Below are 56,335 nucleotides of genomic sequence, written 5' to 3'. Positions count from 1 at the left end.
GGAACGGACCGGTCATGCCCTGCTCGTCCTGGAGCGGCAGGTACTCCGAGAAGTCGAGGTCACCGCGGAGGGTGTACTCGATGCCGAGGTTCTCGCGCAGCTGGTTGCCGACGGCCTCGACCCACGCGTCGTGGCCGGCGCCGGCGTTGAACCACAGGTCGATCGGCTGGCTGCGGTCGAAGCCGGCCTCGTCGAGCAGCTGGTTGGCCCGGTCGACGTCGAGGGTGCAGTACTCGCAGGCACCCTCGCGGTACCCGTCGACGACCGGCGCGATGGCGTCGTCGGCGGCCGTGCGGCTGCCGCTGAAGATCGCGTCGGAGATCGCCTGGCGGTCGACGGCCATGGACAGCGCCTGACGGACCCGCTTGTCGGAGTAGCGCGGGTCGTAGGTCGGGAACGCCATGTAGGTGAAGCCCGACGACGGCGCCTCGATGAAGCGGTCGCCGAAGGTGTCCTCGGCCCCGGCGAGTGCGTCCGGCGGCATGTCCGGGAGCACGTCGAGGTTGCCCGCCTCGACGTCGTTGAGGCCGGTGTTCAGGTCGGCGTAGACGCGGAACTCGACCTCCTCGGCCTTCGCGGGCTCGTCACCGGCGTAGTCCTCGTACCGGGTGACGGTGAAGCCCTGGCCGGGGACGAAGTCCTCGCTGGCCTGGAACGGGCCGTTGCCGACCGGCCGGGTGCCGAAGGCCTCCGGGTCCTCGAAGAAGGACTCCGGCAGCGGGTAGAAGGCGTTGTAGCCGACGGTCACCGGGAACTGGGCGAACGGGCTGGCCAGCGTCACGGTGAAGGTCTGGTCGTCGACGACCTGCAGGCCGCTCATCTCGGTGGCGGCGGGCTCACCCGTGGGGTTGCCGGCGTCGTCGGTCGGGGCCTGGAGCTCGTCGTAGCCCTGGATGTTCGAGAAGAAGTACGAGGCGCCCTGGGCGTTGGGGCTGTAGGCGCCCCAGTTCCACGCGTCGACGAACGACTGCGCGTTCACCGGGGTGCCGTCGTGGAAGGTCCAGCCGTCCTTGAGCGTCACGGTCCAGGTGGTGTTGTCCTCGGACTCGATCGACTCGGCGACGCCGGTGTACTCGACCGCACCGTCCGCGGCGTACTGCACCAGACCGGTCCACAGGGACGAGAGGACCTGGTGCCCCTCGGACTCGGTCGTGTTGCTCGGGATCAGCGGGTTCTCGGGCTCGCCGATGTAGATGCTGAAGGTGCCGCCCTCACCACCGCCGCTGCCGCTGCCCGACTCGCTGTCGTCGCCGCCGCCACAGGCGGTCAGCAGCAGCGCGGCCGACAGACCGGTCGCGACGAGCGCCGACCGGCGCTTGCTCAACTTCACGTGCGATGCCTCCCTCGTCCCGCACCTGCGGGGGGAACGGACTGGTCGATGCTCACCCGGACGCGCTGGCCGGGCGTCGGCGCCCATCAGGTGAACACCCGGGATCGGTCCCGGAACGCCGCGAGCGACCCTAGGCAGCCCCGGGGAGGACCGTCCACGACCGTCACCGATTTGTGACCCTGGCTCACGACCTTGCGGGGCGCGATGCAAACGGCACGGTACGCGGCCCCCGTCACGACACGTGTTGCGGCCCCCGCCCGCTCATCCCGGAGGACTTCCGCCGCCCGGGTGAGCGGGGTGTCGGAACCCCAGCGGGGGGTAACCCGGGGTCCCCGAGGAGAGGAGCTCACGGTGAGCGGGATCGACAAGGTGAAGAACAAGGCTCAGGAGCTCTCCGGCGAGGGCAAGGAGCGCGTCGGCGAGGCGACCGGCGACCGCGACCTGCAGGCCGAGGGCGCCAACGACAAGGCGGCCGGCAACCTCAAGCAGGCCGGCGAGAAGGTCAAGGACATGTTCAAGTAACGGCAGACCACCTCGCCACGGGCGCCGTCCCCGCGGGGACGGCGCCCGTGGCGTGTCAGGCGCCCCCGAGGAGGTCGCGGACGGCGGGCAGCAGCGGGCGGTCGGCGGCGATCCAGTCGAGTCCCTCGAGGTCGTCCGCGCGCACCCAGCGCAGGTCGCGGTGCTCGCGGGCGACCGGCTCCCCGGCGACCAGCCGCGCCTGCCAGACCCGCAGGGTGGAGGCGCCCGGCGCGCCCCCGGCGACGACGCCCTCGAGCGGCACCTCGCCCAGGAAGGCCTGCGGCGCGACGGTGACCTCGAGCTCCTCGGCGCACTCCCGGACCAGGGCCGCGGCCTGGTCCTCCCCCGGCTCGACCTTGCCGCCCGGGAACTCCCACAGCCCGGCCAGCGGGCCGGCGTCCCGCTGGGCGACGAGCACCTCGCCCCCCCGGACGATCGCCGCGCCCACCACCTGGACGACGTCGAGGGCGCGCAGCGCCGCCGCCGCGGCGTAGCCGTCCAGGTGCCGCCGCATCGCCCGCCGCACCCGGCGCCGCAGCACCGCCCGGTCGACCAGGCGGCCGAGCACGCCGGGCAGGCCGGTGTCCCAGACGACCCGTTCCTCGACGACGGTGCCGTGCCCGGTGGCGGTGAACGTCCGCGCGTGGGTCAGCCGGCGCCACCCCCGGCGGGGGCCGGCGGCGTAGACGTCGGACACCGGGCGGAGGGACTCGACCTCCTCCAGCGGGAACGGCCAGGGGCGGCCGAGGGCGCGGGCGACGTCGAAGGCGACGGTCAACGGCGCCGCCACGATGGTGGTGAAACGGAGCCGGTCCACCTCCCCACCCTCGCAGAGCGGGCAGGATGGGCCCCGTGCGCATCACGGCCCGGGTCGACTACGCCGTCCGCGCGGCCGTCGAGCTGGCCGCGGTGGCGCCGGACGCGCTGACCTGCGACCGCATCGCGCGGGCCCAGGACGTCCCCGCCCGCTTCCTGCAGGGCATCCTCGGCGACCTGCAGCACGCCCGGCTGGTCACCAGCCAGCGCGGCCGCGAGGGCGGCTACCGCCTGGCGCTGCCGCCGTCGGAGATCTCGATCGCGCGGGTCATGCGCGTGGAGCAGGGCTTCCTCGCCGAGGTCCACGGCCAGCGGCCCGAGGACGTCAGCTACCCCGGCGTCGCGGCGGAGCTGGCCGGCGTCTGGGTGGCCGCGCGGGAGGCCTACCGGCGGGTGCTCGAGGAGGTCACCCTCGCCGACGTCGTCGCCGGGAAGCTGCCCGGCCACGTCGCCGAGCTGGTGGCCCTCGACAGCGCCTGGCGCTCCTTCGGCGACGACCCCGCCTGAGCGGCCGCGCGTGGCTGGGCGAGACTCGGCCGGTGAGCAGCGCGCAGCACGGTGGGGTCACCGTCTTCCTCACCGGCCTGTCCGGCGCGGGCAAGTCGACGATCGCCGACGCCCTCGTCGCCGGGCTCGAGGCCGAGGGCCGGCCGGTGACGGTCCTCGACGGCGACGTCGTGCGGACTCACCTGTCCAGCGAGCTGTCCTTCTCCCGCGAGCACCGCGACCTCAACATCCGCCGCATCGGCTTCGTCGCCGGCGAGGTGGTCCGCCACGGCGGCACCGTCGTCGTCGCCGCGATCGCGCCGTACGAGCAGGCGCGCGAGGAGGCGCGGGCGCTGGTCGAGCGGCACGGCCGGTTCGTGCTCGTGCACCTGGCCACGCCGCTGGAGGTCTGCGAGGCCCGCGACGTCAAGGGCCTCTACGCGCGGGCCCGGGCCGGGGAGATCCCGGGGTTCACCGGCATCGACGACCCCTACGAGCCGCCGGCGCGCGCCGAGCTGGTGATCGACACGTCGGTCACCCCGCTGGAGGAGTCCGTGGCGCGCATCCGCGCGGCCCTCGACGGGACGGGCGACGGCGGGACACCCGCCCCCTGACCGGACGGGTCCCCCGCGCGGGTGTGCGACCATGGCAGGCGTGACGGATCGCGGCAGCCTGCTCGTCGCGCGTCTGCACGTCGACCTCGCCCGGGTCAGCAGCGCCGCCTGTCGCGCCGCGCGCTGACCACCAGTCCTCCCCGCGGCGCGAGTCGCGTCCCCGATCTGGCAGCGCGCTCCGCGCGGGTGCGAACCGGCGCGGACGGCGCAGGAAGTAGTACACCGTGTCCGCACCACCCCGTTCCGGCCGGCCGGTCCGCGGCCAGGGCCAGTGGGCGCTCGGCTACCGGGAACCGCTGAACCCGAACGAGCGCATGAAGAAGGACTCCGACGGCCTCGAGGTCCGGCAGCGGATCCTCGACATCTACGCGAGGACCGGCTTCGACGGCATCGACCCCGGTGACCTGCGCGGCCGGATGCGCTGGATGGGCCTCTACACCCAGCGGGCCCCCGGCATCCCCGGCGGCAAGACCGCGGTCCTGGAGCCCGAGGAGCTCGAGGACTCCTACTTCATGATGCGGGTGCGCACCGACGGCGGGGCGCTGACCAGCGAGCAGCTGCGCACCCTCGGCGCCATCAGCACCGAGTTCGGCCGCGACGTCGCCGACGTCACCGACCGGCAGAACATCCAGTACCACTGGATCCGCATCGAGGACGTCCCCGAGATCTGGGAGCGGCTCGAGGCGGTCGGCATGACCACGACCGAGGCCTGCGGCGACACCCCGCGCGGGATGCTCAACTGCCCGCTGGCCGGCGTCCTCCAGGACGAGGTCATCGACGCCACCGACGTCATGGCGCAGACGGTGGCCCGGTACGTGGGCGACCCCGAGTTCAGCAACCTGCCGCGCAAGTGGAAGACGTCGATGTCGGGCTGCGTCGACCACTGCACGGAGCCCGAGATCGACGACGTCTCCTTCGTCGGCGTCGTCGGCCCCGACGGCCGGCCCGGCTTCGACCTGTGGGTGGGCGGCGGCCTGTCGACCAACCCGATGTTCGCCCAGCGGATCGGCGTCTTCGTCCGCCCCGAGGAGGTCACCGAGGTCTGGGCGGCCTGCACGGCGGTCTTCCGCGACTACGGCTACCGCCGGCAGCGCAACCGGGCCCGCATCAAGTTCCTCATGGCCGACTGGGGTCCGGAGCGCTTCCGGCAGGTGCTGCAGGACGAGTACCTGCACCGTGCGCTGCCCGACGGCCCCGCTGCTGCGGCGCCCGCGCACGCCTCGCGCGACCACGTCGGCGTGGCCCGGCAGAAGGACGGCCGCAACGCCGTCGGTTTCGCGCTGCGCACCGGCCGGATCACCGGGACGGTGCTCACCCGGATCGCCGACCTCGCCGACCGGTACGGCGCCGGGCGCATCCGGACGACGACGCAGCAGAAGATGGTCGTCCTCGACGTCCCCGACGAGCACGTCGAGGACCTGGTCGCCGCGCTGGCCGAGCACGACCTGCTGGTGCGCCCGAGCGCGTTCCGCCGCGGCACCATGGCCTGCACCGGCCTGGAGTTCTGCAAGCTCGCGATCGTCGAGACCAAGCAGCACGCGCAGGACCTCTACGCCGAGCTGGAGAAGCGGCTGCCCGGCTTCGACGTGCCGATCGGCATCAACGTCAACGGCTGCCCGAACAGCTGCGCCCGGTTCCAGACCGCCGACATCGGCCTCAAGGGGTCGATGGTGCGCGACGACTCCGGCGAGATGGTGGAGGGCTTCCAGGTCCACCTCGGCGGGCACCTCGGCGTCGAGGCGTCCTTCGGCCGGAAGTTCCGCGGCCACAAGGTGACCAAGGCCGAGACGGCCGACTACTGCGAGCGGGTGCTGCGCGGCTACCTCGAGCGGCGCGAGCCGGGCGAGGGGTTCGCCGCCTACGTCGCGCGGGCCGAGGAGGCCTGGCTGCTGTGAGCGAGGAGGTGGAGGACACGGGGAGCCGCCCGGGAAGGCAGCGGCAGCTCCCCGTGTTCCACTGCCCGTACTGCGGTGACGAGGAGCTGACCCCCACCGGGGACTCCGGCGGCGAGTGGCACTGTGCCGCGTGCCTGCGCACGTTCACCGTCCGCCTGACCGGGACAGGGGTGCAGCGACCGTGACCACCGCCGTGCGGGCCACACCGGAGCTGGCCGCCGAGGCCGACGCCCGCTTCGAGGGGATCGCCGACCGGGTCGAGCAGGCCCTCGCCGTCCTCCGCTGGGCCGGCGAGACCTTCGGCGACGGGTTCGCCATCACCTCGTCGATGGCCGACGGGCTGCTCGCCCACCTCGCCTCCCGGGCCGTGCCGGGCGTGCACGTCGTCTTCCTCGACACCGGCTACCACTTCGCCGAGACGATCGGCACCCGCGACTGGATCAGCGGCGTCCTGCCGATCACGCTGGTCAACGTGACGCCGCCGCTGACGGTGGCGGAGCAGGACGCCGAGCACGGCCCGGCGCTGCACGACCGCGACCCCGACCTGTGCTGCTCACTGCGCAAGGTGCAGCCGCTGGCCGCCGCGCTGGCCGGCTACGCGGCGTGGGGCTCGGGGGTGCGCCGCGACGAGGCGCCCACCCGCGCGGGCACCCGGGTCGTCGACTGGGACGCCAAGCGGGGCATGGTGAAGGTCAACCCGCTGGCGGCCTGGACGCAGGACGACGTCGACGCCTACCTCGTCGAGCACCAGGTACCGGTCAACCCGCTGCAGGAGCTCGGGTACGCCTCCATCGGGTGCGCGCCGTGCACCCGGCCGGTCGCCCCGGGCGAGGACCCGCGCGCCGGTCGCTGGGCCGGCCGCGGCAAGACCGAGTGCGGCCTGCACCTCTGAAGGACCTCGCCCCACCCCACGACGCGCGCCGCGGGACCCGGGGACGAGGCCGTTCCAGCACGGCAGGATGGGCACGTGCCCCGGCCGCCGAAGCTGTCCCCCGACGACGTCGCCGCCGCGCTGCGCGACCTGCCGGCGTGGTCCGGCGGGCCCGACGGCATCCGGCGCAGCCTGGAGCTGCCCGGTTTCCCGGACGCCGTCGCCGCGCTCGTGCGCATCGCGTTCGTGGCCGAGCAGCTGGACCACCACCCCGACGTCGACCTGCGCTGGCGCACCCTGCACCTGACGCTGGTGAGCCACTCCGCCGGCGGGGTCAGCGAGCTGGACCTGGAGCTCGCCCGCCGCATCGACGGCCTCTTCCCCGGCTGAGACGACCGGAGCCCAAGGACTCTCCCGGCCCGCCCCTCCGCGCTCCTAGCGTGCGGCAACGAGCGGGAGGAGGCCGCCATGGCCGACGTCGTCGTGCTCGGTGGCGGGGTGTGCGGGCTCGCCTCGGCACTGCTGCTGGCCCGTGACGGGCACGAGGTGACCGTCCTGGAGCACGACCCCGACCCGGTGCCGGGCACGCCCGAGGAGGCGTGGGCGCAGTGGCACCGCGGCGGGGTCGCGCAGTTCCGCCAGCCGCACTACCTGCAGCCGCGGGCGCGGCTGGTCCTCGACGCCGAGCTGCCGGACGTCAGCGCCGCCCTCGCCGCCGCCTCCGCCGTCCGCTTCGACACCCTGACCACGGCCCCGCCCACGGTGCCGCCGCTGGACCGGCGACCGGACGACGACCGCCACGTCACGCTGACCGCCCGCCGCTGCGTGCTCGAACAGGTCCTCGGCCGCACCGCCGACGAGCAGCCGGGCCTGCGGGTCCGGCGCGGCGTGACCGTCACCGGCCTGCTCACCCGGCCGCTGGACGGGCGCCCGCACGTCACCGGTGTCGCCACGACCGACGGGGACGTGGCCGCCGACCTCGTCGTCGACGCCACGGGCCGGCGCTCGCCGCTGCCGCGGTGGCTGCTCGAGGCCGGCAGCCCCCCGGTGCAGGAGGAGTCGGTGGACAGCGGGTTCACCTACTACACCCGCTACTTCCGCTCCGGCGACGGCCGCCTGCCCGAACCCCGCGACCGGCTCAACGTCGCCCTCGGCTCCTTCTCGGTGCTCACCCTGCCCGCCGACTCCGGCACCTGGTCGGTGACCCTCTACACCGCCTCCTCCGACCGGCCGCTCAAGGAGCTGCGGCACGAGTCGGCGTGGACGGCGGTCGTGGCGGCCTGCCCCCGGCAGGCGCACTGGCTCGACGGCGAGCCGCTGACCGGCGTCCTGCCGATGTCGGGGATCCTCGACCGGCACCGCCGGCTGTCCGACGGCGAGCGCCCGGTGGCCACCGGCATCGCGCCCCTGGCCGACGCGTGGGCCTGCACGAACCCCTCGATCGGCCGGGGCATCGCGCTGGGCCTGGTGCACGCGGTCGCGCTGCGCGAGGTGGTCCGGCAGCACCTCGGCGACCCGGAGGGGTTCGCGGCGGCGTGGGACGCCGACACCGAGGCCCGGCTGACCCCCTGGTACCGGGCCACGGTCGCCGTCGACCGGGCCCGGCTCGCGGACATGGACGCCGCGCGGGAGGGCCGCCCGCCGCCCTCGCCGCCCCCGCCCCCCGCGCCGGCCGCGCTCGGCCCGGCGCTGGCCCGGGCCATGGCGTTCGACGCGGAGGTCTACCGCGCGTTCATGGAGGTGGTGGACTGCCTGACCCTGCCCGCGGAGCTGTTCACCCGCCCCGGGTTCGCTGACCGGGTCCTGCAGGTGGCCGGCGCGCACGAGCACCCACCGCCGGCCGGCCCGACGCGCGAGCGGCTCCTGGAGCTGGTCGGGGCGACCTGACCGCGGGGCGCGCTCCGGTGGTCACTCCGTGACGGGGAGCACCAGCAGCCGCAGCAGCCGGTCGGCCTCGGCGTCGGGGTCCTCGGTCAGCCCGGTGTGCACCGGCCCGGGCTGCACGACGGTGCTGCGCGGCGCGGTCAGCCAGCGGAACCGCGAGCCCAGCGCCTCCCGTCCGGCCGCCCCGGCGGCGGGGTCGGCGGCGCACACGTCGGCCGCGGCCTGCAGCGCCTGCGCGATCGCCCCCGGGTCGGCCGTGGGGTCCAGCACGCGCAGCCGGTCGGCGTCGAGGTGCACCCGGCTGCCGAGGTAGTCGCGCTGCCGGCAGTAGACGAGGACGCCGGCGTTGATCGCCTCGCCGCGCTCGACCCGCGGCACCACCCGCAGGACGGCGTACTCGAAGGTCTCCCGGCTCACCGCTGGGTGATCCCCTCGGGCGGGGGCGGGCCGAGCCAGGCCGGCCGGTTCTCCCCGCGGGGCGCCCGCCGCCGCGACCCGCCCGCGGCCGCCGCGGCCACCAGCCCGGGCAACCAGGCGTCCCGGGCGGCCAGCCGGGCGAGCAGCTGGGCGACGTAGCGCTCCCGGACGTCGTCGGGGTCCTCGTCGGGTGTGGGTCCCTCGAGCCAGTCGTCGGGCACCTGGCGCAGGACCTCCTCCAGCAGCGGCCGGGTCACCCGGCCGGCCAGCGCGGCGTCGGCCGCGCGGACGTCGGGGGAGCACTCCACGAGCGCGTGCTGCGAGGCGTCGTAGGGCCGGGCGACGGCGGCCCCCGCGCCGGACCAGGAGTGGTGGAAGGTCAGCGCGGCGCCGTGGTCGATCAGCTGCAGCCGGCCGTGCCAGAACAGCATGTTGGGGTTGCGCCAGGACCGGTCGACGTTGCCGACGAGCGCGTCGAACCACAGCACCCGCCCGGCCGGCTCCGGCCCGACCGAGTGCGCGCCGGCCTCGAAGTCCAGCGCCCCGGGCAGGTAGTCCAGCCCCAGGTTGCGCCCGGCCGAGCGCTGCAGCAGCTCCTGCACCTCGGGGTCGGGCTCCCCCACGGCCAGCTCCGGTGCGATGTCGACGGTGACCAGCGCCGGCACCGGCAGCGCCAGCGCGCGGGCCAGCTCCCCGCACACCACCTCGGCCACCAGCACCCGCACGCCCTGGCCGGCGGCGCGCCACTTCACCACGTAGGTGCCCAGGTCGTCGGCCTCCATGAGACCGGGCAGCGAGCCACCCTCGCGCAGCGGGGTGACGTAGCGGGTGGCGGTGACGGCGGGCAGCACAGTGCCGGTCAACCTACGCCGGGCCACACTGGGCGCATGGGCCTGTTCCGGGCCGTGTCGCCCGAGGGCCTGCGCGACGCGCCGCTCACCTACGCCGAGGTCGGCGCCACCCGGGAGCCCGAGCTGCCGGCCGGCTACCTGCACGGCGCGTGGACCGAGGTGGTCGGCTCGGGGCGGGTGACGTTCGAGCGGGTGGCCGCGGCGGTGTTCGACTGGACGCCGCAGCGCAGCGTGGGCCTGCGGGTGCGCGCGAGCGGGTCGCCGGGCGAGGTCGGCACCGTCGTCGTCCTGACCGCGGGGCTGCCGCGGCTCGGCTACGACATCCCCTGCCGGGTGGTGTGGGCGTCGACCACCGGCGACGAGCGCGGCTACGCCTACGGCACCCTGCCCGGGCACCCGGAGAGCGGGGAGGAGTGCTTCACCGTGCGGCTTGCCGAGGGCGGTGACGTCGTCGTCTCGATCCGGGTGTTCTCCCGGCTGGCCACGCCCGCCGCCCGCGCCGTCCCCCCGGTCAGCCGGTTCGTGCAGGCCCTGGCGACCCGCCGCTACCTGTCCGCACTGCGCCGGGCCGCCGCCGCGCCTTGACCAGCAGAGGGGTCGTCGTGAGGCTGTAGCACCCACACCGCAGGTGCCGCTGCCGGAGCGAGCACTGCGGGTGCGGAGGAGCCGTGGCCACGGGGGACGTCGTCGGGCAGGGCGCGCTGCCCGATGCCGCGTTGAGCGGAGCACGGCCACGCCGCTGGTGGAGCGGCACGCCGCGGGGGCGGCCCCTCTGGGCCTGGGCCGTCGCCGCCACCACGCTCGTGCTGCTGGGGTGGCCACCCGGGCGACGGCCCTCCTGGGACGTGGTGACCGTCAGCCACGTCCTGTCGGTGCTCGTGTGCCTGGTGGCCGGGTGGCGGCTGCTCACGCATCCCGTCCAGCGGCCGAACGGTGCCCTGATGCTGGCCCTGGCACTGACCAGCTGTGCCGAGGGCTCGCTGCAGGACGTCGCCACGGGCCCGTGGGAGGTGCTGTCGTACCTCCTCGAGCCACTCGTCGCGCTGCCCTTCGCGGTGCTGATGCTGCGGTGGCCACGGCAACGGCTGCAGACCCGGGCGGAGCGCTGGGCCCTCCTGTACGCGGCCGCGACCCTCCCCCTCCTCCGGGTGCTGAACATCGTCACGTGGGACCCCCGGTGGATCGGGTACACCGGGCCGGGCTGGTGGCCGACGCTCGTGCACGACCAGGCGCTCGCGGACTCCGTGTTCCGCATCGAGATGGTCAACTGGCTCGTCCTGACCACGTTGTTCCTGGTCCTCCTGGCCCTGCGCGTCCGCCGGGCGGCGACGGTGGAGCGCCGGGCCCTGGTCCCCGTCGTCGTCGCCGGCCTCGCCTTCAGCGGGCACGTTGCCACGACCGCACTCGTCTGGATCGTCGACCTCGACCACGCGACCCCGGCCGTCCTCGTCTCGGCCAACCTGGCGTTCATGGCCATCCCGCTCGGCGTCCTCCTCTCCCTGGGAGTGCAGCGGGTCCAGCGGGCCCTGGCGGTCGAGGCGCTCCTCCAGCCTCGCCGGCTGCCCGACCCCGAGTCCGTCAGGACGGCACTGGCGCGCGCCCTCGGCGACCGGGACCTCGTCCTGACCCTCTGGTCCCCCGAGCGGCAGGCCTTCCTCACTCCGGACGGTCGGGAAGTCGCTGGTGCGGCCCCCTCCCGGCACCGGGTGGACCTGGCCACCGCCGACGGCGCCCCGCTGGCGAGCCTGGGTATCGATCCCCGGCTCACCGACGAGACCGACCTGGTGGAGACGGTGACCCGTGCGGCCGGGCTGGCGCTCGACAACGCGCGCCTGCAGGCCGAGCTGCGGGCGCGGCAGCGGGAGGTCGACGAGTCCACGACCCGCCTGCTGCAGGCGGGGGACGTGGAACGCTCGCTGTCCCGCCTCGTGCCCGGTGGCCTGGCCGAGCGGCTGCGCACCGACCCCTCGGCGCTCACCCGTACCGACCGACTGACCGTGACCGTGCTGATGTCGGACGTGCGGGGTTACAGCACGCTGGCGGAGCGCGCCGAGCCCGCCGAGCTGGCCGAGCAGCTCAACGACCACCGCCGGGAGATGAACCGGGTCGTCCTGGCCGAGGGCGGCACGGTCGTGCAGTACGTGGGGGACGCCGTCCTCGCCGTCTTCGGCGCACCGGACCCGCAGCCCGACCACGCCGTTCGAGGGCTCCGCGCCGCCCTGGGGATGCACGCGGCGCAGGAGCGGCTCGACCGGAGCTGGGCGGCCCGGGACCGCCGGCCGTTCGGACTGGGGATCGGGATCTGCACCGGCGAGGTCGCGGCCGCCTTCCTCGGCAGCGAGGAGCGGCTGGAGTACACGGTGGTCGGTGACACGGTCAACCTGGCCGCCCGCCTCTGCGACCTGGCCCGGCCGGCGGGCAGCACCGTCGCCTCGGCCACCACGGTGGCCGGTGCGGTGGGCCCGTGGTCGGCGACGGCCCTCCCACCGCTGCGCGTGAAGGGACGGGTGGCGACCGTGTCGGCCTACCGCGTCGACGACGCCGCGCGCACTCCGACGCGGTCCCCGCAGTCCGCCTGACCGCCGGGCGGCTCAGCCGGCGTCGTCGACCACGGCGTCGTCGGCCACGGCGTTGTCGGCCACGGCGTTGTCGGCCACGGTGTTGTCGGCCACGGCGTTGTCGGCCAGTGCCTGCAGCACCGTCTTGACCTGGAACGGGGTGAGCCCCGGGTGCTCGCCGAGGATCCGGGCGGCGTGCCCGGCGACGACCGGGGCGGCGAAGCTGTTGCCGGTCGCGGTGATCGAGCCGCCGTCGAGCCAGGCGACGTCGACGTCCACCCCGGCCGCGCCGAACTCCACGGGCGGCTCCGGGTTGAACGAGAAGCCGGGGCCGGGCTGGGGTCGGGCGGCCACCGAGCACACCGACGAGTACAGCGACGGGTAGCTCTCCGCCGGGCTGTTGTTGACCGCCGACACGAGCAGGACGCGCCGGAAGTAGGCGAGGTCGGCGAGGTCGTGGAACAGGCCGTGGTGCTCCCGGCGCGAGCTGCTCAGCGACAGGTTCACCACGTGCATCCCGTGCTCGATCGCCCAGCGGAGCCCGGCGGCGAAGACCAGGCCCTTGCCGGTGAGCCGCCGGCCGAGCACCCGGACGCTGTAGATCTCGCACTCGGGCGCCAGCGCCCGGATCACCCCGGCGCAGGCGGTGCCGTGTCCGAAGAGGTCCTCGTGCGGCCCCTCCTCGACCCGGACGCCGTCGGCCGTGTCGGGGTCGTACTCGAGCGCCACACCGCCCGCGACGCCGCCCACGCTCGGGTGGGAGCCGTCGACCCCGCTGTCGACGACGGCGACCCGCACGCCCCGGCCGGTCCCGGCGCCCTCCGCCCACCCGGGCGTGATCGGCACCCCGAGCGGCCGCACCCCGCCCAGCCGGCCGGGGGTGAAGGCCTCAGACCAGGCCGGCAGGTCCACCGCGCCGTCCCAGGTGGTCGAGCAGGGCGGTGAGCAGGTCACCGGCCGCCCGCTGTCCGGCGGGGTCGAGCCGCGTGACCTCGCGCAGCAGGGTCGGCAGGTCCGGCCGGTCCGGCTCCGGCGCGCCTCCTGCCCGGACCGCGTGCCCGGCGTGCGCGGCCAGCGCGGCCAGCAGGTCGAGCCGGTCGGCGGCCTCGGCGCGCGGGTCCAGCACCTCGACCACGCCGAGCGGTTCCCCGCCCGCGGTCACCGGCGCGGCGAGCAGCACGCGCGGGACGTAGCCGGTGGACTCGGCGACGTCGACGGCGAAGCGCGGGTCGGCCCGGACGTCGGAGACGGCGATCGGCTGCCCCGAGGAGACCACCCAGCCGGCGATCCCCCGGCTGACCGGCAGGCGCAGTCCCACCACCTCGGCGGCACCCTCGCCGCTCGCCGCCCGGAACAGCAGGTGCTCCTCGTCGGGCTCCAGGACAGCCAGCGAGCAGGCGGCCGCTCCGAAGGAGCGTCGTCCCAGGTCGGTGAGCGACGCGAGCAGCGCCGGGGGGTCTTGTGCGTCCACGGCACCTCCCTGAAGTGTCCGGCACCCGACCGGCCGGGTGTCGGGCGGACGACAGTCCGTCCGCCGCGTCGTCGGGACTGTGGCTTCCTACCGCACCGACGACCGACGGAGGACCCGATGAGCCATGCAGAGGACGACGTCACCGGCCATGGCCGGGGGAACCCCGACGACGACAGCGACGACGGCGACCGTTCCGGCGCGGGCCGCCCCGACCGGTGAGCGGGCCGGTCCCGCCGGTCGACCTCGACGACGTCGCGGCGGCCCTCACCGCCGCGATGCGCCGGGGCGGGGCCTGGAGCGAGGTCTTCGCCGAGCAGCGGACCAGCGCGACCTCGCGCCTGCAGGATGGCCGGCTCGAGCTCCTCGGCGACCGCGACATGGGCGCCGCGGTGCGGGTCGGCGGCGCCGGTGCACGGGGATCGGCGTCGACCACGGTCCTCGACCGCGGCGCACTGCTGGCCGCGGCCGGAGCCGCGGCCGCCGTCCGGGACGGTAGGCCGGGCGCGGCGGTGCGGCCGCTGCACGGGGAGCCGGCGGCCCCGGCCGACCCCGATCTCGACGTGGCCGGGCACGCCGACCTCCTGGGCCGGTGCGCGCAGGCAGCCCGGGAGGGGGGACCGGGCATCCGCTCGGTGACCGTGACGCTCGTGCAGGTCGTGCAGTCGGTGCTGGTCGCCACCAGCGAGGGGCGGTTGGCGCGCGACACCCGCACCCGGACCCGGCTCACCTGCCGCGTGGTGGCGCGCCGCTCGGGCCGGACGGCCACCGGCTTCGAGGGCCCCGGCTGGGGCGGGCTCGCCCTGACCGGAGGGACGACCCCGGAGGAGGTCGGGGCGACTGCGGGGCAGCGGGCGCTGCGGCTGCTCGGCGCCGTCGCGCCACCGGCCGGCGCCCTGCCGGTGGTGCTCGGCCCGGGCGGCGGGGGGCTGCTGGTGCACGAGGCCTGCGGCCACGGGCTGGAGGCGGACGGGGTGGCACGGGGCACCTCCGTCTACTCCCGCACCGTGGGCCGCCGGCTCGCGGGACCGCACGTGACCGTCGTCGACGACCCGACCGTGCCCGGCGGCTTCGGCTCCTACCGGGTCGACGACGAGGGCACTCCCGCCGCCCGCACCGTGCTGGTCGACGCCGGCGTGCAGGTGGCCGCGATGACCGACCGCAGCACCGCCGAGGAGCTGCGGTGCGCCGGCACCGCCAACGGCCGGCGGGAGTCGGCGGCCGCTCCCCCGCTGTGCCGGATGAGCAACACCTCGCTGCGGCCGGGCCGCGACGACCCGGCCGCCGTCCTCGCCGACCTGGCCCGCGGGGTGTACGTGACCCGGCTGTCCGGCGGTGAGGTCGACGTCGCCAGCGGGGACTTCGCCTTCACGGCGAGCGAGGCGTTCCTGGTCGAGCGCGGTGAGCCGACCGTGCCGCTGACCGGCGTGACCCTGCTCGGCAACGGCCCCGCGGCGCTGGCCGGGATCACCGCCGTCGGCGACGACCTCGCGTACGTCCAGGCACTGTGCGGCAACGACGGCCAGTGGGTGCCGGTGTCCTACGGCAGCCCGACGCTGCGCATCGACGGCCTCACGGTCACCGGGAGCGGGTCGTGAGGGCCCCGGCGGAGGCCGCGGACGCGCTGCTCGGCCGGTGTCGCGGCGACGAGGAGGCCGAGGTGTACGCCCTGCACCGCGTCGTCACCCGCGTGGAGGCCGGCACGGGCGGCGAGCTGCGCCAGGTCAGCCGCGCCGAGACGGTGGGCCTGGGGCTGCGCGTGGTCGCCCTGGGCGCCGCCGGCCCGCGGACCGGATACGCCTCGACCACCGACCTGGGCGACGACGGGCTCACCGCGGCGCTCACCTGGGCACGGGCCGCGGTAGCCCGCGCCGTGCCCGACGAGGCCGACCGGCTCCCGGTCGCGCAGCCGCACCCCGCGCCCGCGGCACCTGGCCTCCCCGACGGCGAGCCCGTCGACTCCGGGGTGGCGACGGCGGTCGAGCTGGCGCGGCTCGGCGGCTCCCTCGACCCGCGGGTGCACACCGTCGACGTCGCGTCGTGGCGGGAGGATCGGGCCGAGGTCACCGTCGTCTCCACCCGGGGGGTGCGGGTCCGGCACGGGCGGCGGTCGGTCGAGGTGGAGCTCGGCGTGGTCGGCGGCGACGCGCACGGCGGCGCGACCGGCTGGGCCGGCCGGCGGGCCGACGACGGCTGCGACGTGTCCGCCCTGGCCGCCGAGGCGGTGGCCGAGGCCACCGCGCTGCTCGGCCCGCGCGCCGCAGTGCCCGAAGGGCTGCCGCTGGTGCTGGCCCCCGAGGTGACCGCGACGCTGCTGACCGCCCTCGGCCGCGCACTGACCGGACCCGCGCTGGACGGCGCCAGCCCGTTCCGCGGCCCTCTCGGGACGTCGCTGGCGTCCCCGGCGGTGACGCTCGACGACGACGGCCTGTCCCCGCTCGCCCCGGCGGCCGGGCCCGTCGACGACGAGGGGGTGCCCCGCCGGGTGACCCGGTTGCTCGACGGCGGCCGGCTGGCCGGGGTGCTGCACACGTCGGCGACCGCGCCCGCGGGCGCCGCGTCGACCGGCAGCGCCCGCCGGGGCAGTCACCGCTCGCTGCCGGTGGTCGCCCCGACGCTGCTCCGGCTGGCGCCCACGGACGCGCCGGTCGCCCGTGACGGGATCGTGGTCCGGCAGCTCGCCGGCGAGGGCTCCGGCATCCGCCCGGTGACCGGCCGGGTCGACGTCGGGCTGGTCGCCCACCTGGTCAGCGACGGCGAACCCGCCGGCCGGCTACCGGTCCTGCCCCTGGCCAGCACGCTGGGTGAGCTGTGGTCGGCCGTCGTCGCCGTCTCGCCGGACGGGCGCGTCGTTCCGGGTTCCCCTGCCCTCGCCCCGACCGTCATGATCCGGGCCGGACTGCTGTGACCTGCGTCACCGCTGCCCAGGATGTCGACACGGGGGCTCAGATGGACGACACCGCACGTGCGCGCGCGCTCCGGCGCTGCGCCCTGTTCTCGGGACTGCCCGACGCGGACCTGCAGCGGCTGGCCGCGTCGTCGACGGCCCGCCGCTACCGGCGGGGCCAGTTCGTCGTGCTCGAGGGCGACCCGGGCGACTCGCTGCTGATCGTGGCCGAGGGCAGCCTCAAGGCGGTGGCCACCTCGCCGCACGGCGAGGAGCTGCTGCTGGCCGTCCTGGAGCCCGGCGAGTCCGTGGGCGAGCTGACGGTCGCCGACGGCGGGCAGCGCTCGGCCACCGTGGCCGCCCTGACCGACGCCACGGTGGTGCGCATCCCCCGCGAGACGGTGCTCGCGGTCGCCGAGCGCTCACCAGCGCTGACCCGGGCGCTGCTGGCCTCCCTCGCGGGCACGGTCCGGCGGCTCACCGGTGACGCGGCCGACCTCGTCTTCCTCGATACGCCGCGGCGGGTGGCGAAGCTCCTGCTCGGCCTCGCGCCGCCGGACGGTGCCCGGCGGGTGCACCTGGGGCTGACCCAGTCCGAGCTCGCCGAGCGGGTGGGATCGTCGCGGCAGACGGTCAACGCGGCGCTGCAGGGCTTCCAGCGACGCGGGTGGATCACCGTCGACGGCCGCGACGTGGCGCTGCACGACGTCCCCGCGCTCCGCCGGTTCGTGGGCTGAGCGCCGTGGCGGGCCGGCGGGGCGCCCACCGCGCGGTGAGCCCGACCCGGTCGGTGCTGCGTCGGCGCGACTTCCGCCTGTACCTGCTCTCGTTCACCACCTCGCGCCTCGGCGACTTCCTCTACCTGGTCGCCCTGGTGGCCTACGTCTTCGAGGAGACGGGCTCGGCGGCGTGGGTGTCGGCGGCGACGCTGAGCCGGTTCATCCCCTACACGCTGCTGTCCCCGATCGCCGGCGTGGTCGCCGACCGCTTCGAGCGGCACCGGGTGATGGCCGTGGGCGACCTCGTCCAGCTCGCCGCCATGACCGGCCTGACCGTCACCGCGGCGATGTCCGGTCCGGCGCCGGCCGTCGTCGCCCTGTCCGCGGTCTCGGCGTCGGCGGCGACGCTCTACCAGGCGTCGGCGAGCGCCCTGGTGACCGCGGTCGCGCCGGAGGACGAGCTGGCGGCGGCCAACTCGCTCACGAGCACGGTCAGCGAGGTCGCCTTCGTGGCGGGCCCCGCGGCGGGCGGGCTGCTGCTGCTCCTCGGGGACCCGGTGGTCGCGTTCGGGATCAACGCGGCCACCTTCGCCGTGTCCGCCGTCCTGCTGCTGGCCATCCGCAGCCGGTCGGTGCGCGCCGCCCGGGAGGAGGGCGCCCCGCGCTCCGGGGCGCTGGCCCAGCTCCGGGAGGGCGCGGGGGCCCTGTTCGGCGACCGGCTGGTGCTGGTCCTGGTGGTGTGCCTGGTCGCCGGGTCGTTCGTGTACGGCATCGAGCTGGTGGTGCTGGTACTGGTCAGCGACGAGCTGCTGGGCACCGGCACGGGCGGGCTGGGCTGGCTGCTCGCCGCGTCCGGTGTGGGCGGCGTGCTCGGGGCGGTGCTCAGTGCCCGGCTCGCCCGTGCCCGGCGGCCCCGTGCCGTGATCGGTGTGCTGGTCGTGCTCACCGGCGCCCCGCTGGCGACCCTGGCGGTGCTGCGCGCCCCGGCGCCTGCCTACCTGGTGCTGGTCGTCGAGGGCATCGCGATCGTCGCCCTCGACGTGCTCGTGGAGACGGCGCTGCAGCGCAGCGTGGCCGGGGACGTCCTGGGCCGGGTGTCGGGCCTGGTGCTGTCGCTGACCGCCGTCGGCACCGCGGCCGGGACCTTCCTGGCACCGGCGCTCGTGGCCGGGCTCGGACTACCGGGGGCGCTCGCCGTCGGGGGGCTGGTGCCGGTGCTGCTCGCGGCGGCCTCGCTGCTGTTCGTCGGTGACCTCGACGCCGCGGCGGAGCGCGGCCGCCGGGCGCTCGCGCCGAGGGTCGCGGTGCTGGAGCGGCTGCGGCTGCTCGACGGCGCCGGCCGGCCCACGCTCGAGCGGCTCGCCGCCGCCGCCGCGGAGGAACGGGTGCCGGCCGGGGCGGTCGTGCTGCGGCAGGGCGACCCGGCCGACGACCTCTTCGTGCTCGTGGAGGGCTCGCTGGTGGTCGACCACGACGACGGCCGCGGGCCGCGCCGGGTCAACGAGATGGACGCGCCGGACTACCTCGGCGAGATCGGCCTGGTGGAGCGCGTGCCGCGCACCGCGACCGTGACGACGGAGACCGACGCGCTGCTGTGGCGGATACCCGGAGCGCTGTTCCTCGACGCGGTCAGTGGCGGCCCGGCGCTGAGTCCGGCTCTCACCGCCGGGATCGGCAGCCGGCTGGCCCGCACCCCGCTGGCGGCCGGTGTCGCGCAGGCGACAGCTCCCGCGTCACCGGACCGACAGACCGCCACCCCTCCCGACCGAACGCTGGCAGCACCAGGCACCACCGACACGAGGAGGACACCATGACCGAGCAGCCGCCCACGCCTGTCCCCGACGACGTCGAGGGCCACATGCCCTTCCGGTACAAGGCCGAGGCGGAGCGCGATGAAACCGACGACACCGAAGGCCACGGCTTCCGGTACAACGGCGCCGACGCCGAGCGCGACGAGACGGACGACACCGAAGGCCACATGCCCTTCCGGATGAAGGCCGACGCCGAGCATGACGAGACCGACGACACCGAAGGCCATGCGTCCAAGGTCAAGTTCGTCGACGCCGAGCGCGACGAGACCGACGACGTCGAAGGCCATGCACCTCGATGGGGCGGCGCCGACGCCGAGCGGGACGAGACCGACGACACCGAGGGCCATGGGAGCAAGTACAAGTTCGCCGAGGTCGAACGCCAGGAGACCGACGACACCGAGGGCCACATGCCCCTCCGGTTCAAGGCCGACGCCGAACGCCAGGAGACAAGCGATGTGGAAGGCCACATGCCGTTCAAGCGCGACGAGGCCAACGACGTCGAGGGGCACATGCCCTTCAGGTACCGAGCCGAGGCCGAGCGCGACGAGACACAGGAAGTCGAGGGCCACGGCCTCCGAAACCCCGGTGACATGGGAACCGACGACACCGAGGGCCACATGCCTTGGAAGCGCGGCGAGACCGACGACGTCGCCGGTCACCTGAGCGGGGCGTTGGGGTCCAAGAAGAAGACCGAGCACGACGCCTGATGTCTCGGCGGGCGGTGGGGCCACAGACCCCACCGCCCCCTGGTCGTACCGCCGGTCAGCCAGTGCCGGCAGGACCGCTGCCGAGCGCGGGCACCGACGGAGCTGCACCTGGCCGCAGGGAGGTCAGGACGCGAGGGTCTCCGGCGGCGCAGGGCTCCACCCGGGCGCGGCCGGCGCCAGCGTGTCCACCGGCGTCAGCGAGTCGCCGCTACCGCTCAGGACGACGAGCAGGAGCACGAGGACCGCCACGGCGACGACCGCAGCCGCGAGGACGGCCGTCCGGTGGACGTCCCGCTCGTGCAGGCGAGAGGCGAGGGAGACGGTCATGGTGGCTCCTGCTGGTCCCCGGTCCGGCCGGGCTGTGCCCACCGTCGCGCCGACCCCTCGTTCCGGCTGTCGCACGGCCGACAGTCGGCCGGTCAGGACGGCGACACGACGTGAACCGGCTCCCGACGCAGCTGTCGTGTCGCGCAGCCGACACCGCCCACGTCAGGCGTCGGACAGTCCCCGGCGTCAGGCCACCGAACAGTGAGCGCACGAAGCAGAACCCATCCGAGGAGGAACCGATGGAACCCCAGCAGCCGATCACCCACCGCACCGACCCGGACGACGTCGAGGGCCACGCCGACCGCAGGCCCCGCTGGAACGCCGACGCAGAACGCGACGAGACCGACGACGTCGGGGGCCACGGCTCCAAGGGCAGGACGGGTTACGTGCAGGAGTCCGACGACGTCGAGGGGCACAGCGTGATCGGTGGTCTGCGGCCGACTCACCCCAAGGCCCGGGACGAGGACGACGACGTCGCCGGCCACCTGAGCGGCGCACTCGGCTCGAAGAAGAAGACCGAGGACGCCGGCTGACGGCGCCTGTGGGCGGGCGGCTGGGGTGCGTGCCCCCGCCGCCCGTCACCGCGCGCCCGGGGTCTCCCGGGCACGCAGCAGCACCCGGTAGAGCGAGAGCCGCCCCGACTCGGCCATGCCGATGAGCGCGTCGAGCTGCCGGCGGACCAGCACGATCACCTCGTCGCTCACGACCTCCCGCAGCGCGGGTATCTGCCGGTTCACGTTGTCCCGCCAGAACCGGTACGTGGGCAGCAGGTCGCCCGAGTGGTCGAGCACCTGCTCGGCGGCGAACCAGCGGTCGGAGCAGCGGACCACCTGCGGCAGCGTGCTGAAGCCGGTCCAGGGCAGGGCGTCGGTGAGCCGCTCGAACTCGTCGGCGCAGGACGGGTCGTGCAGCAGCGCCTCGGGGACGCTGAGCGTCTGGAGGAACAGGCCGCCGCCCGGGCGCAGATGACGGTGCGCCCAGCCGAAGAACCGGTCCAGCCGGAGGTCGAGCAGCCCCACCCGGTTCTCGTGCAGCGTGCCGAGGTGCAGGTCCATCTCGACGGCGGCGAGCGCGTCGAACCGCCGGTCCCCGAGGTGCCGGTCGGCGTCCTCCCAGCTGCTCAGGACGACCTCCAGCCCGCGGGCGGTGCAGGCCTCGTGCTCGGGCCGGCTCACCGTGATGCCGAGCGTCTGGGCGTCGCGGTCACGTGCCGCGGCCAGCAGCTGCCCACGCCCGCAACCGACGTCGAGGAGGCTCGTGCCCGGCCCGACGCCGAGGGTGTCGAGCACCAGCCGGTCGCGTTCGGCCCACGCCTGCCTGGGGTCGGCCGACCCGTCGAAGCGGGCGGTGGAGTAGGTCGCGAACCCCTGGAACACGAGGGCGTCGGCCTCCGGCGGGATGCCGACGTACTCCGCCTGCTCGACCCGCTTGCGGCGCGCGTTCTCCAGCGCGTCGAACTCCGGGTCCAGCGAGTACTCGTAGCCCTCGACCGTGGCCAGGGTCAGGAACAGCCGGCTGTAGCGGTGCCGCAGCTGCAACCCGTGACGGCCGAGCGCGTCGAGCAGGTCCACGAACGTCCGGGAGAAGTGCGGACGCCCGCCGGCCCCGGTCCAGTGGGTGCGCACCAGGACGCCGACGTCCTCGAGGGCGGCCGCCGGCAACGGTGCGCCGTCGGCAGCCCCGGCCACGGTGGTGAGGTGGCGCAGGACGTACGCCGCCGCGAACTCGTCGAAGCCGTCGAGGACCGCGGAGTAGAAGGTCAGCGCGTGCTGCCGCTCCTCCTTGGACAGCTGGTGCACCAGGCCCAGGTCGACCAGGACGATCCGCCCGTCGGGCGTCCAGAAGAAGTTGCCCGGGTGCAGGTCGGCGTGGCAGAGGCCGGAGAGGAAGATCATCCGGTCGAGCAGGTCGTCGAGGCGCTTGGCCATCGCGGCCGGCTCCAACGCGACCCGGTCGACGTCGTAGGGCCCGACCTCCTGCACCAGCTCGGTGACCAGCACCTCGGGACGGCAGAGCGAGCTGTGCACGGCCGGGATGCGGACGGTGTCGTCGTCGGCGAACTCCCGGGCGAACCGGCGGTAGTTGCGGGCCTCGTGGGTGAGGTCGGTCTGGGACAGCAGCAGCTCGCGCAGCTCGGTCACCAGTCCGCGCAGGTTGAGCACGCGCGCCGTGCGGCTGACCCGCTCGGCCGCCGCGGCCAGCGCCAGCAGGAACGCGAAGTCCGCCTGCAGGGCCTCGGTCGCACCCGGGCGCAGCACCTTGACCGCGACCGGCTCGCCTGCCGGCAGCCGCGCCCGGTGCACCTGGGCCACGGTGCCGGCGGCGATCGGTTCCAGGCACAGGCCCGGCAGCACGGCCTCGACGCCGTCCGGGTACGCGCGCCCCAGCACCGCCGCGACCGTGTCCGGCGCCTCGGCCGGCAGCCGGTCGCGCAGGGTGGCCAGCTCGGCGGCCCAGCGCGGCGGCAGCACGTCGCCGCGGGTGCTGAGCACCTGGCCGACCTTGGTCCAGGCGGGACCGAGGTCGACCAGCAGGTCCCGCACCCGGGCGGGGAGCCGGTCCCGGTCCCGGGCGACGGCGTGCAGCAGCGCCGGCAGGTGGGCGACCGCCCGGCGTGGGGCCCGCAGCGCCGGGACGCCCCGCGTGACCGGTCGACGGGCGTCCGGGAGGCGGGGTCGCACGGCGTCAGGCCGCGAACTGGTCGTCGGTGAGCTCCTCGACGAGGGCACGGGCGTGGCCGGCGACGGCCCGGCTGCCCTTGCGCTCCTGCAGGGCGAGGGCGGCCCGCGCGGCCGCGAGCGCCTCCTCCGTGCGCCCGTCCTCCCGCAACAGGAGCGCCAGCTCGTACTGCGCGTCCCCGTGGAACCCGATCAGGTCGGTGCCCGCGACCTCGGCCACGGCCTCCTCGGCCAGCCGTACCGCCTCCGCCGTCCGGCCGGTCCCGGCGAGCACGCGCGCCCGCGCCACGCGCCACTCGACCTGCGGGATGACGTCGACGGGGTCGGCCGTGCGCTCGCTGACCTCGGCGAACCGGGCGGCCTCGTGGTGGAGACCCTGCAGGCTCAGCGCGTGGGCCAGGACCGCGGCGCTGGTGGAGAGGTAGGACCGCTCGCCCATCGCCTCCAGGACGTCGTAGCCGGCGCGGGCGACCGCTTCGGCGGCCAGCACGTCCCCCGCGATCAGCTCGCGCATGGCGAACTCGACCGACGCCTGCGCGGCGGCCAGCCGGAGCCCGAGGTCGTCCAGGACACCCAGGCTCTCGGCGGCGAGCTCGCGGGACCGGGCGAAGTCGCCGCGCAGGCCGTGCAGACCCGACACCGTCCGGAGCAGCGCGGCGCGGGTCCGCCGGTCGTCACCCACCTCGGCGAGCAGCGCGGTGCACCGTTCGATGCCCTCGTCGACCGGCGTCGGGCCGACGAGCGTGAAGAAGCCGAGCTGGCTCAGCGCGAGGCTGACCTGCCGCGTGTCACCGATCTCGCGCGCCACGTCCAGGCCGCGCCGGGTGTGCTGCTCGGCGGAGAGGACGCGTCCCTGCAGCCACTCCACCTCCGAGAGCAGGTGCAGGGCCCGGACCAGCCCGGCACGGTCTCCGGCCACCTCCAGGTCGTGCAGGACCGCCTCGAGCTGCCCTTCCACCTGGGTCAGCCGGGTCTGCTCGAAGAGGATGCGCAGCTCCAGGCGCGCCAGCGTCAGGGCCGGACCGTCGCCGCCGGCCCGGTCGAGCACCTCGCGCGCCTCCTGCAGCCGGCCGGCGTGGGCCAGCACCGGGGCGAGCTCGGCGGCGATCGGCGGGCGATCCTCGGCCGGTGCGACCTCCAGGGCCCGCTCCAGCAGCCCCAGCGCGGCCGGCACGTCGGACAGCCCGAACGCCCGGCGACCGGCAGCGGCGAGGTGGGCGGCGGCCCGGCGGGCGAGGTGGGTGAGCCGCTGGTCGGCCGTCCCCAGCCCCACCCGCTGGCGGTAGGCCTGCTCGAGGTGGTGCCCGAGGATCTCCTCGAACTGGGCGATCTTCCCGGCCGCCGCCTCCTCCAGCCAGTCGGCGAGCCGCTCGTGCAGCTCGGCCCGCTCGCGGCGGGGCATCGCGTCGTAGGCGGCGTCCCGGATGAGCAGGTGGCGGAAGCGGAAGGCGTCGTCGCCGAGGAAGCCGGACCGGTCGGGCCGGATCAGCTCCTTGCGCACCAGGCCCATGAGGCTCGTGGTGACCTCGGGGCGCAGCTCCGAGGGCGACAGCTCCGACACCGCGGTCCGGTAGAAGGTCTTCCCCACCACGCTGGCCCGCTCGATGACCGACCGCTCCTGCTCCGCCAGCCGGTCGAGCCGGGCGGCGAGCAGCGCGGAGATGGTCGGCGGGATCGGCGTGGCGGCGAGGTCCGCGGTCGCCCGCCAGTTGTCGCCGTCCCGGACCAGCACGCCGTCGTCGACGAGCATCCCCACCAGCTCCTCGACGAACAGCGGGTTGCCCTCGGCGGCCGTGGCGATGCGCGCGCGGACGGCCTCGCCGTCGGCGATCCGGCCGAGCAGGTTGCCGACCAGCGTGGCCGACTCCACCTCGCTCAGCGGCTCGAGCAGGATCGAGGTGGCGTTGAGCTTGCCCCCACCCCAGCCGGGCCGGACGTCGAGCAGCTCGGGCCGGGCCAGGCACAGCAGCAGGACCGGCGCCTCGCGGCTCCAGTCGGCGACGTGCTCGACCAGGTCCAGCAGGGTCGGCTCGGCCCAGTGCAGGTCGTCGACGACGACCACCAGCGGGCGGCGCCGGGCGAGCCCCTCGAGCAGCTTCCGCACCGCCCAGGGGACCTCGTCCGTGCGGCTGGCGAACTCGCTCGTGCCGGCCAGCGCGGCCACCCGGTCGGCGACCAGGGCGGCGTGCTCCTCGCCGTCGATCGCCTCGCGCAGCAGGGCGCGCAGCTCGTCGGGGGTCGCGTCGGCAGCGGCTCCCACGGCGTCGCGGACGATCTCCAGCAGCGGCCAGAAGGTGATGCCCTCGCCGTAGTCCAGGCAGCGGCCGCGGACGACGGTGGCCCTGCCGCGCACGTCCGACAGGAACTCGTGGACCAGGCGGGACTTCCCCACCCCGGCCGGCCCGAGCACCGTGAACAGGTGGCACCGCTGCTCGGCGACGGACCGCTCGAAGGCCTCGTCCAGGAGGTGCCGCTCCCGCGCCCTCCCCACCATCGGCGTGTCCACCCGCCGGGCGCGGCCGAGGGCGAGCGGAGTGACCGAGACCAGCCGGTAGGCGTCGACGGGCTCATCCTTGCCCTTGAGCGCCAGCGCGCCGACCCGCTCGGCGACCACCGCGTCGCGGACGAGGGTCCAGGTCACCGCGCCGATGACGATCTCCCCCGGGTCCGCCACCTGCTCCAACCGCGCGGCCACGTTGACGGCGTCCCCGGTGACGAGGGTCTGCCCGTGCGCCGGGTCGCCCGCGATGACCTGCCCGGTGTTGACGCCCATCCGGAGCGCGAGCTCGACCCCCCACTCCCGCCGCAGCTCGGCGTTGAGCCGGCCCACCGCCTCGCGCAGTTCGGTGGCGGCCCGGACGGCGCGCAGGGCGTCGTCCTCGTGCAGGGTGGGGATCCCGAAGACGCTCATGACGGCGTCACCGATGAATTTCTCCACCGTGCCGCCGTGCCGCTGCAGGGCCGCCCGCGCCACCTCGAAGTAACGGCCCATCACCTGGCGGAGCGACTCGGGGTCCAACCGGGCGCCGAGCCGCGTGGAGTCGACGACGTCGCAGAACAGCACCGTGACGGTCTTGCGGACCTCCCGCTGCGGCGCGGCCGGCTCGGCCACCGGCGTCCCGCAGACACCGCAGAAGCGGAATCGCGGAGGAACGTCCTCCCCACACTCCCCGCAGGTGGGCATGGGTGCACCATAGGACCGCTCCTGTGACCTGGGGCACAGTTCAGTCGTGGGGCGCTGGAGTCGCACGGGTCGGCCCGCGGCCGATGAGTCCGCCGTCCCGGGCCGGTCGACAGGGCATGGGACTGGCGCAGGACGTGGAGCGGGTGGTGTCGGAGGCCGTGGCCGCCGGAGCGGTACCGGGAGCGGCCTGGTGGGTGACCCGCGACGGCGAGGTCGCCCGCGGCGCCGCCGGCACGCACACCCCCGGCGGGGACGACCCCGTCGCCCCCGACACCGTCTTCCGCATCGCCTCGGTGACCAAGCCGGTGGTCGCCGTCGCCGCCCTCGCGCTGGTCGACGACGGCACGCTGCGCCTGGACGACCCGGTCGACCCGCACCTGCCCGAGCTGGCCGGCCCGCGCGTGCTCGCCGACCCCGCCGACCCGTCCGCCGGCACGGTCCCGGCCCGGCGGCCGGTCACGGTGCGCGACGTCCTCACGCTGCGCCTCGGGACCGGCCTGGACTTCACCGCCCCCTGGCCGACGCCGACCGTGGCCGCGCTCGGCGAGGCCGGGCTTCCGGCCGGTCCTCCGCAGCCGCAGGCCGCACCGCCGCCGGACGAGTGGCTGCGCCGGCTGGCCTCGGTCCCGCTGGCCCACCAGCCCGGGGAGCGCTGGCTCTACCACACCGGCTCCAGCGTGCTGGGCGTCCTGGTCGCCCGGGCCGGGGGCCGGCCGCTGCCCGAGGTGCTCGCCGAGCGGGTGCTCGTGCCGCTGGGGATGACCGGGACCGGCTTCGGCGTGCCCGACGCCGCCCGCCCCCGCCTGGGCCCGCACTGGGCACCGCCGGACGACGCCGGCCGGCGCGGGCTCTACGACCCGCCCGACGGGCAGTGGGCGCGTCCCCCGGCCTTCCCCGACGGCGGCGACGGGCTGGTGTCCACCGTCGACGACCTGGGCGTCCTCGCGCGCGTGCTGCTCGCCGGCGGCGAGCCGGTGCTCCGGGAGGGCACGGTGCGGGCGATGCTCACCGAGCAGGCCGGCCCGGTCGACGACGAGGGCGGCGGCTGGGGCCTGGGCCTGGGGGTGCGGCGCGAGGACGAACCCGGCGGCCGGCACGCCGGCTCCTTCGGCTGGGACGGCGGGCTGGGCGCCTCCTGGTGGACCGACCCGGTCACCGGCACGACGGCGGTGCTGCTGACCAACCAGGTGTGGGCCTCGCCCGCTCCCCCGCCGGTGTTCGAGGGGTTCCGGGCGGTGGCGTTCGGCCCGCGGTAGGCGGCCGCGCCGCGCCGTTCCCGGTTCCGCGCCGCTCCTCCGGCCGCCATGCTGCCGTCCGGGCCGCCGGGACGCCGTTCCGGCCGCCCGGAGGGCAGTGGACACGGGGGCGGGTGTGGACGAGGGCTGCGCTGGTCGTGTCGCCGGAGGGACGGGCGACGTGTCGCGAGGACGACAGCCCTCCCCGCGGATCTCCCGGACGGTGCGCTGAGAGCGGGACCAGCCCGTTCCCGGGACGAGGGAGAGGCCGTGTTCGAGGCACTGGGTCGCGCCGTGTACCGCCGGCGCCGGTGGGTCCTGGCGCTCTCCCTCGCGTTCGTCGCCGTCGCCGGCGCCTGGGGCACCGGCGTCTTCGGCCAGATGACCGGCGGCGGCTTCTCCGACCCCGACAGCGAGAGCTCCCGGGCCGCCGAGGTCGCCGAGCGCGAGCTGGGCCGCAGCACCGCCGACGTCGTCGTCCTGTACTCCAGCGACACCACGACGGTCGACGACCCCGCCTACGCCGAGGCGGTCACCTCCACGCTCGACTCCCTGCCCGGGGACGACGTGCTCCGGACGGTCTCGTACTTCGACACGGGCGCGGCGTTCCTGGTGAGCGACGACCGGCGCAGCACCTACGCCGTCCTCAGCCTGCGGGGTGACGAGGACGAGCGGGAGGACGTCCTCGACGCCGTCGAGGACGACCTGGCCGCCCCGGGGCTGACCACCCGGCTCGGCGGCGAGGTGACCCTCAACCGGGACATGAACACCCAGGTCAGCGAGGACATCGCGACGGCGGAGACGATCTCGCTGCCGGTCCTGGCGGTCCTCCTCGTCGTGATCTTCGGCGGCCTCGCCGCGGCCGGGCTGCCCCTGGCCATCGGGGTGACGGCGATCCTCGGCTCGTTCGCGGCCCTGCGCGCCTTCGGGCTGGTCACCGACGTGTCGATCTTCGCGGTCAACGTGGTGACCGTGCTGGGCCTCGGGCTGGCGATCGACTACGGGCTGTTCGTGGTCAGCCGGTTCCGGGAGGAGGTCCGCCGGCAGGCGTCCGTGGAGGACGCCCTCGCCCGGACCATGGCGACCGCCGGCCGCACGGTCGCCGTCTCCGGCGTCACCGTCGCGCTGTCGCTGGCCGGGCTGCTGATCTTCCCGCAGGTGTTCCTGCGCTCGATGGGCTTCGGCGGGATGAGCGCGGTCCTGGTCGCCATGCTGGCCGCACTCACCCTGCTGCCGGCGCTGCTGGCCGTGCTCGGTCCCCGCGTCGACGCGCTCTCGCTGCGCTCGCTCGGCCGTCGACGTCGGCGGCCCGCGCACGCCCGGGAGCGTGACGGGGCCTGGTACCGGATCGCGCACAGCGTGATGCGCCGTCCGGTCGTCTACGCCGTCGTGGTGGGTGGGTTGCTGGTCGCGCTGGCCCTGCCGTTCGCCCGGGCGGAGTTCGGCGGCATCGACGTGCGCGCCATGCCCGAGGGCGCGGAGAGCCGGGTGGTCGCCGAGACGATCGAGCGGGACTTCCCCCCGAGCCCGTCCGGCCCGGTCGAGGCGGTCGTCACCCTGCCGGGCGCCGCGGACTCACCCGAGGGCACCGCCGCGCTGCAGTCCTACGTCGCCGCGGTCGCGGCCGTCCCGGGCGTGGACGGCGCCGCGGTCGCCGAGGTCGCCGGGAGCATGGCACGGGTGGTGGTCGCCGCCGACGTGAACGCGATGGGCGCCGAGGGCCGGGACCTGGTGGCCGCGATCCGGCAGGTGCCCGCTCCCGGGGGCGCCGTCGTCCTCGTCGGCGGCACGGCAGCGGTGTACGCCGACCTGCTCGACAGCCTCGGCGCGCTGCTCCCGTGGATGGCCCTGCTGGTGGCCCTGACGTCGTTCGTGCTGCTGTTCCTGGCCTTCGGCTCGGTCGTGCTGCCGATCAAGGCCGTCCTGATGAACGTCCTGTCGCTGGGCGCCTCCTTCGGCGCGCTGGTGTGGATCTTCCAGGACGGTCACCTCTCCGGGGTCCTGGGCTTCACCCCGACCGGGTTCATCGAGGCCACCTCGCCGATCCTGGTGCTCGCCATCGTCTTCGGGCTGTCGATGGACTACGAGGTCTTCCTGATGTCCCGGATCCGGGAGCAGTACGACCTGACCGGCGACAACACCGCCGCGGTGGCCACCGGCCTGCAGCGCACGGGCGGGATCATCACCAGCGCCGCGCTGCTGCTCGTGGTGGTGATCGGCGCCTTCTCCGTCTCCGGCGTCGTGCTGATCAAGATGATCGGGGTGGCGATGCTCATCGCGATCGTGGTCGACGCGACCGTCGTGCGGGCCCTGCTGGTGCCGGCCACCATGCGGCTCCTCGGCCGGGCGAACTGGTGGGCGCCGGAGCCGCTGGGCCGGTTCTACGCCCGCTACGGGATCCGCGAGTCCGCCACCGGGCCGGCGCACGCGGCGGGCCGGGGACTCGCCGCCGCGCGCTGAGCCGCGCTCGGCCCCTGGCTACACGTCGCGCCGCTCGAGCAGCACCGCGCCGGCGACCCACGCCGCGGTGGCCCACGCGCCGGCGACCGCGAGACCCACCGGCCAGCCGGTGGGGACGGCGAGGAACGCGTCCTCCCCCACCCGCAGCGCGGGCATCGCCTGCGACAGCAGCTCGGCGCCCGCCCCGCCGGCCAGCGCCAGCGCCGGCGGGGCGACGAAGACCAGGGCCACCCCCAGGCCCACCGCCCCCGCGGTCGACCGCAGCACCGCTCCCAGGCCCGCGGCCAGCACGGTGACCAGCACCGCCCCGGCCACCTGCAGGGCGGCGGGGCGGAGCACGTCCGGGTCGGTGAGCGACACGCCTCCGGGGACGGCGACGAGCACCCGCGCCGCCAGCGCGCAGGCCGCCACCAGCGGCGCGGTGGTCAGCGCCGCCCACCCCGCGACGACGGCGATCTTCGCCGCCAGCAGCCGCGTGCGGCGCGGCACCGCCGCCAGCGAGGCCAGCGCCATCCCGGTGGCGGACTCCGCGGTCACCGCGAGCACCCCGAGGACGACCAGCACCACCTGGCCGAACGCGAAGCCGGTGAGCACCACCCCGACGGCGGCGTCGGCGGTCGGCGCGCTGTGCGTGGTGGCGGCGGCCAGCCAGGCGAAGGAGCCGGTCACGAGCAGGTACACCCCGGTGCACCACCACGTGGAGCGCAGCGTGCGCAGCTTGGTCCACTCGCTGCGCAGCACCGCGGTCAGCGCGACGCTCACGCCGCACCGGCCCGGTACTCGACGTCCTCCCCGGTGAGCGCCAGGTAGGCCGCCTCCAGCGAGGCCGTGACCGTGGCCAGCTCGTGCACCGGCGCTCCGGCGGCGAAGGCGACGTCGCCGACGGCCGCGGCGGACAGCCCGTCGACCCGCAGCGCGCCGTCGGGCTGCGGCGACACCGCGCCCCCGGCCCGGTGCAGCGCCGCCGCCAGCACCGGCGCCCGCGGGCTGCGCACCCGCACCGACGCGCCGCGGCCCAGCAGGTCGGTCATCGCGACGTCGGCGAGCAGCCGGCCGCGCCCGAGCACCACCAGGTGGTCGGCGGTGTCCTCCATCTCGCTCATCAGGTGGCTGGAGACCAGCACGGTGCGGCCCTCGGCGGCGAGGTCGCGCAGCAGCCCGCGCACCCAGTGGATGCCCTCGGGGTCCAGGCCGTTGACCGGCTCGTCGAGCAGCAGCACCTCGGGGTCGCCCAGCAGCGCCGCGGCGATGCCCAGCCGCTGAGCCATGCCGAGGGAGAAGCCGCGGACCCGCTCGTGCGCCACGGCGCCGAGGCCCACCAGGTCGACGACGTCGTCGACGCGGGACGCCGACAGGGCGTTGCTCTGCGCCAGCGCGAGCAGGTGGGCGTACGCGGTGCGGCCCGGGTGGCGGGCCCGCGGGTCGACCAGCGCACCCACCCGGCGCATCGGGACGTCGAGCTCCCGGTAGGGCACGCCGAGGACGGTCGCGGTCCCCGCGGTGGGCCGGGTGAGCCCGAGGACGCAGCGCATCGTCGTCGTCTTGCCCGAGCCGTTGGGGCCGAGGAAGCCGGTGACCCGGCCCGGGGGGACGGTGAAGGACACGTCGTCGACGGCGACGCGGGTGCGGTAGCGCTTGGTCAGCCCGTCGACCTCGATCACGCCGACAGTCTGGCCACCGGCGGCGTCCGGCCGCGGCAGGCCCGGCCGGTCAGCGCTCCGCGTCGGCCTCGGCCCGCTCGCGCTGCAGCAGCTCCTTGCTGCGCACCAGGCGCAGCAGCGTGACCACCAGCAGGCCGCCGGCCACGTTGAGCAGCGTCGTGTACCAGAACCAGGCCAGCCACTCGCCGTAGCCGAACGGTGCGGTCCCGGTGTGGAGGGCGCCGAACACCAGCAGCGAGTCGAGGATCGAGTGGAACAGCTGCAGCCCGGCCAGCACGAACGCGCCGGCCACCGCGGCCACGATCTTCGCGCCGTCGGCGCTGGTGCCGTTCTGCATGCGGGTCATCAGCGTGATGACGGTGCCGCCGAGGAAGGCCAGGCAGACCGCGCGCAGGTCCAGCGGCGACTCGACGAAGTGCCGGGCGGACTCGACCATCGTGGGTCCCAGCTGCGGGAAGCCGTGCGCGACCAGCCACATGAACAGCCAGCCGCCGGCCAGGTTGGCCACCAGGGTCCCCGACCACAGCCGCGCCAGCTGCGCCCCGCTCGCCCGGCGGGCGGCCACCGCGGTGACCGGCAGCAGGAAGCCCTCGGTGAACAGCTCGCTGCGGGCCAGCAGCAGCGCGACGAACCCGACGGAGAAGGCCAGCCCGGCGAGCAGGTGGCTGCCGGTCTCGGCGTACACGGCCAGCAGCGCCAGCACCCCGACGCCGACCTCGAGCCCGCCGGCGAGGCCGGTGGTGAGGACCTCGCGCCAGGTGCGGTGCAGCCGCTGCGCGCCCTGGCTGACCACCCGGTCGAAGGCCTGCACCACCTCGTCCTCGGCCGGGGCGTCGGTGTCGCCGAGCTGGACGCGGCGCTGGTCGGTCACCGCGCGCACCTACCCTCGGCGGCGTGCCCTCACCCGACCCGGTCGTGACGCTCCACCTCTGGGGCGTCCCCGGCCGCGCGGTGCCGCGCGCGGTGCTGCGGATGGCCACGCTGCGGCCGGCGCTGGCCCGCACGCCCGGCCTGCGCTTCGCCAAGCTGCTGGGCACCGGTGACGGGCGCACGTTCACCGCCCGCGACGCCGACCCCCGCCGGTGGGGGCTGCTGGCGGTGTGGGACGACGACACCGCCGCCGACGCCGTCGACGACGGCCCGGTGGGCGCGAGCTGGCGGCGCATCGCCGACGAGGAGTGGTCGGTGCGGCTGCGCCCCCTGGCCGCCCGCGGGCTCTGGTCGGGGCGCGAGCCGTTCGGCAGCCCGCGCCCGCGGCGCTGGGACGGGCCGGTCGCCGCGGTCACCCGCGCCCGGCTGGTGCTGCGCCGGGCGGCGCGGTTCTGGTCGGCGGTGCCGCCGGTGTCGGCCGACCTGCACCGCGCGCCGGGGCTGCGGATGGCGGTCGGGATCGGCGAGGCGCCGCTGGGCCTGCAGGGCACCTTCAGCGTCTGGGACTCCGCCGCGGCGCTGAACACCTTCGCCTTCGACCGCCCCGAGCACGCCGCCGTCGTCGCCCGGACGGCGCGGGAGGGCTGGTACGCCGAGGAGCTGTTCGCCCGACTGGCGGTGCTCTCCGCGCGCGGCACCGTCGACGGCGCCGACCCGCTGGCTCAGCCCTCGGCGGGCTGACCCAGCCGCGCCACCAGGTGGATCTCCTCCCGGTCGTCGCCGGGGGCGAGCCGGATCGCGCCGGGCATCCGGCCGAACTCGCGGTAGCCGAACCGCCCGTAGAACCGCTCGAGGCCGGAGCCGCCGCGCACGGTCAGGTGCAGCATCTCCAGGCCCATCGCGCGGGCGGCCTCGTGCACGCCGGACACCAGCACCCGGCCCAGGCCCCGCCCCTGCAGCCGCGGGTGCACCTGCACCCGCAGCACGGTGGCCCAGTGCCGGCGCAGCGGGCTGACCGACAGCGACAGCACGGCGAAGCCGCCCAGCTCGCCGTCGACCCGCAGCACCACCAGGCGCTCGCGGCCCAGGGCGACCCGCCCGACGACGGCGTCGAGGACCGGCGCGACGTCGTCGGGGGTGACCGGCGGGACGAAGCCGACCGCACCGCCGGCGTTGGTGACGTCGGTCCAGCAGGCCAGCAGCTCCGCGCGCAGCCGTGGGTCGACGACGTCGACGGCGGTCACGACGGCGGAGGACACCCCCCGATCATCGCCCCCGGCGCCGCGGGGACCGGCGCCGCCCCTGGACCGTCCACCCGCACGGGTGCAGGCTCGGCGCCATGAGCGACGCACCCGGTCCCGTCCCGACCCCGCGCCCGGTGGACGACGAGCTGCGCGTCCCGTTCTGGATCGTGCTCGCCGGCGTGGGGGCGGGCGCGTTCTGGGCCCTGGCCGGGGTGGCGCTGGGCTCCTGGCTGCGCGGCCGCGGCCGGCCGCCCCAGCCGCCGGTCAGGCGGGGCCGCTGGGGCCGAACCGCTCGACCCTGACGTCCGCGGCGGGCACGCCCAGGCCGACGAGCAGCTGGCTGGCCGCCTCGGCGAACGGGGTGGACCCGCAGACGTAGGCGGTCTGGCCCGGTTCCCACAGCGGCACCAGGTCGGCGGGGGTCAGCCGGCCGGCCGGGCGGATGCCCGACTGCTCCCGGGTGGTGACCACCAGCGCGCCGGCCGCGCGGAGCTCGTCGGCGTAGGGCAGCTCGGCGGCCGTGCGGGTGGAGACGGCGATCCGCAGCAGGTCCTCGCGGCCGAGCTCGCGGGCGGTGCGCAGCATGGACACGAACGGCACCACCCCGGTGCCGCCACCCACCAGCAGCGCGGGTCCCCCGCCCTCCCAGACGAACCAGCCGCCGATCGGGCCGCGCACCTCGAGCAGGTCGCCCGGCTCGACGACGTCGGCCAGGTAGGTCGACACCTCGCCGTCGTCGAGCCGCTCGACGAGCAGCTCGACGAGCGGGTCCCCGGGCGCGGAGGCCACCGAGTAGGACCGCTGGGCGCGGTAGCCGTCCTCGGCGGTGAGCCGGACGACGTAGTGCTGCCCGGCGAGGTGGTCGACCCGGTCGGGCACCTCCAGCCGCAGCCGGACGGTGCGCGGGGTCGGGCGGTCGACCTCGCGCACCGTCGCCGTCCGCCACCCCCCGGCCGGCGCCCGTCGCCGGAGACCAGGTGGGGGATCCGTCGGCCCCGCTGCAGGCTCCCCGTCGGCCCCGTCCCGAGGCTCGCCCCGAGCCTGCGAGGGGTGAGGAGGACGGGGTCCTTCGTCAGTCACCCTGGTAGCGCTGCTCGCGCCAGGGGTCGCCCCGGTCGTGGTAGCCGTTCTGCTCCCAGAAGCCCGGCTGGTCGCGCTGCAGCAGCGTCAGCCGGGTGACCCACTTGGCGCTCTTCCAGAAGTAGAGGTGCGGCACCAGCAGCCGGACCGGGCCGCCGTGCTCGACCGGCAGCGGCGCACCGTCGAACTGCCACACCAGCCAGGCCTTCCCGCCGGTGACGTCCTCGAGCGGCAGGTTGGTGGTGTAGCCGGTCTTGGCCGTCGCCACGACGAAGTGCGCGTCGGCGGTCGGCCGGGCGGCCTCCAGCAGCGTGTCGACGCTGACGCCGGTGAAGCGGGTGTCGAACTTCGACCACGTCGTCACGCAGTGGATGTCGCCGCGGTACTCCGAGGGCGGCAGCCGGTGCACCTCGTCCCAGGTCCACGTCGTGGGGGTCTCGACCCGGCCGTCGACGGTGACGCTCCAGGTCTCCGGCGTGATGCGCGGCGTGGGCTCCGCGGTGAGCACCGGCCAGTCGCGGCCGACGTCGTACTGGCCGGGCGGCAGGCGGGGATCGCGCTCCCGCCGGCGGCCGAGGAAGCCCCGGGTCGGTCCTGCCACACGTCCTCCTCCGGTCGGGTTCGGGTGCCGGAACGCTGTCACGCCCGGCGGGCGCCCCTCAACGTCCTGACCTGGGCTGAGGGTTCCCTTACATGAGCCGTGTCACTGTGTGTTCACGTGGCCGTCAAGGGGTTAGGGAGCCTAACTTTGGTGCCGTGGTGACGGTGACGCAGTCGGGTCAGCGCAGGACCCCGCGGGCAGCGAAGACCAGCTCGGTCGCGAAGAAGGCCGTGATGGCCGTCAGCGGCATCATCCTGGTCCTCTACCTGATCGCGCACATGGTCGGGAACCTCAAGCTCTTCGCGGGCGCCGAGACCTTCAACGGGTACTCCGAGTGGATCCGCCGCATCGGCGAGCCGGCCGTCCCGGGGCAGACCGTCCTGTGGATCATCCGCGTCGTCCTGCTGGTCGCCGTGGCCGCCCACATCTGGGCCGCCGTCTCGCTGTGGCGCCAGGCCAAGCGCGCCCGCCCGACCCAGTACGTGGCCCGCAAGGCGGTGGCCCAGAGCTACGCCTCGCGCACGATGCGCTGGGGCGGGGTCATCCTCGGGCTGTTCATCGTCTACCACATCCTCGACCTCACGCTGGGGGTCGCGAACCCGGAGGGGCCGGACTCCACGCCCTACGACCGCGCGATCGCCGGGTTCTCCAACCCGCTCGTGACGCTGGTCTACGTCGTCGCGCTGCTGGCCCTGGGCTTCCACCTCCGGCACGGCGTCTGGAGCGCGACCCAGACCCTGGGGCAGAGCAACCGGACGCGCGAGCGGACCGTCAACGCGTTCGCGACCGTCTTCGCCGTGGTGCTCACCGCGGGCTTCCTCATCCCGCCGCTCAGCGTCCTCGTCGGCATCATCGAGTAGGAGCACCTCGACCATGGCTCTGGAACTGTTCACCCTCGGCGACCCCATCGCCGACACCAAGGCCCCGCGCGACGTGCCGATCAGCGAGCGCTGGAGCGAGCGCCGCTTCCGGGCCAAGCTGGTCAACCCGGCCAACCGCCGCAAGCTGACGGTGATCGTCGTCGGCACCGGCCTGGCCGGCGGCTCGGCCGCCGCCACGCTCGGCGAGGCCGGCTACAAGGTCAAGTCGTTCTGGTACCAGGACAGCCCGCGCCGGGCGCACAGCGTCGCCGCGCAGGGCGGCATCAACGCCGCCAAGAACTACCGCAACGACGGCGACTCGGTGCACCGGCTGTTCTACGACACCGTCAAGGGCGGCGACTTCCGCGCCCGCGAGGACAACGTGCACCGGCTGGCCGAGGTCAGCGTCAACATCATCGACCAGTGCGTCGCGCAGGGCGTGCCCTTCGCCCGCGAGTACGGCGGCCTGCTCGACAACCGCTCCTTCGGCGGCACCCAGGTGTCGCGGACGTTCTACGCCCGCGGGCAGACGGGCCAGCAGCTGCTCTACGGCGCCTACCAGGCCCTCGAGCGGCAGATCGCGGCCGGCACCGTCGAGCAGCACGCCCGCACCGAGATGCTCGACCTGGTCGTCGTCGACGGCCGCGCCCGCGGGATCGTCGCCCGCGACCTGGTCACCGGCGAGATCAGCACGCACTTCGCCGACGCCGTCGTGCTGGCCACCGGCGGGTACAGCAACGTCTTCTACCTGTCCACGAACGCCAAGGGCTCCAACGCGACGGCGATCTGGCGGGCGCACAAGCGGGGCGCGCTGTTCGCCAACCCCTGCTACACGCAGATCCACCCGACCTGCATCCCGGTGCACGGCGAGTACCAGTCGAAGCTCACGCTGATGAGCGAGTCGCTGCGCAACGACGGCCGGGTCTGGGTGCCCAAGGAGCGCGGCGACACCCGCGACCCGCGGGACATCCCCGAGGGCGAGCGCGACTACTACCTCGAGCGGATCTACCCCTCGTTCGGCAACCTGGTCCCCCGCGACATCGCCTCGCGGCAGGCCAAGAACGTCTGCGACGAGGGCCGCGGCGTCGGCCCCAACGGCCTGGGCGTCTACCTCGACTTCGCCGAGGCCATGCAGCGGCTGGGCCGGCCGGCCATCGAGGCCAAGTACGGCAACCTCTTCGACATGTACGCCCAGATCACGGGCGAGGACCCCTACGAGGTCCCGATGCGGATCTACCCGGCGGTCCACTACACGATGGGCGGGCTGTGGGTCGACTACGACCTGCAGTCGACGGTCCCCGGCCTGTTCGTGATCGGTGAGGCCAACTTCTCCGACCACGGCGCCAACCGGCTGGGCGCCAGCGCGCTCATGCAGGGCCTGGCCGACGGCTACTTCGTGCTGCCCAACACCATCAGCGACTACCTGGCCTCCGGCCCCTTCGGCGCGGTCGACCCGGACCACCCGGCCGCCGTCGAGGCGCTCGAGGGCGTCCAGGTGCAGACCGAGCGGCTGCTGTCGATCAACGGCAACCGGACCACCGCGTCGTTCCACCGCGAGCTCGGCCGGCTGATGTTCGACCTGTGCGGCATGGAGCGCTCGGAGGAGAGCCTGCGCAAGGCCCTCGACCGGATCCCCGAGATCCGGCAGGAGTTCTGGACGAACGTCAAGGTGCCCGGCGAGGCCGGGCGGTTCAACCAGAGCCTCGAGCACGCCGGCCGCGTCGCCGACTTCATCGAGCTCGCCGAGCTCATGTGCGTCGACGCCCTGCACCGCAACGAGAGCTGCGGTGGGCACTTCCGGGCGGAGAGCCAGACCCCCGACGGGGAGGCCCTGCGCGACGACGACAACTACGCCTACGTCGCGGCCTGGGAGTGGACGCCCGAGGGCGTCCCGCCCGTCCTGCACAAGGAAGCCCTCGAGTTCGAGTACGTCCACCTCGCCCAGCGGAGCTACAAGTAGATGAACCTCAAGCTGCGTGTCTGGCGCCAGCGGAGCGCGGCAGAGAAGGGGAAGATGGTGACCTACGAGGTCACCGACGTCTCCCCGGACATGTCGTTCCTGGAGATGCTCGACGTCCTCAACGAGCAGCTCATCCTCAACGGTGAGGACCCGGTCTCCTTCGACCACGACTGCCGCGAGGGCATCTGCGGCTCGTGCGGCGTCATGATCAACGGCCGCGCCCACGGCAACGGCCTGTTCGACAACCACCCGCAGACGACCACGTGCCAGCTGCACATGCGGTCGTTCAAGGACGGCGACACGATCGACATCGAGCCGTGGCGGGCGACGGCGTTCCCGGTCATCAAGGACCTCGCCGTCGACCGGTCGGCGCTGGACCGGATCATCCAGTCGGGCGGCTACATCAGCGCCCCGACCGGCACCGCGCCCGAGGCGCACTCGATCCTGGTGGCCAAGAAGGACTCCGACGCCGCCTTCGACGCCGCCACCTGCATCGGCTGCGGCGCCTGCGTGGCGGCCTGCCCGAACGCCTCCTCGATGCTGTTCACCGCCTCGAAGGTCACGCACCTGGGACTGATGCCGCAGGGCCAGCCCGAGCGCAACGACCGCGTGGTCAACATGGTCCACCAGCAGGACCTCGAGGGCTTCGGCGGCTGCACCAACATCGGCGAGTGCTCGGCGAGCTGCCCGAAGGGCATCTCGATGGAGAACATCTCCCGGCTCAACCACGACCTGCTCGGCGCCCTGCGCGCCGGCGCCCGTCCGAAGAGCTGACCGGCCCCGGCACCTGCACCGCCGTCGGGCGGGGATCCCTGCGGGGGTCCCCGCCCGTCGCCGTCTCCGGCCGGGGCCAGGCCCGCAGCGGTGGCGCTCCGTCGGTTCGACGGGCAAACTCACTCGGGTGAGCACCGCTCCGTACGACCTCGCCGGCCTGCCCGGCCGCCCCTGCACGATCGCCGCCGCCCTGGAGCTGGTCGGTGAGCGCTGGTCCCTGCTGGTCGTGCGGGAGGTGTCGCTGGGCAACCACCGCTTCAGCGACATCGCCCGCGGCACCGGCGCCCCCCGGGACCGGCTGACCGCGCGCCTCAACGCGCTGGTCGCCGCCGGCGTGCTCGAGCGCCGGCAGTACAGCCAGGCGCCGCCCCGCTCGGGGTACCACCTCACCGAGTCCGGCCGGGACCTGCTGCCGGTGCTGCAGGCGCTGCTGCAGTGGGGCGACCGCTGGGCGGCCGAGGAGCCGCCGGTGCGCCTCCAGCACGCCCCGGAGGGTCACGAGGAGCACCAGGTCGACGCCGAGTGGGTGTGCCGCACGTGCGGGGAGCCGGTGAACCGGTCCCGGGTGGAGCGGGTGCTCACCCCCGCTGGCCGGGCGCTGGCCGGGGTGCCGGAGGACCAGCGGCATGAGCACTGAGACCGACCCGGTGGCCGACCCGCTCGCCGACCCCGTCCCCGCCTCCTGGGGCGAGCCGCGGTCCCGCACCGTCACCTGGTACGACCCCATGCTCACCGCCGCCGGCGGCCGGGAGCGGTCGGGCCTGGAGACGATGGAGGCCGTGCGCGACGGCGTGCTGCCGCCCCCGCCGATCTCCGAGCTGGTGCAGATGGACGTCGTCGCCGTCGAGGAGGGCCAGGTCGAGTTCAGCTGCGCGGTGGACGAGTCGGTCTACAACCCCATCGGCGTCGTGCACGGCGGGCTGGTCTGCACGCTGCTGGACTCCGTCACCGGCTGCGCGGTGCACACCACCCTGCCCCGGGGCGTCGGGTACACCTCGATCGAGATCAAGGTGACCTACCAGCGGGCGGTGACGCGGGACAGCGGCCCGCTGACCGCGGTCGGGACGGTGGTCAAGCCGGGACGGCGGGTGGCCTTCGCCGAGGGGCAGGTCCTCGACGCCGCCGGCCGGGTGGTGGCGACGGCGTCGAGCTCGCTGCTGGTCTTCCCGCTGCCGGACTGATCCCGACGCGGGCTCACCTGCCGCGGATCCAGTCGACGACGAGCTCCGGGACGGCGTAGGGCTCCCCCGGCACCGCCCTCTCCGGGAAGTCGAAGACGGCGAGCATCGCCTGCACCGGGTAGTCGGGGGTCACCGCCACCTCCCGCACCGGCCGGCCGTCCACGGAGAACACCGCGCCGTCGGGCCGCCAGTCGACGGCGTAGACGTGCCAGTCGGCGACGTCGATCCCGGGCCGCGGCGCGGCGAAGTCCTCGGCCAGCCGCGGGTCGCGGAACGGGTGCACCCCCATGCCCACCGCGGCGCCGGCCACCGGGTCGACGGCGTCACCGAACACCTCCATGACGCAGAGCTCCCCGGAGCGCTCCGGGGACTCCTCGAGGCCGACCAGCCACCAGGCCACCATCGACCGGGGCGTCACCGTGGCGCGGGCACGCATCTCCAGCACGCCGTGGTGCGGCGTCCAGCCCCAGTGCGCGGGCTGCTCCTCCCGGACGACGGCGCCCGGCCGCACCGGCTGCTGCCCGACCGTGCTGCCCACCGGCCCGGAGAAGACGCCGGACTGGATGCCCGAGACGCGCAGCGGCGGGTGGTCGCCGGGGCACCACAGCGGTGCGTCGTCGGGCAGGTACAGCCGCAGGCAGGAGTCGCGGACCTCGTAGCGGGCCGCCGTCGCCGCCCGGGAGCTCCACTGCGGCAGGTAGTGCGGCACCCAGACGTCGCGGTCGAGGTCGTCCCCCTCGAAGTCGTCGGCGAAGCCGGCGGAGGCGTCGGTCGAGCCGGTCACCGGCTCTGCAGCGCATCCAGGGCGACGGCCATCGAGGCGGCGACCCGGAAGTCCAGCCGCGGGTCGGGGACGTGCACGTCGTAGCGGTCGCGGATGGACTTGCGCCGCTCGACGACCAGGACCGGGGCGCCGGTGGCGGCGTCGACGAAGTCGAAGTGGAAGACGAAGGGCACCCACACGTCGCCGAGGAAGGGGATGAACTCCCACACCCGCCGCAGGATCGCGAGGAACGGCCGGCGCTCCCGGCCGACGGCCTCCAGGCCGGGGGCCGACAGCGTCCAGGTCGAGCGCAGCAGGCTCGCGCCGAACCGCTTGCTGAAGGTGCCGAGGACGCGGCCGCCCTCGTCGAAGACGTCGTGCTGGGCGTGCACGTCGAGCCGCTGGCGGGCGCGGAAGGAGAAGACCGGACGGGTGCGGGCCTCGTCCGCGGTGAAGACCACCTCCTCCTTCAGCTTCATCCGCTTCTGCTGGGCCAGCGCCAGCAGCCCGCCCTCGCTGCCGTCGGGCTGCACGGCGCGCACCTCGTAGCGGTTGACCATCACGGTGATGCGCTGGTGGACGGTGAAGCGCGGCACCACCATCGGCGCGGGCGGCTGCTGGGCGTACGGCACGGTCACGGGGGCACCTCCGGCTGGGCGGCTGGACCCCCATCCTGGCCGCCCCGTCCAGGGACGGGCGGTGCACGACCGGGTTGTGCAGGAGAATCTCGCTCTCGCCCAGCGGGTGCACAACCGCTGTGCCAGGGTCGGTCCCAGGTGGAGGACGTCCACCCGGAGAACGCGGAGGTCGTGGTGTCACAAGGGTCCCGTCGCGTCGGCGTCGCTGTGGTCGGACTCGGAGGTGCGGTCGCGACGACCGCCGTCGCGGGGCTGGAGCTGCTGCGGATCGGGGCCGCGGCCCCGGACGGGCTGCCGCTCGCGGGCCTGGAGGTGGCCGGCGGCCCGGTCGAGGAGACGACCGGCCTGGTCGGCTACGAGGCGCTGGTGGTCCGCGGCTGGGACCTCGACGGCTCCGACCTGCGCAAGGCCGCCGAGCAGCACGGTGTCCTCGACTCCCGGCAGCTGGAGGAGGCCGGCCCGGCGCTGTCGGCGCTGACGCCCTGGCCGGCGGCCGGCGATGCCGACTTCTGCCGCAACGTGACCGGCGGCAACGTGGTGCTGGCCGAGACCCGCCGCGCCCAGGTGGACGCCGTCCGCGCCGACCTGCGCCGCTTCCGCGAGGAGGAGGCCCTCGACGGCCTGGTGCTGGTCAACCTCGCCTCCACCGAGCGCTGGCCCGACCCGGCCGCCCCGGCGCTGCAGTCGGCCGGGGCGTTCGAGGCCGGTCTCGACGCCGACGACCGCGCCATCACCCCGGCGATGGTCTACGCCTACGCCGCCATCGCCGAGGGCGTCGGCTACGTCAACTTCACGCCGTCGCTGGCCGCCGACGTCCCCGCGCTGGTGGAGCTGGCGCAGGCGCGTGGCGTCCCGGTCGCCGGCAAGGACGGCAAGACCGGCCAGACGATGATGAAGACGGTGCTCGCCCCGGCCTTCCGCGCCCGGTCGCTGACCGTCGAGGGCTGGTACTCCACCAACATCCTCGGCAACCGCGACGGCCTGGCCCTCGACGACCCCGACTCGCTCAACAGCAAGCTGCAGACCAAGGGCAGCGTCCTGGACTCGATCCTGGGCTACCCGGTCGAGGACCACGTCGTCCGCATCGACTACTACCGGCCGCGCGGCGACCAGAAGGAGGCCTGGGACGCCATCGACCTGGTCGGCTTCCTCGGGCAGCGGATGCAGGTCAAGGTCGACTTCCAGTGCCGCGACTCGATCCTCGCCGCCCCGCTGGCCATCGAGCTGGCCCGGCTGACCGACCTCGCGCAGCAGCGCGGCGAGGGCGGCGTGCAGCGGCAGCTCGGCTGGTTCTTCAAGGCGCCGATGACCGCCGACGGCGGCGTCCCGGAGCACGCGTTCCACCGTCAGGAGACCGCGCTGCTCGACTGGCTGGCCGCCGGCGCCGGCGCCCGGTGACCGCCCTCGACACCCCGGGCACGCTGACCGCACTGGCCGGCCTCCGGCCCCTGCTGGCCGAGATCGGCGACGCCAAGCGCGTCCGGGTCGCCGGCACGCCCGGCTCGCTGGCCGAGCAGGCCTTCGCCCGCGCCTGGGCGCGCCTGGTCTCCGGCGAGGACGTCGAGACCGTCGCCTTCTCCGAGACCGCGGCCGCCGTCGCCCGGGCGCGGCTCGCCGGCGTCGACGCCGCCGTCCTGGCCGCCGCCGGGCTGGCCGACGACGAGGCGCTCACCGTGCTGCGGCGCGGCTTCGACGAGGTCTCCGCCCCGCTCGACAGCGTGCTGCGCGAGCGGCTGCGCGCGGCGCTGGGCCCGCTCGGCTCCCCCGGCCCGCCCCCGCCGCTGGCCGGCGCGCTCAACGCCCAACCCCGGGCCGGCGCGACCGCCCCGGGCCGGCCGCGGATCGTCGTCGAGCCCCCGGAGAGCCACGGCGACCACTGCCTCACCGTCGCCGTCTACGGCACGCTCGTCGCCCCGGTGGTCGGCGCCGACCCGGTGACCCCGTTCCTGCTGGGTCTGGCCCACCACCTGCACAACGTCGTCCTGCCCGACGCCGGGTTCGCCGGGGAGGTGCTGCTCGGCGACGCGCTGGAGCGGGTGATCGGCACGCTGGAGGAGCGGGAGCTCGCCGCGCTGCCGCCCGGGGTGGCCGGGCAGGTGCGCGAGGTGCTGGCGCTGCGGGCCGGCGCCGAGGTGCCCGAGGCGCGGGCCTTCCACGCCGCCGACGTCCTCGACCGGGTGCTGCAGGTGCACCACCACGCGCGGGCGGCGGCGTTCACCGCGTCGCAGGCGCTCGACGACCTGGAGCTGGTGCACGCCGGCCCGGTGCAGGCCTACCACCTCGACGTCCTGGCGGCGGCGGGGCTGTGACGCTCTCGGTCGGCGTGCCCGTCGTCGACGGGATCCCCTACCTCCGGGCCGGCCGTGACGACCTGCGCGCGGAGGTCGCCGGGCTGCTGGCCGCCGGGGAGACCGACCGGGCGCGGGTGCTGCTGCTCGCCGACGCCGACGACTGGTGGACCGAGCCGCCGCCCCCGCCGGACCAGCTGGCCCGGGTCCCCGCGGCCCGCACGCTGCGCGAGGCGATGGACCTGCTCGGCATGGGCCGGGTGGCCGACTACTTCGCCCACCGCTGGTCGGACCCCACCCACCTGGCCGGCCTGGCGCTGCTGCAGGCGCACTGGCCGGGGCGGCGGCCGGTGGTCGACGTCGCCTGCGGGGTGGGTGCGCACCTGCGCGAGCTGTCGCGGCGGGGGGTGGGCGACCTGCTCGGCGTCGACGTCGTGTGGGCCAAGCTGTGGCTGGCCCGGCGGTTCGTGTGCCCGTCGGCGCGCTACGTGTGCGCCGACCTCACCGCCACCCCGCCGCTCGACGTCGGCTCCCCGGCGTACGTCGCCTGCCACGACGCCTTCTACTTCCTGCGCGACAAGCCCGCGGCCGCCGCGGCGATGCGCGCGTTGGCCGGGGACGGCGGCACCGTCGTCGTCGGGCACGCGCACGTGGCCGACCCGCACGGGCAGCCGCTGACGCCCGAGGGGTACGCCGAGGTCCTCGGCACCGACCTGCTCTACGACGACGACGAGCTCACCCGCTCGCTGCTCGAGGGCCGCCCGCCGCGGCCGGCGGCGGCCGCGGACCTGCACGCCAGCGAGGCGGTGGCACTGGTGGCCGGCGACCCGCTCGGCCCTGCCCCGGTGGACCTCGGCGCGCCGCTGCCGCCGCTGGTCGCCAACCCGCTCTACCGCGACGGCGTGCTCACCTGGCCGAACGAGCGCTACGCCGCCGAGTACGGGCCGCGCTCGTCCTACCTGCCGCCGCGCTGGCCCGACCCACTGCCGGCCGACGCCGCCCGCCGCCGGCTGCTCGTCGACCTCCCGGAGGCCTGGTGAGAACGGGAAGCACCGTCGGCTGGGGCATCGCCGGGTGCGGCTGGGTGGCCCGCGACCACGCGCTGCCCGGCCTGCTCGCCGTCGACGCCGCCCGCGTGGTGGCGCTGCACGACCTCGACCCCGCCGCGCTGGACCGGATGCCGGTGGAGGGCGCCCGGCGGAGCACCGACCTCGCGGAGTTCCTCGCCACCCCCGGCCTGGACGCGGTCTACGTCGCCGTCCCGAACGCCGGGCACCGGCCGCTGGTGGAGGCGGCCGCCGCGGCCGGGACGGCGGTGCTGTGCGAGAAGCCCCTGGCCGCCGACGTCGACGACGCCCAGGCGCTGGTCGACGCCTGCGCGCGGGCCGGCGTGCTGCTCGGCACCGCCTACGACCAGCGCTGGCACCCCGCCCACGTACGACTGCGCGAACTGGTGCCCGAGCTGGGCACGGTCACCGCCGTCCGGATCGTCTACTGCTGCTGGCTGCCCGGGGACTGGACGCCCGACGGCCGCCCGCACGACAACTGGCGCGTGGACCCGGCGCGCGCCGGCGGCGGTGCGGCGATCGACCTCGCCCCGCACGGGCTGGACCTGGTCGGCACGCTGCTCGGCGAGGACGTCACCAGCCTGTCGGCGCTGTTGCAGACCCGGGTGCACGGCTACGGGGTCGACGACGGCGCGCTGCTCACCGGCGCCACCGACGGCGGCGTGCTGGTGGGCCTGCACGTCGCGTTCAACACCCCCGACGCGCTCCCCCGCCGCCGGCTCGAGGTGGTCGGCACCCGCGGCATGGCCGTCGCCGTCGACACGATGGGCCAGACGGCGGGAGGCTCGCTGACGCTGTACCGCCCCGACCCGGTGGACGTGCCGTTCGCCGACACCCCGCCGTTCGAGGCGCAGTTCGCCGCCTTCACCGCCGCGGTCGCCGGTCGGGAGCGGGCGGGGACGGCGTGGCCGTACGACCCCGCCCGCGACCTCGCCCTGCACCGCCTGCTCCTCACCGCTCTGGAGAGAGGGACCCCGTGAGCTCGCCCGACGTGCCCGGCGCCATCGACCGGGCCACCGACCCCGCCGCCGACGACGGCGCGCGGCACGTGTCCAGTCAGGTCGACACCAACCCCTACCGCGGCCTGCTGCCCGACCTGCCCGCCTACGCCTGCACCAACTGCGGGCACTGGCAGCGCTGGCCGGCACCCGGGCCGGCGGTCTGCCCGGTCTGCGCGGACGTGCGCAACGCGCTGCCCGAGCACGGCTTCGAGTTCGTCACCGCCAAGCAGGCCGACGAGCTGGTCACCGGGTTCTGGCGGCCGGCCCCCGTCGAGGGCGTCACCGAGTTCGGCACCGAGCCGCGCTTCGGCCTCGACAGCCGCGGCTGGGTCGTCGAGACCGACATCGGCCTGGTCGGCTTCGAGTGCGCGCCCTGGTACACCGCCGACATGCTCGCCGAGCTGCGCCGCATGGCCGCCGAGAAGGGCGGCTTCCCGGTGCTGGCGTCGTCGCACGTGCACGGCTACGGCGCGCTGTGGCAGCTGCAGCAGGAGCTCGAGCCGCGGGTCGTGTGCGTCAACGTGCACGACCTCGTCTGGACCAAGGCCTTCCGGGTCACCTGGCCGGCCGACGACGTCCTCACCCTGGCTCCCGACCTCACCCTGCACCGCACCGGCGGCCACTTCCCCGGGCACTCGGTGCTGCACGACGCCCGCCGCGGGATCCTGTTCTGCGGCGACTCGCTCAAGGTCGACCTGTCCCCCGACGGCGACCCGGTGGCCCTGAGCGCGCACAAGGCGTTCCACGCGCAGATCCCGCTGTCGCACGGGGAGCTGCGGGAGATGCTCGCCGTCGTCGCCGAGCTCGACTTCGAGGTCGTCGCGACGCCGTTCGAGATGGTCCCGGGCATCACCACCGACACCGTTGTCCACCTGGTGCAGCGGCTGCTGTCCGGACCGCCGGACGCCGCGCCCGTGCCGCTGGAGGAGCTGTGACGACGACGGAGGTCACGCCGTCGCAGCGGTACCGCGACTCCTTCCCCACCCCGGTCGAGGACTTCGCGATCGAGGGCATCGACGTCCTCGACGTGCCGCTGCACTCGGCCGTGCTGCCGCCGTCGGAGCGGCACCCGGGCGGCAGCGGGCTCGGGTACGGCGCCACCCGCGAGGAGGCCCGCACCGGCGCGATGGGCGAGATGGCCGAGATGGCGCTGTCGCTGCGGGCGCACCAGGGGGTGCAGCGGGAGGAGGGCTCGTACGCGGAGGTGACCCGCCGCCACGGCCGCGACCGCGTCGCCGACCCGCGCACGCTGTGCCTGGAGGCGGGCAGCCCCTACGACGACGACCGGCCGCTGCAGTGGCTGCCGATGACCCGCCTGCGCGACGGCGAGACGGTGCTCGTGCCCGCGGAGCTGGTCGCCTCGGCGCCCGACGACCTGCCCGGCGCCCCGCCGCCCGGCGGCTGGCTGACCACGGTCGTCACCAACGGGCAGGGCGCGGCGTTCGACGCCGACCGGGCGGTCACCCACGCGCTGCTGGAGGTGCTGCAGCGCGACGGCAACGCGACGGCGTTCCGGGCGATGGACCGCGGCGTCGTCGTCGACCTGGCCGGGCTCACCGACCCCGACGCGCTGGCGCTGCTCGGCCGGCTCGACGCCGCGGGCATCGACGTCGTCGTGAAGCTCGCCGCGACGGACTTCGGCGTCGTCGACGTCTACGCCGTCGGCTGCTCGCGGGACGGGTCGGAGCCGGTGCCGGTCATGGCGACGGCGTGCGGCGAGGCGGCCCACCCCGACCGGGACACCGCCGTCCGCAAGGCGCTGCACGAGTTCGCCTCGGCCCGCAGCCGCAAGGCGTTCATGCACGGGCCCTTCGACGTCGTGCTGCCCGCGACGCCGCCGGGCTACCTGGAGCACTGGCGCACCGGGCACCCCCCGGAACGGCTGGTCGAGGAGGACCGCGCGCTGCAGGCGATGCTCGACTGGACCCGGATGGGCACCGCCGCGCTGGTCGACCTGCTGCAGGACACCGTGCTCTCCCGCCGGTCCACCGTGGCGCTGGCCGACCTGCCCACCTGGTCCGGGGAGGACCTGCACGCGCACGTCACCGGCGCGGTGCAGGCCGCCGGGCACGACGTGCTGGTCGAGCTGCAGCCCTCCGAGGGCGACGCGGTCGCGGCGAAGGTGCTGGTGACCGGCCTGGAGGTGGAGACGATGTCCTACGGCCGGATCGGCGAGCGCGGCGTGCGCCGGCTGATCGAGCACGACGAGGGCCTGGCGGTCGTGGGCGGCGACCCGGGCGGTTGGGCGCGGGTGCACCTGACCGCCGAGGCCGAGGAGCGCCTGGGCGGGCCGGCCTGGTTCGACCGGGCCGGCGCCGACCGGCGGGTCGGTGCGCTGTACGCCCTGTACCGCGAGCCGGGCCGGCACGTGGTCGCGGAGGTCCTCGAGAGGTGACGGCCCTCCGGTACGCCTACAACACCAACGGGCTGACCTCGCACCGGCTGTCGGACGCGCTGCCGTTCCTCGCCGACTGCGGCTACGCCGGGGTGGCGCTCACCCTCGACGTCGTCCACCTCGACCCGTTCGCCGACGACGCGTTCTCCCAGGCCGAGCGGGTGCGGGCGCGGTGCGACGAGCTGGGCCTGGGCGTGGTGGTGGAGACCGGCGCCCGGTTCCTGCTCGACCCGCGGGTCAAGCACGAGCCGACGCTGGTCACCGCCTCCGCGGAGGGCCGCGCGCGGCGGCTGGCCTACCTGCGGCTGGCCTGCGACCTCGCCGGCGTGCTCGGGGCGGAGGCGGTGAGCTTCTGGGCCGGCGTGCCGCGGCCGGGCGTGGACCGCGACGCCGCCTGGGGCTGGCTGGTCGACGGCGTGCGGGCGCTGGTCGACAGCCACGGCGGGCGCTCCTACGCCCTCGCCGTCGAGCCGGAGCCCGGGATGCTGGTCGAGGACTGCGACGGCTGGGCCCGGCTGGCCGCCGAGGCGCCGGGGATCGCGCTGGCGCTGGACACCGGGCACTGCGTCGTCGCCGGGGCGTACGCGCCGGAGGAGGCGGTGACCCGGTTCGCGCCGCACCTGGGCACGGTCGCCGTCGAGGGGATGCGCCGCGGCGTGCACGACCACCTGCCGCTCGACGAGGGCGACGTCGACCTGCCGGCGGTGCTGCGGGCGCTGCGCGAGGCGTCGTTCGGCCGGCTGGTGACCCTGGAGCTGTCCCGCGACGGGCACCGGGCGCACGAGATGGTGCCGCGGTCGATCGAGACCCTCCGCCGGGCGGAGGCGGCCGCGTGAGGATCTGCTTCGTCAGCCGCCGCTACTGGCCCGCGGTCAGCGGGATGAGCGTCTACGCGGAGAACCTGCTGCGCGAGCTGGTCGCGCTCGGCCACGAGGTGGTGCTGGTCAGCCAGTACCGCGACGACGAGGCCGGCACCCGCGTCTACGGCGGCGGCCCGCCCCCGCCCGGCCGCGTGCCCGCGGGCGTCGAGGTGCGCGCGCTGCCCAGCCGCGGCGAGACCGTCGTCCCCGCCGACTGGGAGGGCGACGTCGCGGAGATCGTCCGCACGGTGCTCGAGCTGCACGCGCAGCGCCCGTTCGACGTGCTGCACGCCCAGTACGGCTACCCGCCGGGCCTGGCGGTGCTCGCCGCCGCGCGGGAGACCGGGCTGCCGGCGGTGGTGAGCATCCAGGGCGGCGACGGGCACTGGGTGGGCACCTGCTGCACCACCCACGCGCACGCGATGCGCGCCGTCGTCGACGCCTCGAACGCCGTGCTCATCGGCAGCGCCAGCTTCCGCGACGAGGTGGTCGGCAACCTGGGCTCGGACCCGGCCCGGTTCACGATCGTCCCGGGCGCCACCGACACCCGACGGTTCTCCCCGGCCGAGCGGCCGCTCGGCTCGCTGCAGGACCCGCCGGTGCTGCTGTTCCACGGCCGCGTCGACCGCCGCAAGGGCGTGCTGGACCTGCTCGAGGCGCTGCCCGGCGGGGTGCGGCTGGTGGTCTCCGGCATCGGCCCCGACCTCGACGAGGCGAGGGCCCGCGCCGACGGGCGGACGACGTTCCTCGGCTACGTCCCACCCGACGAGGCGCCCGCGGTGTACCGCCGCGCCGACGTCTTCGTCAGCCCCACCTACAGCGAGGGGTTCTCCAACACGCTGCTCGAGGCGATGGCCAGCGGGCTGCCCACGGTGAGCACCGACTCGGTCGGCGTCGTCGACTGCCTGCGCGACGGGGAGAACGGCCTGCTGCACACCCCGGGCGACGTCGCCGGGCTGCGCGCGGCGCTCGACCGGCTGCTGGCCGACGCCGCGCTGCGGGAGCGGCTGGCGACGACGGCGCTCGAGGAGGTGCGCCGGCTCTACTCGTGGCCGGTGCTGGCCGCCTCGATCGACGACGTCTACCGCTCGGTGGCGGGGACGCCCCCGTCGGCGGACTGGACGGTGCCGCCGGAGGTGGACCTCTCGTGCCGGTTCCGCTCCGCGGCGCACCTGCTGTGAACGTCACCGCCGTCAGCCCGCACCTCGACGACGCGGCGTTCTCCGTGGGCGGGACGCTGGCCGCGCTGGCCGACGCCGGGCACGCGGTCACCGTGGTCACCTGCTTCACCCGCAGCGTGCCCGACCCGGAGGGGTTCGCGCTGGCCTGCCAACTGGACAAGGGGCTGCCGGCCGACGTCGACTACATGGCCCTGCGGCGGGAGGAGGACGCCGCCGCGATGGCCGTGCTCGGCGCGACGCCGCTGCACCTGGACCTGCCCGAGGCGCCGCACCGGGGGTACGGGAGCGCCGCGGAGCTGTTCGCCGGCGCGCACGAGGACGACGACGTCTGGGAGGACGTGCGGGCGGCGCTGACCGGCCTGCCGGGCGACCTGTGGCTGGCCCCGCAGGCGCTGGGCGGGCACGTCGACCACCTGCAGGTGCTGCGCGCGGTCGCCGGCACCGGCCGGCCGGTGCTCTGGTGGCGGGACGCGCCCTACGTGCTGCGCGACCCCGCCGCCGTCCCGGGTCCCGACGTGCCCGCCGGGCTGGCCGCGCTCGAGCTGCCGCAGGACCTCGGCCGGCGCGCCGACGCCTGCGGCTGCTACGCGACCCAGCTCGGCTTCCAGTTCGGCGGCGCCGACGCGATGCGGGCGGCGCTGGCCGGGCTGCCCGAGGTGCTGATGGCCGACGCCGGCGCCCGGGAGCTCGCCCTCGGGACGGGATCCCCCGCCCGCTAGTGCTCTGCCCCGCCGGTGTGGGCAGAGCACGAGCGCTCAGGAGAGGCGCTGCTGCAGGTGGACGGTGACCTCCTGGCCCGCGGCGTCCTTGCCGATCGCGGCGCAGACGGCCTTGCGCAGGGGCAGCCAGTGCGGCCCCTGCCCCGAGGGCATGCAGGTGGCGGAGAAGGAGTGCCCGTCCACCGTGCCGGCCACCTTCACCGCCTTGCGGGTGCCGAACAGCTCGGCCGAGCCGGGCACGGTGACGAAGGTCGGGAACGCGCCGTCCTTCTCCAGGGGCGCGGTGAACGTGGCGTCGAGGGAGTCCATGCTGCCTCCGACCGCGGGGACGGCCGGGACTCATCGGTGACGACACGCCTTGTCCGGCGGGGAGCGCGGCTGCCACCGTTCCCCCAGCGGGGGTCGACGTCGCCACAGCGGGAGGGGCCATGACCGACGAGCCCGTCGTCGTCTACCACAAGCCGGGGTGCCCGTACTCGACGAAGCTGCGGGCGAAGATGCGCCTGACCCGGCTGCCGCACCGCTCCGTCCGCTTCGCCGACGACCCGGAGGCGGCCGCGGAGGTCCGGTCCCGGCACCCGCAGGGCTGGGAGGTCTCCCCCACCGTCGTCGTCCGCGGGCGGTACCTGACCAACCCCTCGCTGCGCGAGGTCCGCGAGGCGATGCGCTCCTGAGGACGGCGCGGGACTCGGCGCGCCGGACCGATGACTCCGCCGTACGCGGCCGGTCTCCCCGTCGACGCCGATCCGAGGAGGCAGACGTGGACGAGCTCCGCACCACCCCGCGGCAGGGCCCCGTGCCCGGCGCGCGGCCCGACGGCCGGCGCGCGTGGTGAGCGCCGCCCGCGTCGCCGCCGCGGCCGGCGCGTCGTTCGCCGCGAGCTCCGCCTGGTACACCGCCTTCGGTGAGCGGCTGGCCCGCCTCGACGAGGCCTACGCCGGGCCGGGCCCGTCGCCGGCGGTCGTCGCACCGGTGGAGCTGGTCCGCAGCGGCGTCGTCGCCACCGCCGTCTCGGCGCTCGCCGACCGGCTCCCGGTGCGCGGCCCGCGGCAGGCGCTGGTGCTGGGCGCCGGCCTGTGGGCCGCCTTCCCGGTGGTGCTGCTGACCGGGTCGGTGGTGCACGAGAGGGTGCCCTGGCAGCAGGCGGCGATCCACGCCGGTGACTGGCTGGTCAAGCTGCTGCTGGTCTCGTCGATCGTCGGGCGCCGGTCCCGTTGAGCGTGTGCGCCGGCGCCGCGTCCCCGCCGGGAGGACGCGGCGCCGGCGCACACCGTCAGTCGGTCCAGATCCCGCCGTCCACGAGAGCCACAGCGCTGTCGAGGATGCTGTCGCTGCTGTCCGCCGCGGCGATGCGCACCGTCACCGGCTGCCCGGGTGTCACGGGGACGGAGCAGGTCAGGGGGACCGTCAGGCCGTCCATGCTGGTGGCATAGCCGGCAGCGCCGTTCTGGTTGTCGACGTAGTGGTCCGCGTGGGACCACGGGTTGACGGTGTTCACCGACACGGGGGTGGACGTGCCGGGAACGGTCGCACAGTTGACGCCGTCGACGAAGACACCCATCACGTCGTTGAACGGGCTGCCCACGTACTCGGGGTACTCCTCGCTGGCGAAGACGTACCGCACGTGGAGGGTGTCCCCGGTCGGGACGAGGGTCACCTGGTAGTACGCGGCGTCGTAGGTCGGACGGCCGGACATGGCGCTGAGCATCTCGTCACCCGGCGCGCCGAGGCCCGTGCTGGCGAAGTCCCCGGGTGCTCCGACGGCGTGCGCCATCACGCCGGTGCTCAACACCCAGGTCTTCTGCCCCGGCACGAAGCCCTCGACGTGCCCCCACTGGTCGGCGCTGCCTCCGACCGAGTCACCGACCTTCGTCACTCCCGGGCCGAGCAGTGTCGTCCCCGGGTCGACCGCCGGCGCCTCGTCGCAGCCGCTCGGCAGGTGCCACGGCGAGCCGGGGTACTGGAAGGTCCTCTGCAGTGCCTCGGGGGAGACCGTGCGCGACGCACTCCACGACCCGAGCCACGCCTTCGCCGTGACGTGCACGCCGAGAGTGAGGGCGGCACTCGCCTCCACGCACGCGTTGAACCGGCCGTGACCCACCGAGAACTCCGGACGGAAGGAGGCGTCCAGGGGCTTGAGCTCCCCGCCCACCCCGGCGACGACACCGGCGCCCTCGCTCGCGGCGCCGGGCCCGACGAGGACGTCGCCACCGAGCTGGAGCCGGACCTCCCCGTTGGCCTCCGCGACGGGGGTCAGCGGAGTCGCGTGGTGGACCGGGCTCCCGGTGAACGACGAGCCCGACGTCGCGCCGAAGTGCCCGGCGACGCGGAAGCCGGCACGCGCGCTCACGCCGATGTCCCGGATCCTGACCTCGCCGGTCACGGTGATCTCCACGGTGGGCGTGAAGACGAAGGCCAGCGGCACGGGGTACGCGGACAGGCTCCTCTTGTAGTCGGGGAGGTCGAGGCCGCAGGTCACCGTCCGGCTCGTCGCCACCGCCACGGCGGCGGTGACGTCGGCGTACAGCTCCATGTCGAGGCTGGCTCCGGTGGGGACGTCGACCCCGAGGACGCGGTACTTGTCCACGTGCGCCGAGAACCGACCGCCGAGCGAGACGGAGGGAGAGAACTCGACGGAGGCTTCGCTCGCGTCGTCGCAGTCCACGCCGACTGCTGCGACCGCCGCCCCTGCAGCGATCTGCGCCCCGGCGGCCGGGGCGGCCCGGGCTGCCGCCTCCTCCCGCTGCTCCCTCGACGGCGGCTGCCCGCCGGACTGGCCGGAGGACGGCGCGGCCGCGGCAGCGGCGACGCCACCGCCGTCGTCGCCCCCACCGGCGATGTCCGGGACGTCCAGCGCGTAGTAGTCGAAGGCGTCCGCGAGTCCGCCCGCGGCGAGCCGCAGCCGCCGCCCGTCGGTCCCCACCTCCTGCACCGTCCCGAGGAAGCCTCCCGGCAGCACGTCGGAGACGGGGAGGACCACGGCCGTCCCGGGGGCCGGCGTCGTCACCTGGTCGGCCAGGACCACCGTCACCCCGTCACCGGTGGTGGCGGCGCTCACGACGTCCTGGGCGGTCGCCAGGAGGGTCCCCGGGGAGGCGACGAAGGTGGCGTCGTCCGCCGCCCCGGACGGGGTGCCCACGACGACGGTGACGGGAGGTGTCCAGCCCTGGGCGACGCGCTCGGTCAGCGAGTAGGCGTACTGGCGACCGGGTTCCAGACCTTCGTCGACCGCCGTCGCCCCCCTCGTGACCAGCAGCGTCCCCTGACCCTCGTTCGGCGCGCTCGTCCCGTCCAGCAGCACGCGCCGGACCTTGACCGTGGTACCGCCCGGCGCCGTCCAGGCGAGGGCGACCGAGGACGGGCCGACGTCGGTCACGTGGAGGTCGCGCACCACCCCGGCCGCCGCGTAGGTGACCGCCACGGTCGCCGCGACCCCGGACCGGACGGTGACCGTCGGCCTCGCTGCCGTCCCGACGTACAGGCGTCCGGCGGAGACGACCGGCTGCGGCTCCACCCGCACCGTGCCCGGGGCGGTCGGGACGGTCACGGTGCTCGACGTCCCCGCCGCTGCCTTGGAGGCGACGGACCGCTCCCTGCTCCCGACGAGGAGGACGCTCGCCGGCACCCCGTGCGGTGTCCGGATCGAGACCGCGAGCGTGCCCGGGGGTCCCGCGCTGGGCCCCGCCACCGCCACCGACGGCGGCAGTGAGAGGACGACGAGGAGACTCGTCAGGACAGCCAGCACGACGTTCCGGGCACTCGCCACTACTCACCCCGTGTGATCGTGATCACCTGATCTGGTGACCATCGGAGGGGACCGTAGTGAGCCGTGATCACCGTCACAAGACGCGCGGACATCCCGATTCGGTCACGGTGGGGAACCTCGCCACCGCACCCCGTCAGCCCGTACGAGCGACCGCGGACACGCGTGCCGAGCGTCGTCGCAGGCCGGTCGCCGGCGCGTGCACGGGGTCGGTTGGGCCCGAGGTCGCGGGGTAGGGGCGGTCGGACGCGGCCGAGCCGGGCCAGCAGGGTCCGGCCACGAGGTGGGGAGACAGCCATGACACTGCCCGAACGGGAACAGGTGATCGACTGGATCGGCAAGCCGGTCGTGGACCGCGACGGCAACGAGATCGGCACGGTGACGCACCTGCTCGCCGACGAGGACACCGGCCGTCCCGAGTGGCTCTACGCCGAGCACGCCGGCGCCACCGTCGTCGTCCCGCTGGTGGGTGCCACCGGGGACGGCGGGCGGGTGCAGGTGACCGTCGAGCGCGGCCTGGTCGACGGCGCCCCCCGGTACGGCGAGAGCCGCGAGCTGACCACCGACCAGGAAGAGGCGCTCTACCGCCACTACGGGATCCCCGCGACGACGGCGACCTCCGACACGCTGCTCCCGGCGGAGGGCGCCGAGCCGGCGGCCACCACGACGGCCGAGCCCACCCCGACCCTGCCCACGGTCGACGAGGAGGCGCTGCCGCCGACGCCGCCGCCCCCCGTGGCCCAGCCCGGCGACCGCGACTTCGGCCGGGCGGAGGACACCTCGGGCGGCGGGACCGGCCGCATCGCCGCCGCGGCGGCGGCGCTGCTGGCCGCCGGCGCGGTCGGCTTCTCGCTGGTCCGCCGCCGGCGGCAGCCCACCGTCCGGCTCTCCCGCAGCGCCCGGCGGGCCCGGGTCAAGGCCTCCCGCACGGCCTCGCGCACGGCCGGCCGCTCGGCGGCGAAGGCCGCGAAGGCCGGCCGCCGCGCCCGTCGCCGGGCGAAGGCGGCCCCGGTCGCCGGCCGGGCCCGGCTGCAGCAGTTCGCCGCCGGGGTGGCGCCGGTGGTGCTCAGCGCCACCGAGCAGGCGCGCGAGGCGGCCCGCGCGGGCGCGGCCGGGGTCGCCCCGGCCGTGAGCACCGCCGCCCAGCAGGTCCTCGGCGTCACCCGCGGTGGTGCGACGGCGGCCGGCCCGGTCGCGTCCGCCGCCGCCGCGCAGGTGCTCGGGGCCACCCGCCGGGGCGCGCTGGCGGTCGCCCCGCTGCTGGCCGGCACGGGCGCCGCGGTGCGGCAGGCGGTCGACGAGGGCGCCGTCGTGGCCCGCCAGGCGCTCCTCACCGGCGGCGAGCTGGCCACCACCGCGGTGTCCCGGGTCGCCGAGGCCGGGGCCGAGCTGGGCCAGACCGGGCTGCGGGCCGCGATGCGCGCCGAGCGCGCCGTCGGGGCGGTGCCCGAGGAGGTCGCCGAGGCCGGTCACCGGCTGAAGAAGAAGGGCCGGCGGATCGTGCGCCTGACCACGTTCGGGCTGGGCGCGGGCACCGGGTACGTGGTGGGCGCCGGCTACGGCGACTACGCGCAGATCCAGCGCGCCGCCGGCCGGCTCACCGGCCGCGTCACCGGCCAGGCCTGACCGCAGCCGGGGGGGGGGGGGGGGGGGGGCGGGGGGGGCGCGCGCGGGGGGGCCGGGGGGGGCGGGGGGGGGCGGGGCGCGGG

57 protein-coding genes (1 of these 57 cut by a window edge) are annotated in these 56,335 nt (G+C 75.6%); 38 read left to right on the top strand and 19 right to left on the bottom strand.

The genetic code is table 11. The features are described 5' to 3' along the window. A protein-coding gene (locus ACI8AD_RS19450; RefSeq protein ID WP_456872174.1) for a peptide ABC transporter substrate-binding protein crosses the window boundary here: on the bottom strand, positions 1-1,330 show its 5' portion. The gene continues 326 nt to the left of window position 1, outside the view; 1,330 of the gene's 1,656 nt are visible here — the first part of the coding sequence; it begins with the start codon at positions 1,328-1,330; its stop codon lies off the left edge, out of view. A gap of 369 nt (positions 1,331-1,699) precedes the next feature. Between ACI8AD_RS19450 and ACI8AD_RS19445 the strand changes: the two genes are divergently transcribed. Next, positions 1,700-1,852: a CsbD family protein gene (locus tag ACI8AD_RS19445; RefSeq protein WP_456872173.1), complete on the top strand. Its 153-nt coding sequence runs from the start codon at positions 1,700-1,702 to the stop codon at positions 1,850-1,852. A 55-nt stretch (positions 1,853-1,907) separates the two neighbouring features. Here ACI8AD_RS19445 and ACI8AD_RS19440 read toward each other — a convergent pair whose 3' ends face one another. Beyond that, positions 1,908-2,669 (bottom strand): (deoxy)nucleoside triphosphate pyrophosphohydrolase, encoded by a 762-nt coding sequence (locus tag ACI8AD_RS19440; protein WP_456872172.1) that lies wholly within the window; start codon positions 2,667-2,669, stop codon positions 1,908-1,910. Positions 2,670-2,695: 26 nt separating this feature from the next. Here ACI8AD_RS19440 and ACI8AD_RS19435 point away from each other — a divergent pair, with 26 nt between their 5' ends. The 8 genes from ACI8AD_RS19435 (at position 2,696) to ACI8AD_RS19400 (ending at position 8,421) form a co-directional block, all read left to right on the top strand. Beyond that, positions 2,696-3,175, top strand: a complete 480-nt coding sequence (locus ACI8AD_RS19435; RefSeq protein WP_456872171.1) for an RrF2 family transcriptional regulator — start codon at positions 2,696-2,698, stop codon at positions 3,173-3,175. 32 nt (positions 3,176-3,207) lie between these two features. Then, positions 3,208-3,768, top strand: coding sequence for an adenylyl-sulfate kinase (gene cysC / locus ACI8AD_RS19430; RefSeq protein WP_456872170.1), 561 nt, complete (start codon positions 3,208-3,210; stop codon positions 3,766-3,768). Positions 3,769-3,799: 31 nt separating this feature from the next. Next, a complete protein-coding gene (locus ACI8AD_RS19425) occupies positions 3,800-3,895 on the top strand; it encodes a putative leader peptide (protein WP_456872169.1) in 96 nt (31 codons plus the stop codon). Between the two features lie 97 nt (positions 3,896-3,992). Beyond that, positions 3,993-5,663: a nitrite/sulfite reductase gene (locus ACI8AD_RS19420; RefSeq protein ID WP_456872168.1), complete on the top strand. Its 1,671-nt coding sequence runs from the start codon at positions 3,993-3,995 to the stop codon at positions 5,661-5,663. Then, the gene (locus tag ACI8AD_RS19415) at positions 5,660-5,848 is read left to right on the top strand and encodes a hypothetical protein (RefSeq protein ID WP_456872167.1); all 189 of its coding nucleotides are present in this window, start codon (positions 5,660-5,662) and stop codon (positions 5,846-5,848) included. Before ACI8AD_RS19420 ends, ACI8AD_RS19415 begins: the two co-directional genes overlap by 4 nt. Continuing rightward, the gene (locus ACI8AD_RS19410; RefSeq protein WP_456872166.1) at positions 5,845-6,555 is read left to right on the top strand and encodes a phosphoadenylyl-sulfate reductase; all 711 of its coding nucleotides are present in this window, start codon (positions 5,845-5,847) and stop codon (positions 6,553-6,555) included. Before ACI8AD_RS19415 ends, ACI8AD_RS19410 begins: the two co-directional genes overlap by 4 nt. A gap of 75 nt (positions 6,556-6,630) precedes the next feature. Continuing rightward, positions 6,631-6,924 (top strand): 4a-hydroxytetrahydrobiopterin dehydratase, encoded by a 294-nt coding sequence (locus ACI8AD_RS19405; RefSeq protein WP_456872165.1) that lies wholly within the window; start codon positions 6,631-6,633, stop codon positions 6,922-6,924. Positions 6,925-7,002: 78 nt separating this feature from the next. Next, the gene (locus tag ACI8AD_RS19400; protein ID WP_456872164.1) at positions 7,003-8,421 is read left to right on the top strand and encodes an NAD(P)/FAD-dependent oxidoreductase; all 1,419 of its coding nucleotides are present in this window, start codon (positions 7,003-7,005) and stop codon (positions 8,419-8,421) included. Between the two features lie 21 nt (positions 8,422-8,442). On the opposite strand, the gene ACI8AD_RS19395 is transcribed toward ACI8AD_RS19400, so the two are convergent. Beyond that, complete coding sequence (locus ACI8AD_RS19395; RefSeq protein WP_456872163.1) at positions 8,443-8,835, bottom strand: DUF3037 domain-containing protein; 393 nt, start codon at positions 8,833-8,835, stop codon at positions 8,443-8,445. Beyond that, positions 8,832-9,686, bottom strand: a complete 855-nt coding sequence (locus ACI8AD_RS19390) for a HipA family kinase (protein ID WP_456872162.1) — start codon at positions 9,684-9,686, stop codon at positions 8,832-8,834. The genes ACI8AD_RS19395 and ACI8AD_RS19390 overlap by 4 nt, the downstream gene beginning before the upstream one ends. A gap of 36 nt (positions 9,687-9,722) precedes the next feature. Between ACI8AD_RS19390 and ACI8AD_RS19385 the strand changes: the two genes are divergently transcribed. Further along, the gene (locus tag ACI8AD_RS19385; protein WP_456872161.1) at positions 9,723-10,271 is read left to right on the top strand and encodes a DUF1990 family protein; all 549 of its coding nucleotides are present in this window, start codon (positions 9,723-9,725) and stop codon (positions 10,269-10,271) included. 83 nt (positions 10,272-10,354) lie between these two features. After that, positions 10,355-12,265, top strand: a complete 1,911-nt coding sequence (locus ACI8AD_RS19380) for an adenylate/guanylate cyclase domain-containing protein (RefSeq protein WP_456872160.1) — start codon at positions 10,355-10,357, stop codon at positions 12,263-12,265. A gap of 12 nt (positions 12,266-12,277) precedes the next feature. Here the strand turns inward: ACI8AD_RS19380 and ACI8AD_RS19375 are convergent, their stop codons facing one another. Together ACI8AD_RS19375 and ACI8AD_RS19370 are read right to left on the bottom strand one after the other, a co-directional pair. Continuing rightward, positions 12,278-13,156 (bottom strand): S8 family serine peptidase, encoded by an 879-nt coding sequence (locus tag ACI8AD_RS19375; protein WP_456872159.1) that lies wholly within the window; start codon positions 13,154-13,156, stop codon positions 12,278-12,280. Next, on the bottom strand, positions 13,134-13,715 hold the full coding sequence (locus ACI8AD_RS19370) for a GAF domain-containing protein (protein ID WP_456872158.1): 582 nt from the start codon (positions 13,713-13,715) through the stop codon (positions 13,134-13,136). Before ACI8AD_RS19370 ends, ACI8AD_RS19375 begins: the two co-directional genes overlap by 23 nt. A 215-nt stretch (positions 13,716-13,930) precedes the next feature. Here ACI8AD_RS19370 and ACI8AD_RS19365 point away from each other — a divergent pair, with 215 nt between their 5' ends. From ACI8AD_RS19365 to ACI8AD_RS19345, 5 genes are read left to right on the top strand one after another with little or no spacing between them, the layout of a single operon-like run. Next, a complete protein-coding gene (locus ACI8AD_RS19365) occupies positions 13,931-15,310 on the top strand; it encodes a TldD/PmbA family protein (RefSeq protein ID WP_456872157.1) in 1,380 nt (459 codons plus the stop codon). Beyond that, a complete protein-coding gene (locus ACI8AD_RS19360; protein ID WP_456872156.1) occupies positions 15,307-16,620 on the top strand; it encodes a TldD/PmbA family protein in 1,314 nt (437 codons plus the stop codon). The genes ACI8AD_RS19365 and ACI8AD_RS19360 overlap by 4 nt, the downstream gene beginning before the upstream one ends. 41 nt (positions 16,621-16,661) lie before the next feature. Next, entirely contained in the window at positions 16,662-17,336 is a 675-nt protein-coding gene (locus tag ACI8AD_RS19355; RefSeq protein ID WP_456872155.1) for a Crp/Fnr family transcriptional regulator, read from the top strand. Positions 17,337-17,341: 5 nt separating this feature from the next. Next, positions 17,342-19,132 carry an MFS transporter gene (locus tag ACI8AD_RS19350; protein WP_456872154.1) on the top strand — a complete coding sequence of 597 codons (1,791 nt, stop codon included), beginning with the start codon at positions 17,342-17,344 and terminating at the stop codon, positions 19,130-19,132. Further along, positions 19,129-19,836, top strand: coding sequence for a hypothetical protein (locus ACI8AD_RS19345; protein WP_456872153.1), 708 nt, complete (start codon positions 19,129-19,131; stop codon positions 19,834-19,836). Before ACI8AD_RS19350 ends, ACI8AD_RS19345 begins: the two co-directional genes overlap by 4 nt. A gap of 123 nt (positions 19,837-19,959) precedes the next feature. Here ACI8AD_RS19345 and ACI8AD_RS19340 read toward each other — a convergent pair whose 3' ends face one another. Further along, a complete protein-coding gene (locus ACI8AD_RS19340; RefSeq protein ID WP_456872152.1) occupies positions 19,960-20,163 on the bottom strand; it encodes a hypothetical protein in 204 nt (67 codons plus the stop codon). Positions 20,164-20,402: 239 nt separating this feature from the next. Between ACI8AD_RS19340 and ACI8AD_RS19335 the strand changes: the two genes are divergently transcribed. Continuing rightward, the gene (locus ACI8AD_RS19335) at positions 20,403-20,696 is read left to right on the top strand and encodes a hypothetical protein (protein WP_456872151.1); all 294 of its coding nucleotides are present in this window, start codon (positions 20,403-20,405) and stop codon (positions 20,694-20,696) included. A gap of 45 nt (positions 20,697-20,741) precedes the next feature. On the opposite strand, the gene ACI8AD_RS19330 is transcribed toward ACI8AD_RS19335, so the two are convergent. Both ACI8AD_RS19330 and ACI8AD_RS19325 read right to left on the bottom strand, forming a co-directional pair. Further along, on the bottom strand, positions 20,742-22,844 hold the full coding sequence (locus ACI8AD_RS19330) for an AarF/UbiB family protein (protein WP_456872150.1): 2,103 nt from the start codon (positions 22,842-22,844) through the stop codon (positions 20,742-20,744). A gap of 4 nt (positions 22,845-22,848) precedes the next feature. Next, positions 22,849-25,953: an AAA family ATPase gene (locus tag ACI8AD_RS19325; RefSeq protein ID WP_456872149.1), complete on the bottom strand. Its 3,105-nt coding sequence runs from the start codon at positions 25,951-25,953 to the stop codon at positions 22,849-22,851. Positions 25,954-26,141: 188 nt separating this feature from the next. Here ACI8AD_RS19325 and ACI8AD_RS19320 point away from each other — a divergent pair, with 188 nt between their 5' ends. Together ACI8AD_RS19320 and ACI8AD_RS19315 are read left to right on the top strand one after the other, a co-directional pair. Beyond that, a complete protein-coding gene (locus ACI8AD_RS19320) occupies positions 26,142-27,281 on the top strand; it encodes a serine hydrolase domain-containing protein (protein ID WP_456872148.1) in 1,140 nt (379 codons plus the stop codon). 249 nt (positions 27,282-27,530) lie between these two features. After that, positions 27,531-29,720 (top strand): MMPL family transporter, encoded by a 2,190-nt coding sequence (locus ACI8AD_RS19315; protein ID WP_456872147.1) that lies wholly within the window; start codon positions 27,531-27,533, stop codon positions 29,718-29,720. Between the two features lie 18 nt (positions 29,721-29,738). Here the strand turns inward: ACI8AD_RS19315 and ACI8AD_RS19310 are convergent, their stop codons facing one another. From ACI8AD_RS19310 to ACI8AD_RS19300, 3 genes are read right to left on the bottom strand one after another with little or no spacing between them, the layout of a single operon-like run. Then, positions 29,739-30,482: an ABC transporter permease gene (locus ACI8AD_RS19310; RefSeq protein WP_456872146.1), complete on the bottom strand. Its 744-nt coding sequence runs from the start codon at positions 30,480-30,482 to the stop codon at positions 29,739-29,741. Next, positions 30,479-31,381 carry an ABC transporter ATP-binding protein gene (locus tag ACI8AD_RS19305; RefSeq protein ID WP_456872145.1) on the bottom strand — a complete coding sequence of 301 codons (903 nt, stop codon included), beginning with the start codon at positions 31,379-31,381 and terminating at the stop codon, positions 30,479-30,481. The genes ACI8AD_RS19310 and ACI8AD_RS19305 overlap by 4 nt, the downstream gene beginning before the upstream one ends. Positions 31,382-31,430: 49 nt before the next feature. Next, the gene (locus ACI8AD_RS19300; protein ID WP_456872144.1) at positions 31,431-32,252 is read right to left on the bottom strand and encodes a formate/nitrite transporter family protein; all 822 of its coding nucleotides are present in this window, start codon (positions 32,250-32,252) and stop codon (positions 31,431-31,433) included. A gap of 23 nt (positions 32,253-32,275) precedes the next feature. On the opposite strand from ACI8AD_RS19300, the gene ACI8AD_RS19295 reads away from it, so the two are divergent. Beyond that, positions 32,276-32,992 carry a monooxygenase gene (locus tag ACI8AD_RS19295; RefSeq protein WP_456872143.1) on the top strand — a complete coding sequence of 239 codons (717 nt, stop codon included), beginning with the start codon at positions 32,276-32,278 and terminating at the stop codon, positions 32,990-32,992. On the opposite strand, the gene ACI8AD_RS19290 is transcribed toward ACI8AD_RS19295, so the two are convergent. Further along, entirely contained in the window at positions 32,974-33,510 is a 537-nt protein-coding gene (locus ACI8AD_RS19290) for a GNAT family N-acetyltransferase (RefSeq protein ID WP_456872142.1), read from the bottom strand. The genes ACI8AD_RS19295 and ACI8AD_RS19290 overlap by 19 nt on opposite strands. Before the next feature lie 80 nt (positions 33,511-33,590). Between ACI8AD_RS19290 and ACI8AD_RS19285 the strand changes: the two genes are divergently transcribed. After that, positions 33,591-33,797, top strand: coding sequence for a hypothetical protein (locus ACI8AD_RS19285; protein WP_141233810.1), 207 nt, complete (start codon positions 33,591-33,593; stop codon positions 33,795-33,797). On the opposite strand, the gene ACI8AD_RS19280 is transcribed toward ACI8AD_RS19285, so the two are convergent. Both ACI8AD_RS19280 and ACI8AD_RS19275 read right to left on the bottom strand, forming a co-directional pair. Then, entirely contained in the window at positions 33,760-34,425 is a 666-nt protein-coding gene (locus tag ACI8AD_RS19280) for an FAD-binding oxidoreductase (RefSeq protein WP_456872141.1), read from the bottom strand. The genes ACI8AD_RS19285 and ACI8AD_RS19280 overlap by 38 nt on opposite strands. A gap of 142 nt (positions 34,426-34,567) precedes the next feature. Continuing rightward, the gene (locus ACI8AD_RS19275) at positions 34,568-35,176 is read right to left on the bottom strand and encodes a sulfite oxidase-like oxidoreductase (RefSeq protein WP_456872140.1); all 609 of its coding nucleotides are present in this window, start codon (positions 35,174-35,176) and stop codon (positions 34,568-34,570) included. 164 nt (positions 35,177-35,340) lie between these two features. On the opposite strand from ACI8AD_RS19275, the gene ACI8AD_RS19270 reads away from it, so the two are divergent. From ACI8AD_RS19270 to ACI8AD_RS19250, 5 genes are all read left to right on the top strand, one after another. Next, complete coding sequence (locus tag ACI8AD_RS19270; RefSeq protein ID WP_456872139.1) at positions 35,341-36,036, top strand: succinate dehydrogenase cytochrome b subunit; 696 nt, start codon at positions 35,341-35,343, stop codon at positions 36,034-36,036. Positions 36,037-36,049: 13 nt separating this feature from the next. Continuing rightward, entirely contained in the window at positions 36,050-37,996 is a 1,947-nt protein-coding gene (locus tag ACI8AD_RS19265) for a fumarate reductase/succinate dehydrogenase flavoprotein subunit (protein WP_456872138.1), read from the top strand. Continuing rightward, positions 37,997-38,770 carry a succinate dehydrogenase/fumarate reductase iron-sulfur subunit gene (locus ACI8AD_RS19260; protein WP_089404567.1) on the top strand — a complete coding sequence of 258 codons (774 nt, stop codon included), beginning with the start codon at positions 37,997-37,999 and terminating at the stop codon, positions 38,768-38,770. A gap of 127 nt (positions 38,771-38,897) precedes the next feature. Next, entirely contained in the window at positions 38,898-39,407 is a 510-nt protein-coding gene (locus ACI8AD_RS19255; RefSeq protein ID WP_456872137.1) for a winged helix-turn-helix transcriptional regulator, read from the top strand. Then, positions 39,397-39,951, top strand: coding sequence for a PaaI family thioesterase (locus ACI8AD_RS19250; RefSeq protein WP_456872136.1), 555 nt, complete (start codon positions 39,397-39,399; stop codon positions 39,949-39,951). Before ACI8AD_RS19255 ends, ACI8AD_RS19250 begins: the two co-directional genes overlap by 11 nt. 13 nt (positions 39,952-39,964) lie before the next feature. On the opposite strand, the gene ACI8AD_RS19245 is transcribed toward ACI8AD_RS19250, so the two are convergent. Further along, positions 39,965-40,735, bottom strand: coding sequence for a glycoside hydrolase family 16 protein (locus ACI8AD_RS19245; RefSeq protein ID WP_456872135.1), 771 nt, complete (start codon positions 40,733-40,735; stop codon positions 39,965-39,967). Beyond that, positions 40,732-41,352 carry a hypothetical protein gene (locus ACI8AD_RS19240; RefSeq protein WP_456872134.1) on the bottom strand — a complete coding sequence of 207 codons (621 nt, stop codon included), beginning with the start codon at positions 41,350-41,352 and terminating at the stop codon, positions 40,732-40,734. Before ACI8AD_RS19240 ends, ACI8AD_RS19245 begins: the two co-directional genes overlap by 4 nt. Positions 41,353-41,559: 207 nt before the next feature. Here ACI8AD_RS19240 and ACI8AD_RS19235 point away from each other — a divergent pair, with 207 nt between their 5' ends. The 9 genes from ACI8AD_RS19235 to ACI8AD_RS19195 are packed head-to-tail and all read left to right on the top strand — an operon-like array spanning position 41,560 to position 50,863. Continuing rightward, positions 41,560-42,750: an inositol-3-phosphate synthase gene (locus tag ACI8AD_RS19235; RefSeq protein WP_456872133.1), complete on the top strand. Its 1,191-nt coding sequence runs from the start codon at positions 41,560-41,562 to the stop codon at positions 42,748-42,750. Beyond that, on the top strand, positions 42,747-43,661 hold the full coding sequence (locus tag ACI8AD_RS19230) for a hypothetical protein (protein ID WP_456872132.1): 915 nt from the start codon (positions 42,747-42,749) through the stop codon (positions 43,659-43,661). Before ACI8AD_RS19235 ends, ACI8AD_RS19230 begins: the two co-directional genes overlap by 4 nt. A 14-nt stretch (positions 43,662-43,675) precedes the next feature. Then, complete coding sequence (locus tag ACI8AD_RS19225; protein ID WP_456872131.1) at positions 43,676-44,680, top strand: class I SAM-dependent methyltransferase; 1,005 nt, start codon at positions 43,676-43,678, stop codon at positions 44,678-44,680. Beyond that, complete coding sequence (locus ACI8AD_RS19220) at positions 44,677-45,687, top strand: Gfo/Idh/MocA family protein (protein ID WP_456872130.1); 1,011 nt, start codon at positions 44,677-44,679, stop codon at positions 45,685-45,687. Before ACI8AD_RS19225 ends, ACI8AD_RS19220 begins: the two co-directional genes overlap by 4 nt. Then, complete coding sequence (locus ACI8AD_RS19215; protein WP_456872129.1) at positions 45,684-46,643, top strand: MBL fold metallo-hydrolase; 960 nt, start codon at positions 45,684-45,686, stop codon at positions 46,641-46,643. Before ACI8AD_RS19220 ends, ACI8AD_RS19215 begins: the two co-directional genes overlap by 4 nt. Continuing rightward, positions 46,640-48,103 (top strand): YcaO-like family protein, encoded by a 1,464-nt coding sequence (locus ACI8AD_RS19210; protein WP_456872128.1) that lies wholly within the window; start codon positions 46,640-46,642, stop codon positions 48,101-48,103. The genes ACI8AD_RS19215 and ACI8AD_RS19210 overlap by 4 nt, the downstream gene beginning before the upstream one ends. Beyond that, a complete protein-coding gene (locus ACI8AD_RS19205; RefSeq protein ID WP_456872127.1) occupies positions 48,100-48,939 on the top strand; it encodes a sugar phosphate isomerase/epimerase family protein in 840 nt (279 codons plus the stop codon). Before ACI8AD_RS19210 ends, ACI8AD_RS19205 begins: the two co-directional genes overlap by 4 nt. Next, positions 48,936-50,144: a glycosyltransferase family 4 protein gene (locus ACI8AD_RS19200; RefSeq protein WP_456872126.1), complete on the top strand. Its 1,209-nt coding sequence runs from the start codon at positions 48,936-48,938 to the stop codon at positions 50,142-50,144. Before ACI8AD_RS19205 ends, ACI8AD_RS19200 begins: the two co-directional genes overlap by 4 nt. Next, complete coding sequence (locus tag ACI8AD_RS19195; protein ID WP_456872125.1) at positions 50,111-50,863, top strand: PIG-L deacetylase family protein; 753 nt, start codon at positions 50,111-50,113, stop codon at positions 50,861-50,863. Before ACI8AD_RS19200 ends, ACI8AD_RS19195 begins: the two co-directional genes overlap by 34 nt. Before the next feature lie 36 nt (positions 50,864-50,899). On the opposite strand, the gene ACI8AD_RS19190 is transcribed toward ACI8AD_RS19195, so the two are convergent. Further along, a complete protein-coding gene (locus tag ACI8AD_RS19190; RefSeq protein WP_456872124.1) occupies positions 50,900-51,172 on the bottom strand; it encodes a DUF1905 domain-containing protein in 273 nt (90 codons plus the stop codon). A gap of 119 nt (positions 51,173-51,291) precedes the next feature. Here ACI8AD_RS19190 and ACI8AD_RS19185 point away from each other — a divergent pair, with 119 nt between their 5' ends. Continuing rightward, positions 51,292-51,537: a glutaredoxin family protein gene (locus ACI8AD_RS19185; protein WP_089404555.1), complete on the top strand. Its 246-nt coding sequence runs from the start codon at positions 51,292-51,294 to the stop codon at positions 51,535-51,537. A gap of 157 nt (positions 51,538-51,694) precedes the next feature. Then, positions 51,695-52,081 (top strand): DUF1761 domain-containing protein, encoded by a 387-nt coding sequence (locus tag ACI8AD_RS19180; RefSeq protein ID WP_456872123.1) that lies wholly within the window; start codon positions 51,695-51,697, stop codon positions 52,079-52,081. Between the two features lie 55 nt (positions 52,082-52,136). Here ACI8AD_RS19180 and ACI8AD_RS19175 read toward each other — a convergent pair whose 3' ends face one another. Next, positions 52,137-54,410 (bottom strand): choice-of-anchor L domain-containing protein, encoded by a 2,274-nt coding sequence (locus ACI8AD_RS19175; protein WP_456872122.1) that lies wholly within the window; start codon positions 54,408-54,410, stop codon positions 52,137-52,139. Between the two features lie 513 nt (positions 54,411-54,923). Between ACI8AD_RS19175 and ACI8AD_RS19170 the strand changes: the two genes are divergently transcribed. Then, positions 54,924-56,252 carry a PRC-barrel domain-containing protein gene (locus tag ACI8AD_RS19170; RefSeq protein WP_456872121.1) on the top strand — a complete coding sequence of 443 codons (1,329 nt, stop codon included), beginning with the start codon at positions 54,924-54,926 and terminating at the stop codon, positions 56,250-56,252. Positions 56,253-56,335 lie beyond the last annotated feature (83 nt).

This window comes from Geodermatophilus sp. SYSU D00766, from assembly GCF_054049915.1.
Note: the sequence above shows the minus strand (reverse complement) of the source record. Positions and strands in the feature narration are given on the sequence as shown.

Excerpts from the sequence above, each read along its gene's own strand:
- ACI8AD_RS19385 (WP_456872161.1), top strand. The coding sequence starts at position 9,723 with ATGGGCCTGTTCCGGGCCGTGTCGCCCGAGGGCCTGCGCGACGCGCCG.
- ACI8AD_RS19400 (WP_456872164.1), top strand. The coding sequence starts at position 7,003 with ATGGCCGACGTCGTCGTGCTCGGTGGCGGGGTGTGCGGGCTCGCCTCG.
- ACI8AD_RS19345 (WP_456872153.1), top strand. The coding sequence starts at position 19,129 with ATGACCGAGCAGCCGCCCACGCCTGTCCCCGACGACGTCGAGGGCCAC.
- ACI8AD_RS19435 (WP_456872171.1), top strand. The coding sequence starts at position 2,696 with ATGGGCCCCGTGCGCATCACGGCCCGGGTCGACTACGCCGTCCGCGCG.
- ACI8AD_RS19260 (WP_089404567.1), top strand. The coding sequence starts at position 37,997 with ATGAACCTCAAGCTGCGTGTCTGGCGCCAGCGGAGCGCGGCAGAGAAG.
- ACI8AD_RS19335 (WP_456872151.1), top strand. The coding sequence starts at position 20,403 with ATGGAACCCCAGCAGCCGATCACCCACCGCACCGACCCGGACGACGTC.
- ACI8AD_RS19190 (WP_456872124.1), bottom strand. The coding sequence starts at position 51,172 with ATGGACTCCCTCGACGCCACGTTCACCGCGCCCCTGGAGAAGGACGGC.
- ACI8AD_RS19265 (WP_456872138.1), top strand. The coding sequence starts at position 36,050 with ATGGCTCTGGAACTGTTCACCCTCGGCGACCCCATCGCCGACACCAAG.
- ACI8AD_RS19320 (WP_456872148.1), top strand. The coding sequence starts at position 26,142 with ATGGGACTGGCGCAGGACGTGGAGCGGGTGGTGTCGGAGGCCGTGGCC.
- ACI8AD_RS19340 (WP_456872152.1), bottom strand. The coding sequence starts at position 20,163 with ATGACCGTCTCCCTCGCCTCTCGCCTGCACGAGCGGGACGTCCACCGG.
- ACI8AD_RS19425 (WP_456872169.1), top strand. The coding sequence starts at position 3,800 with ATGGCAGGCGTGACGGATCGCGGCAGCCTGCTCGTCGCGCGTCTGCAC.
- ACI8AD_RS19185 (WP_089404555.1), top strand. The coding sequence starts at position 51,292 with ATGACCGACGAGCCCGTCGTCGTCTACCACAAGCCGGGGTGCCCGTAC.
- ACI8AD_RS19355 (WP_456872155.1), top strand. The coding sequence starts at position 16,662 with ATGGACGACACCGCACGTGCGCGCGCGCTCCGGCGCTGCGCCCTGTTC.
- ACI8AD_RS19170 (WP_456872121.1), top strand. The coding sequence starts at position 54,924 with ATGACACTGCCCGAACGGGAACAGGTGATCGACTGGATCGGCAAGCCG.
- ACI8AD_RS19250 (WP_456872136.1), top strand. The coding sequence starts at position 39,397 with ATGAGCACTGAGACCGACCCGGTGGCCGACCCGCTCGCCGACCCCGTC.
- ACI8AD_RS19285 (WP_141233810.1), top strand. The coding sequence starts at position 33,591 with ATGAGCGACGCACCCGGTCCCGTCCCGACCCCGCGCCCGGTGGACGAC.